This window comes from uncultured Paracoccus sp., from assembly GCF_947496875.1.
Classification (GTDB): domain Bacteria; phylum Pseudomonadota; class Alphaproteobacteria; order Rhodobacterales; family Rhodobacteraceae; genus Paracoccus.
Genome location: NZ_CANMEH010000002.1, coordinates 57672 through 115137, shown reverse-complemented (window position 1 = coordinate 115137; position 57466 = coordinate 57672). Strand labels below are relative to the sequence as shown.

49 protein-coding genes (2 of these 49 only partly in view) are annotated in these 57466 nt (G+C 67.8%); 22 read left to right on the top strand and 27 right to left on the bottom strand.

The features are described from left to right. A protein-coding gene (locus Q0938_RS02800; RefSeq protein WP_299358917.1) for a carboxypeptidase M32 crosses the window boundary here: on the top strand, nt 1–1272 show its 3' portion. It extends 222 nt beyond the left edge of the window; only the last 1272 of its 1494 coding nucleotides appear in the window; its start codon lies beyond the left edge, outside the window; its stop codon occupies nt 1270–1272. Nucleotides 1273–1380: 108 nt separating this feature from the next. On the opposite strand, the gene Q0938_RS02795 is transcribed toward Q0938_RS02800, so the two are convergent. The 3 genes from Q0938_RS02795 to gltX all read right to left on the bottom strand — a co-directional run bounded on the left by Q0938_RS02795 (nt 1381) and on the right by gltX (nt 4866). Further along, nucleotides 1381–2034, bottom strand: coding sequence for an SDR family oxidoreductase (locus Q0938_RS02795; protein ID WP_299358915.1), 654 nt, complete (start codon nt 2032–2034; stop codon nt 1381–1383). 81 nt (nt 2035–2115) lie between these two features. Beyond that, nucleotides 2116–3405: a citrate synthase gene (locus tag Q0938_RS02790; protein ID WP_299358913.1), complete on the bottom strand. Its 1290-nt coding sequence runs from the start codon at nt 3403–3405 to the stop codon at nt 2116–2118. Between the two features lie 48 nt (nt 3406–3453). After that, nucleotides 3454–4866: a glutamate--tRNA ligase gene (gene gltX / locus Q0938_RS02785; protein ID WP_299358911.1), complete on the bottom strand. Its 1413-nt coding sequence runs from the start codon at nt 4864–4866 to the stop codon at nt 3454–3456. Nucleotides 4867–4967: 101 nt separating this feature from the next. Between gltX and Q0938_RS02780 the strand changes: the two genes are divergently transcribed. After that, nucleotides 4968–7154 (top strand): ComEC/Rec2 family competence protein, encoded by a 2187-nt coding sequence (locus Q0938_RS02780; RefSeq protein WP_299358909.1) that lies wholly within the window; start codon nt 4968–4970, stop codon nt 7152–7154. 16 nt (nt 7155–7170) lie between these two features. Here Q0938_RS02780 and Q0938_RS02775 read toward each other — a convergent pair whose 3' ends face one another. Then, nucleotides 7171–8532, bottom strand: a complete 1362-nt coding sequence (locus Q0938_RS02775) for an aminotransferase class III-fold pyridoxal phosphate-dependent enzyme (protein WP_299358907.1) — start codon at nt 8530–8532, stop codon at nt 7171–7173. A 431-nt stretch (nt 8533–8963) separates the two neighbouring features. Between Q0938_RS02775 and miaB the strand changes: the two genes are divergently transcribed. Continuing rightward, nucleotides 8964–10274 carry a tRNA (N6-isopentenyl adenosine(37)-C2)-methylthiotransferase MiaB gene (gene miaB / locus Q0938_RS02770; protein WP_299358905.1) on the top strand — a complete coding sequence of 437 codons (1311 nt, stop codon included), beginning with the start codon at nt 8964–8966 and terminating at the stop codon, nt 10272–10274. Between the two features lie 6 nt (nt 10275–10280). Here the strand turns inward: miaB and Q0938_RS02765 are convergent, their stop codons facing one another. From Q0938_RS02765 to Q0938_RS02735, 7 genes are all read right to left on the bottom strand, one after another. After that, nucleotides 10281–11978, bottom strand: a complete 1698-nt coding sequence (locus Q0938_RS02765; protein WP_299358903.1) for an iron ABC transporter permease — start codon at nt 11976–11978, stop codon at nt 10281–10283. Nucleotides 11979–11992: 14 nt separating this feature from the next. Next, on the bottom strand, nt 11993–13003 hold the full coding sequence (locus tag Q0938_RS02760) for a Fe(3+) ABC transporter substrate-binding protein (RefSeq protein WP_299358902.1): 1011 nt from the start codon (nt 13001–13003) through the stop codon (nt 11993–11995). Nucleotides 13004–13084: 81 nt separating this feature from the next. Beyond that, on the bottom strand, nt 13085–14236 hold the full coding sequence (locus Q0938_RS02755) for an ABC transporter ATP-binding protein (protein ID WP_299358900.1): 1152 nt from the start codon (nt 14234–14236) through the stop codon (nt 13085–13087). Nucleotides 14237–14727: 491 nt separating this feature from the next. Next, nucleotides 14728–15459 carry an SDR family oxidoreductase gene (locus Q0938_RS02750; RefSeq protein ID WP_299358898.1) on the bottom strand — a complete coding sequence of 244 codons (732 nt, stop codon included), beginning with the start codon at nt 15457–15459 and terminating at the stop codon, nt 14728–14730. A 59-nt stretch (nt 15460–15518) separates the two neighbouring features. Beyond that, nucleotides 15519–16556: a phosphotransferase family protein gene (locus tag Q0938_RS02745; RefSeq protein WP_299358896.1), complete on the bottom strand. Its 1038-nt coding sequence runs from the start codon at nt 16554–16556 to the stop codon at nt 15519–15521. Then, entirely contained in the window at nt 16549–17793 is a 1245-nt protein-coding gene (locus Q0938_RS02740; RefSeq protein WP_299359587.1) for an acyl-CoA dehydrogenase family protein, read from the bottom strand. Before Q0938_RS02740 ends, Q0938_RS02745 begins: the two co-directional genes overlap by 8 nt. Before the next feature lie 55 nt (nt 17794–17848). After that, nucleotides 17849–18370 (bottom strand): MaoC family dehydratase, encoded by a 522-nt coding sequence (locus Q0938_RS02735; RefSeq protein ID WP_299358894.1) that lies wholly within the window; start codon nt 18368–18370, stop codon nt 17849–17851. Nucleotides 18371–18719: 349 nt separating this feature from the next. Here Q0938_RS02735 and Q0938_RS02730 point away from each other — a divergent pair, with 349 nt between their 5' ends. Then, nucleotides 18720–19712, top strand: a complete 993-nt coding sequence (locus Q0938_RS02730; protein ID WP_299358892.1) for an NADPH:quinone oxidoreductase family protein — start codon at nt 18720–18722, stop codon at nt 19710–19712. Nucleotides 19713–19976: 264 nt separating this feature from the next. Then, nucleotides 19977–22055 (top strand): 3-hydroxyacyl-CoA dehydrogenase NAD-binding domain-containing protein, encoded by a 2079-nt coding sequence (locus tag Q0938_RS02725; RefSeq protein ID WP_299358890.1) that lies wholly within the window; start codon nt 19977–19979, stop codon nt 22053–22055. A 231-nt stretch (nt 22056–22286) separates the two neighbouring features. Here Q0938_RS02725 and Q0938_RS02720 read toward each other — a convergent pair whose 3' ends face one another. The 5 genes from Q0938_RS02720 to Q0938_RS02700 all read right to left on the bottom strand — a co-directional run bounded on the left by Q0938_RS02720 (nt 22287) and on the right by Q0938_RS02700 (nt 26263). After that, nucleotides 22287–23108 carry an SDR family NAD(P)-dependent oxidoreductase gene (locus Q0938_RS02720; RefSeq protein ID WP_299358888.1) on the bottom strand — a complete coding sequence of 274 codons (822 nt, stop codon included), beginning with the start codon at nt 23106–23108 and terminating at the stop codon, nt 22287–22289. Between the two features lie 99 nt (nt 23109–23207). Continuing rightward, a complete protein-coding gene (locus tag Q0938_RS02715; RefSeq protein ID WP_299358886.1) occupies nt 23208–23651 on the bottom strand; it encodes a thioesterase family protein in 444 nt (147 codons plus the stop codon). Further along, nucleotides 23648–24679 carry an NADP-dependent oxidoreductase gene (locus Q0938_RS02710; protein ID WP_299358884.1) on the bottom strand — a complete coding sequence of 344 codons (1032 nt, stop codon included), beginning with the start codon at nt 24677–24679 and terminating at the stop codon, nt 23648–23650. The genes Q0938_RS02715 and Q0938_RS02710 overlap by 4 nt, the downstream gene beginning before the upstream one ends. 108 nt (nt 24680–24787) lie before the next feature. Then, nucleotides 24788–25555 carry an SDR family oxidoreductase gene (locus tag Q0938_RS02705; RefSeq protein ID WP_299358882.1) on the bottom strand — a complete coding sequence of 256 codons (768 nt, stop codon included), beginning with the start codon at nt 25553–25555 and terminating at the stop codon, nt 24788–24790. Between the two features lie 24 nt (nt 25556–25579). After that, nucleotides 25580–26263 carry a GntR family transcriptional regulator gene (locus Q0938_RS02700; protein ID WP_299358880.1) on the bottom strand — a complete coding sequence of 228 codons (684 nt, stop codon included), beginning with the start codon at nt 26261–26263 and terminating at the stop codon, nt 25580–25582. 173 nt (nt 26264–26436) lie between these two features. On the opposite strand from Q0938_RS02700, the gene Q0938_RS02695 reads away from it, so the two are divergent. The 5 genes from Q0938_RS02695 to Q0938_RS02675 are packed head-to-tail and all read left to right on the top strand — an operon-like array spanning nt 26437 to nt 33031. Next, a complete protein-coding gene (locus Q0938_RS02695; protein WP_299358878.1) occupies nt 26437–27675 on the top strand; it encodes an ABC transporter substrate-binding protein in 1239 nt (412 codons plus the stop codon). 58 nt (nt 27676–27733) lie between these two features. After that, nucleotides 27734–28612: a branched-chain amino acid ABC transporter permease gene (locus Q0938_RS02690; protein ID WP_299358876.1), complete on the top strand. Its 879-nt coding sequence runs from the start codon at nt 27734–27736 to the stop codon at nt 28610–28612. Between the two features lie 10 nt (nt 28613–28622). After that, on the top strand, nt 28623–31154 hold the full coding sequence (locus Q0938_RS02685; RefSeq protein ID WP_299358874.1) for a branched-chain amino acid ABC transporter ATP-binding protein/permease: 2532 nt from the start codon (nt 28623–28625) through the stop codon (nt 31152–31154). Nucleotides 31155–31165: 11 nt separating this feature from the next. Next, entirely contained in the window at nt 31166–32092 is a 927-nt protein-coding gene (locus Q0938_RS02680) for a 3-hydroxyacyl-CoA dehydrogenase (protein ID WP_299358872.1), read from the top strand. A 3-nt stretch (nt 32093–32095) separates the two neighbouring features. Continuing rightward, the gene (locus Q0938_RS02675; RefSeq protein WP_299358870.1) at nt 32096–33031 is read left to right on the top strand and encodes a 3-keto-5-aminohexanoate cleavage protein; all 936 of its coding nucleotides are present in this window, start codon (nt 32096–32098) and stop codon (nt 33029–33031) included. A gap of 79 nt (nt 33032–33110) precedes the next feature. Here Q0938_RS02675 and Q0938_RS02670 read toward each other — a convergent pair whose 3' ends face one another. Further along, on the bottom strand, nt 33111–34064 hold the full coding sequence (locus tag Q0938_RS02670) for a LysR family transcriptional regulator (RefSeq protein ID WP_299358868.1): 954 nt from the start codon (nt 34062–34064) through the stop codon (nt 33111–33113). A gap of 94 nt (nt 34065–34158) precedes the next feature. Between Q0938_RS02670 and Q0938_RS02665 the strand changes: the two genes are divergently transcribed. The 9 genes from Q0938_RS02665 to Q0938_RS02625 all read left to right on the top strand — a co-directional run bounded on the left by Q0938_RS02665 (nt 34159) and on the right by Q0938_RS02625 (nt 43459). Then, complete coding sequence (locus Q0938_RS02665) at nt 34159–35172, top strand: class 1 fructose-bisphosphatase (RefSeq protein ID WP_299358866.1); 1014 nt, start codon at nt 34159–34161, stop codon at nt 35170–35172. A gap of 9 nt (nt 35173–35181) precedes the next feature. Further along, complete coding sequence (locus tag Q0938_RS02660; RefSeq protein WP_299358864.1) at nt 35182–36054, top strand: phosphoribulokinase; 873 nt, start codon at nt 35182–35184, stop codon at nt 36052–36054. A gap of 4 nt (nt 36055–36058) precedes the next feature. Further along, the gene (gene tkt / locus Q0938_RS02655) at nt 36059–38062 is read left to right on the top strand and encodes a transketolase (RefSeq protein ID WP_299358862.1); all 2004 of its coding nucleotides are present in this window, start codon (nt 36059–36061) and stop codon (nt 38060–38062) included. A 7-nt stretch (nt 38063–38069) separates the two neighbouring features. Next, nucleotides 38070–39146, top strand: coding sequence for a class II fructose-bisphosphate aldolase (fba, locus tag Q0938_RS02650; RefSeq protein ID WP_299358859.1), 1077 nt, complete (start codon nt 38070–38072; stop codon nt 39144–39146). A 14-nt stretch (nt 39147–39160) separates the two neighbouring features. Then, nucleotides 39161–40639 (top strand): form I ribulose bisphosphate carboxylase large subunit, encoded by a 1479-nt coding sequence (locus tag Q0938_RS02645; protein ID WP_299358857.1) that lies wholly within the window; start codon nt 39161–39163, stop codon nt 40637–40639. A 10-nt stretch (nt 40640–40649) separates the two neighbouring features. After that, nucleotides 40650–41039, top strand: a complete 390-nt coding sequence (locus tag Q0938_RS02640; protein ID WP_299358855.1) for a ribulose bisphosphate carboxylase small subunit — start codon at nt 40650–40652, stop codon at nt 41037–41039. A gap of 76 nt (nt 41040–41115) precedes the next feature. Continuing rightward, nucleotides 41116–42057, top strand: a complete 942-nt coding sequence (cbbX, locus tag Q0938_RS02635; protein ID WP_299358854.1) for a CbbX protein — start codon at nt 41116–41118, stop codon at nt 42055–42057. Nucleotides 42058–42068: 11 nt separating this feature from the next. Continuing rightward, nucleotides 42069–42758 carry a ribulose-phosphate 3-epimerase gene (rpe, locus tag Q0938_RS02630; RefSeq protein ID WP_299358853.1) on the top strand — a complete coding sequence of 230 codons (690 nt, stop codon included), beginning with the start codon at nt 42069–42071 and terminating at the stop codon, nt 42756–42758. Then, nucleotides 42758–43459 (top strand): HAD-IA family hydrolase, encoded by a 702-nt coding sequence (locus tag Q0938_RS02625; protein WP_366942725.1) that lies wholly within the window; start codon nt 42758–42760, stop codon nt 43457–43459. Before rpe ends, Q0938_RS02625 begins: the two co-directional genes overlap by 1 nt. A 107-nt stretch (nt 43460–43566) precedes the next feature. Here the strand turns inward: Q0938_RS02625 and Q0938_RS02620 are convergent, their stop codons facing one another. From Q0938_RS02620 to Q0938_RS02575, 10 genes are all read right to left on the bottom strand, one after another. After that, nucleotides 43567–44514 (bottom strand): biotin-dependent carboxyltransferase family protein, encoded by a 948-nt coding sequence (locus tag Q0938_RS02620; protein ID WP_299358850.1) that lies wholly within the window; start codon nt 44512–44514, stop codon nt 43567–43569. Further along, the gene (locus Q0938_RS02615) at nt 44511–45167 is read right to left on the bottom strand and encodes an allophanate hydrolase subunit 1 (RefSeq protein ID WP_299358849.1); all 657 of its coding nucleotides are present in this window, start codon (nt 45165–45167) and stop codon (nt 44511–44513) included. Before Q0938_RS02615 ends, Q0938_RS02620 begins: the two co-directional genes overlap by 4 nt. Nucleotides 45168–45193: 26 nt before the next feature. Beyond that, on the bottom strand, nt 45194–45958 hold the full coding sequence (locus Q0938_RS02610) for a 5-oxoprolinase subunit PxpA (protein WP_299358848.1): 765 nt from the start codon (nt 45956–45958) through the stop codon (nt 45194–45196). Nucleotides 45959–46154: 196 nt separating this feature from the next. Continuing rightward, nucleotides 46155–47177 (bottom strand): calcium-binding protein, encoded by a 1023-nt coding sequence (locus Q0938_RS02605; RefSeq protein WP_299358847.1) that lies wholly within the window; start codon nt 47175–47177, stop codon nt 46155–46157. Between the two features lie 126 nt (nt 47178–47303). After that, nucleotides 47304–48533, bottom strand: a complete 1230-nt coding sequence (locus Q0938_RS02600) for an MFS transporter (protein WP_299358846.1) — start codon at nt 48531–48533, stop codon at nt 47304–47306. 154 nt (nt 48534–48687) lie between these two features. Next, nucleotides 48688–48930 (bottom strand): formate dehydrogenase subunit delta, encoded by a 243-nt coding sequence (locus Q0938_RS02595; protein ID WP_299358844.1) that lies wholly within the window; start codon nt 48928–48930, stop codon nt 48688–48690. A 78-nt stretch (nt 48931–49008) separates the two neighbouring features. Beyond that, nucleotides 49009–51900: a formate dehydrogenase subunit alpha gene (gene fdhF, locus Q0938_RS02590; protein WP_299358842.1), complete on the bottom strand. Its 2892-nt coding sequence runs from the start codon at nt 51898–51900 to the stop codon at nt 49009–49011. After that, entirely contained in the window at nt 51897–53414 is a 1518-nt protein-coding gene (locus tag Q0938_RS02585) for an NADH-quinone oxidoreductase subunit NuoF (RefSeq protein ID WP_299358840.1), read from the bottom strand. Before Q0938_RS02585 ends, fdhF begins: the two co-directional genes overlap by 4 nt. After that, on the bottom strand, nt 53411–53905 hold the full coding sequence (locus Q0938_RS02580; protein WP_299358839.1) for a formate dehydrogenase subunit gamma: 495 nt from the start codon (nt 53903–53905) through the stop codon (nt 53411–53413). Before Q0938_RS02580 ends, Q0938_RS02585 begins: the two co-directional genes overlap by 4 nt. 85 nt (nt 53906–53990) lie before the next feature. Continuing rightward, on the bottom strand, nt 53991–54881 hold the full coding sequence (locus tag Q0938_RS02575) for a LysR family transcriptional regulator (protein ID WP_299358837.1): 891 nt from the start codon (nt 54879–54881) through the stop codon (nt 53991–53993). 241 nt (nt 54882–55122) lie between these two features. Here Q0938_RS02575 and gfa point away from each other — a divergent pair, with 241 nt between their 5' ends. The 3 genes from gfa to fghA all read left to right on the top strand — a co-directional run. Next, nucleotides 55123–55704: an S-(hydroxymethyl)glutathione synthase gene (gfa, locus tag Q0938_RS02570; protein WP_299358835.1), complete on the top strand. Its 582-nt coding sequence runs from the start codon at nt 55123–55125 to the stop codon at nt 55702–55704. A 111-nt stretch (nt 55705–55815) separates the two neighbouring features. Then, nucleotides 55816–56946: an S-(hydroxymethyl)glutathione dehydrogenase/class III alcohol dehydrogenase gene (locus tag Q0938_RS02565; RefSeq protein ID WP_299359585.1), complete on the top strand. Its 1131-nt coding sequence runs from the start codon at nt 55816–55818 to the stop codon at nt 56944–56946. A gap of 179 nt (nt 56947–57125) precedes the next feature. Next, nucleotides 57126–57466, top strand: partial view of an S-formylglutathione hydrolase gene (gene fghA / locus Q0938_RS02560; protein WP_299358833.1) — the 5' end (the start) only. The gene runs 496 nt beyond the window's last position; the window shows 341 of its 837 coding nt (coding positions 1–341); it begins with the start codon at nt 57126–57128; its stop codon lies off the right edge, out of view.

Sequence of the window (57466 nt, the reverse complement as noted above, 5' to 3'; positions counted from 1 at the left end):
GCGGCAGAGACGCGGATGGTCGAGCTGATCGACCGGGATTTCCGGCGCGCGAGCGCGGTGCCGCCGCGGCTGGCGACCGAGCTTGCCCGGGTGACCTCGCTGGCGCAGGGGATCTGGGCAGACGCGCGGGCGGCAGAGGCGCCCGAGGACTTCCTGCCGACGCTCGACGAGGTGGTGACGCTGAAGCGCGAGGAGGCGGCAGCCTACGTTGCGGCGGGGTTCGGCGGCGGCGACAGGTATGACGCGCTGCTGGAGGATTACGAGCCCGACATTTCGGCCGCCGAGATCAGCCGCCTGTTCGAGGGGATGCGGCCGCGGCTTGCAGCCCTGCGCGATGCGGTGCTGGGCGCGGACCGGACCCCGGCGCCACTTTCAGGTCATTTCGGGCAGGAGGCGCAGATCAGGCTGGCCCGCAGCTGCGCGACGGCGTTCGGGTACGACTGGACCTTCGGGCGGATGGACATCGCCGTCCATCCGTTCAGTTCCGGCCGCTGGCAGGACAGCCGCATCACCACGCGGGTGGTGGAATCCGATCCGTTCAACTGCCTCTATTCGACCATCCATGAGGTGGGTCATTCCAGCTATGAGCTCGGCGTGGATTCCGATTACGCCTTTACCGCCCTGGGACGCGGGGTGTCGATGGGCGTGCATGAAAGCCAGAGCCGCATCTATGAAAACCAGCTGGGCCGCAGCCGCGCCTTTGCCGGCTGGCTGTTCCAGCGCATGGAGGAGATGTTCGGCGATCTGTCGGCGCCCGATGCCGACGCCTTCTACGCGGCGGTGAACCGGGTGGCTCCCGGCCATATCCGGACCGAGGCGGACGAGGTGCAGTACAACCTGCACATCATGATGCGCTTTGACCTGGAACGTGACCTGATTTCCGGCAAGCTCGCGACCGACGATCTGGTCGAGGCGTGGAACGCCCGGTTCCTGCGCGATTTCGGGCTGGCGGTCGATCGGCCCGCGAACGGGATGCTGCAGGACGTTCACTGGGCGGTGGGGCTGTTCGGCTATTTCCCCACCTGTGCGCTGGGCAATGTCTATGCCGGCTGCCTGAACCGGGCCCTGCGTCGGGACGTGCCCGAGCTTGACGAGATGCTGGCCCGCGGCGACGCGGGACCGGCGGTGGAATGGCTGCGCGAGAATGTGCAGCGCCATGGCAGCCTGTACCGCCCGCGCGACCTGATCGAGCAGGCGAGCGGGGCGCCGGTCAGCGAAGCGCCGTTGCTGGATTACCTGGACGACAAGTTCGGCGAGATTTACGAGCTGTAGGACCGGAACGCCCGCCCGGGCGGGTCACGCCGCGCCGCGGCCGACCGGCGCCGAACCCTGCGATGTTCATGCACCGTTCACGCATGGTTCATGCAGTTTTCTCCTGCATCACCCCAGCAGCGTGGAGAGCACCCGCGCCGCCTCGACGCTGCACGGGGTCAGGCTGCCGCGATCCTCGCCCGGGTGGAACCGCGCGCGGGTGGCGGTCGGCATGGGCGCCGGGCGGTCGATGACGACCGCGGGTCCGATGCGGCCGGTTTCCGCCTGCCAGCTTTGCGCGAGCGCGATCTGCGCGGCCTTGGTCGCCCCGTAGGCGGCATAGAACTTCTCGCCGGCATGCGGATCGTCAAAGAACACGGCCTGCCCCTGGCGGGCGCGCAGCAGCGGGTCGACGAGCTGGATCAGGCCGTGGGTCGCCGCGATATTGGTGTCGATGGCCCGGCCCATGTCCTTGGGGTCAGTCTGCGCGGCGGGCGACAGCGGGGCGGCGTAGATCGCGCAATGCGCCCACAGATCGATCCCGCCCCAGCGGCCATGCAGCGCCTGGGTCATCTGGATCATCGCGTCGGGCCTGGTCACGTCCATCGGCGCCAGGGTCGCGGTGCCCCCGCCCGACCGGATGCGATCGTCCAGCTCCTCCAGCGCGCCGGAGGTGCGGGCCACGGCCACGACATGCCAGCCGCGCCGGCCCAGCCCCTCGGCCAAGGCCGCCCCCAGCCCGCGCGAGGCACCCGTCACCAGCGCGACCTTCTGTCCGTCCATCGTCCGACCCCGCCCGTTCCGTCGCCGTCACATGAAAACGGGGCGCGGGATGCCGCGCCCCGAACCGCCGTTCATCGCGCCTCAGCGCGCCGACACGTCCTGATAGTCGCGCCGGTCGGCGCCGATATACAGCTGGCGCGGGCGCCCGATCTTGTTCTGCGGGTCGCCGATCATTTCCTTCCACTGCGCGATCCAGCCGACGGTGCGCGACAGCGCAAAGATCGGCGTGAACATCGCGGTGGGGAAGCCCATCGCCGACAGGATGATCCCGGAATAGAAATCGACGTTCGGATACAGCTTCTTGTCGACGAAATACTCGTCCTCGAGCGCGATCCGTTCCAGCTCCTTGGCGACCTTCAGCGTCTCGTTGTTCTCGATCCCTAGCAGGTCCAGCACCTCGTCGGCGCTTTCCTTCATCACCTTGGCGCGCGGGTCGAAGTTCTTGTAGACCCGGTGGCCGAAGCCCATCAGCCGGAACGGGTCGTCCTTGTCCTTGGCGCGGCGGATGTATTCGGGAATGTTGTCCACCGACCCGATCTGCTGGAGCATTTCCAGCGCGGCCTGGTTGGCGCCGCCATGGGCGGGACCCCACAGACAGGCGATGCCGGCCGCGATGCAGGCGAACGGGTTGGCGCCCGACGATCCCGCCAGCCGCACCGTCGAGGTGGATGCGTTCTGTTCGTGATCCGCGTGCAGGGTGAAGATGCGGTCCATCGCCTTGGCGAGCGCCGGGTTGACGTCGTATTTCTCGGCCGGGACCGAAAAGCACATGTGCAGGAAGTTGGCGGCGTAATCGAGGTCGTTGCGCGGGTACACGAAGGGCTGGCCGATCGAGTACTTGTACGCCATCGCGGCCACGGTCGGCATCTTGGCGATCAGACGGATCGAGGCGATCTCGCGCTGCACCGGATCGTTGATGTCGGTCGAGTCGTGATAGAACGCGCTCATCGCGCCGACCACGCCCACCATCGTCGCCATCGGGTGGCTGTCGCGGCGGAACCCGCGGAAGAAATAGTGCATCTGCTCATGCACCATCGTGTGGCGGGTGACGCGGTTCTCGAAATCCTGCATCTGCGTCGGGTTCGGCAATTCGCCGTAGAGCAGCAGATAGCACACTTCCAGGTAGTGGGACTTCTCTGCCAGCTGCTCAATCGGGTAGCCGCGATACCAAAGTTCCCCCCGGTCGCCATCGATGAAGGTGATGGTCGAATCGCAGGAGGCGGTCGAGGTGAAGCCCGGGTCGTAGGTGAAGACGTGGCCCTGGGCATACAGCTTGCGGATGTCCAGGCAGTTTGGACCTTCGGTCGGTTCCAGAATCGGCAGTTCCAGATCCTTGCCGTCGAAGGTCAGCTTGGCAGCTCTGTCGGCCATGAAGGAAGTCCTTTCTCCTCGGCCCGTCGGGCCCGGTTCGTGCGTGGGTCAGCGGACCTGATCGGTCAGCCGGGCAAGCGTTTCGTTGCGGCCAAGCGCCAGCATCATATCGAACACGCTGGGGGTCGCCGTCCGGCCCGCAAGTGCGGCGCGCAGGGGGGCCGCGACCTTGCCGAGGCCAATGCCATGAGACTGCGCAACGGCGTGGGCGACGGCCTCCAGATCGGTTCGCGACCAGTTAGCATTCTGCATCGCAGCGGTCAATTCTTCCAGTATGCCAAGGGATACCGGATCCAGCGCCCGGGCCGCTTTCTCGTCCGGCGCCACGGGCCGGTCGATCATGGCAAATCGTGCCTGTTCAATGATCTGCGGGAAGGTCTTCGCCTTTTCCTTGAGGACCGGGGCGATCTGCTCGATCCGGTCCAGCTGCAGCGCAGTCAGGGGCGGCTGGCCGATCTCGTCCAGATAGGCCTGCAGCTCGCGCAGCAGCTCGGCGGTATCCATCGTCGCGATGTGGTGGCCCGACACATGTTCCAGTTTCTTGAAGTCCAGCCGGGCCGGGGCGCGGCCGATTCCGTCCAGGTCGAACCAGGCGCGGGCCTGCGCGTCGTCGAACAGTTCGTCGTCGCCGTGGCTCCAGCCCAGCCGGGCCAGGTAGTTGCGCATCCCCGCAGCCGGGTAGCCCTGGGCGGCGTATTCGTGCAGGCCGACGGCGCCGTGCCGTTTCGACAGCTTCTTGCCGTCGGGTCCGTGGATCAGCGGGATATGCGCGAAGACCGGGCGCGTCCACCCCATCGCGTCGAAGACCAGCACCTGGCGGGCCGCGTTGGTCAGGTGGTCGTCACCCCGGATCACATGGGTCACTCCCATGTCGTGGTCATCGACCACGACCGCCAGCATGTAGGTCGGCGTCCCGTCCGAGCGCAGCAGCACCATGTCGTCGAGCTGGTCGTTGCGGAACGTGACGGGACCCTGGACGGCATCGTCGATGACGGTCTGGCCGTCATGCGGCGCCCTGAGTCGGATCGCGAACGGGGAGTCGGGGCGGGTCGCCGGATCGGCGTCCCGCCACGGGCTGACGAATGGCTGGTTCGGATGGGCGGCCCGCCACGCCTCGATCTCGGCCGGGGCGGCATAGCAGGGATAGGCGGCCGCACGCTCCATCATCTCACGCGCCACCGCGGCGTGGCGATCGACGCGCGCGTACTGGCTGATCGGGTCCCCGTCCCAGTCCAGGCCGAGCCATGTCAGGCCCTTGAGGATCGCCGCGGTCGCCTCGGGGGTGGAGCGGGCCCGGTCGGTGTCCTCGATCCGCAGCAGGAACCTGCCGTTGCGGCCGCGGGCGTAGAGCCAGTTGAACAGCGCCGTCCTTGCCCCGCCGATGTGCAGATAGCCGGTCGGCGACGGCGCGAACCGGGTCACGACGGGGCGCGGCGGGGCGGTCGGGTCTGCTGGGGTCATGGGTGGTCCGGGCTGGCGGCGCAGGGGGTTAATCGTCTGGTAAACCACATCTGCTAGGGTCGCGGCGACAGATACGGGACCGGCCCGGAAAGGACAAGGATGTGGCGGCGATCGACGCGGGCCGGGTCGATGCCGGTCGGGTTGATGCAGGGCGGGCCGATACAGGCCGGACGGCGGGAAGGCGCGCCGCGGCCGCGGCGCGCGCGCGTCCCGATGCCGTGGCCCGCGCCGGCCTGCTGGTCTGGGCGCCGGTATGGCTGGGCACCGGCATCGGCGCGTGGTTCGGGCTGCGGACCGACCCGGGCCCCGCATTCTACACGGCCGCGACCCTGCTGGGTGCGGTCGCCGCGTGGGTGGCGGCCCGGTCGACCCGCTGGGCCGACGACGGCGCGGCCCGACCGGACCTCGCGACTTGGCTGCGCGGCATCGGCTTTGCCGTCGCCCTGATCGCCACGGGAACGGCCCTCGCCGGGCTCCGCGCCCAGCGGGTGGAGGCGCCGGTGCTGGCCTGGCGCCATTACGGCGCCATCGAGGGCCGGGTGGTCGAGATCGACCGCTCGGCCCGCGACCGCATGCGCCTGACGCTGGATCAGGTCGTCCTGCCGGGGACGGCGCCGGCCCGGACGCCGGCGCGGGTCCGGCTGGCGCTGATGGACCCGGGACCGCTGCCCGACATCGGCCAGCGGGTGATGACCACGGGCCACTTGGGCCCGCCGCCGGGACCGGCCGAGCCGGGCGGGTTCGATTTCCGGCGCAGCGCCTTTTTCGAGCGGCTTGGCGCGGTCGGCTATACGCGCAATCCCGTCCTGACCATCGCGCCGGCACCCGCCCGCGGCGCGATGGCGCTGCACCGGCTGCGGATGCGCGCCTCGGCGGGGATCGCCGAGGCGATCGGGGGACAGGAAGGCGCCGTCGCGGCGGCCCTGCTGACCGGCGACCGGTCGCGGATCGCCGAGGTCACGAACGATATCATGCGGCAGTCGAACCTCTACCACATCGTGTCCATCTCGGGCCTGCACATGGCGATGCTGGCGGGGTTCGTCTACGCGGCGCTGCGGCTGGGGCTGATCGGCCTGCAGGCCGGGGGCGCGCTGCCGCTCGGCCCGCCGATGCACAAGATGGCGGCCGCCGGCGCCCTGCTGGCGGCCGGCGCCTATCTGTGGCTGTCGGGGGGCGGGGTGCCGACCGAGCGGGCCTTCATCATGGTGGCGGTGATGCTGGGCGCGATCCTCGCCGACCGTCGGGCGATCTCGCTGCGGACCGTCGCGCTGGCCGCAACGATCATCCTTGTCATCAACCCCGAAGGCCTGGTCACGCCGGGGTTCCAGATGAGCTTTGCCGCCACGCTGGCGCTGATCCTGGTTGCAGGACCATGGGCGCGGATGGCCCCGCGGCTGCCCTGGATCCTGCGGCCCGTTGCGATGCTGGTGATCTCGTCGCTGGTTGCCGGACTGGCGACTGGGCCGATCGCCGCGGCGCATTTCAACCGCTCGGCGCAGTACGGGCTGCTGGCCAACCTGCTGGCCGTTCCGGTGATGGGAACCCTAGTGATGCCCGCCGGGGTGATCGCGGCGGTGCTGGCCCCGGTCGGACTGGCCGGTCCGGCGCTATGGGTGATGGGGCTGGGCACCCGATGGATGCTGGCGGTCGCCGAGTGGACCGCCGCGCTGGGCGGGGCGGTGGTGGCGGTGCCGTCGCCGCCGCCCGGGGCCTACCCGCTGATGGCAGGCGGGGTCCTGATGGCGGTACTGACGCTGCGGCGCGGCGCCCCCATGACTGTGCGGCTGGGAGGCGCCGCCGGGACTGGCGCGGCCCTGCTGGGACTGGCGCTGTGGGTCACCACGCCGCGCCCGGACGTCCTGATCGCGCCCGGGGGCGGCGCCGTCGGGGTCCTGACCGCGGCCGGGCGAGCGCTGTCCAAGCCCGCGAATGCGTTCATCGCGGATAGCTGGCTGAGGGCGGATGGCGACATGGCCAGCGCCGCGGACGCCGCGGCCCGGCCCGGCTGGTCAGGCCAGCGCCGGGCGCGGACGACCCGCATCGAGGCGCTAGGCCTCGTTCACCTGACGGGCAAGGCCGCTCCCGCGGCAATCGCCGCGGCCTGCCGGAATGGCGTCATCGTGGTGTCCGATGTGGCGGCGCCCGAGGGGCAGCGGCGGGGGGACTGCCAATTGTTCGACCTGACCCGGCTGCGCCGGTCCGGCTCGGTCGCCGGCTACCTGTCGAACGGCAGTCTGACCTGGATCACCGCCGCGCAGAGGGCGGGCCGCCGCCCTTGGGCGCGATAGGGACCGCCCGCGCCCTTCAGCCGATCTCGGCGAACACCCGGGTCAGGGCGGCGTCCAGTTTCTCGAACATCTCGTCCATCTGGTCGTCGGTCAGGATGAAGGGCGGGCACAGCACGATCGACTGGCCGAGCGGGCGGCAGATCAGTCCCATGTCGGTGCAGGTATTGGCGATCCGCTCGCTTACCGACAGGTCGCCGGGAAACGGCTCCTTGGTCCCGGCATCCTTCACGGCTTCCAGGGCCCACATGTAACCGACGCCGCGCAGTTCGCCGATATTTTCGTGGCGCTGCATGATCTCGCGCAGCCCCGCCTCCATCCGCGGCGCGCCGGCGACCACGCGGTCGGCCAGGCCCTCGTTCATCACCACGTCGATCGCCTTGAGCGCGATGGCGCAGCCGACCGGGTGCCCCGAGGCGGTGAAGCCATGCGGGAATTCCTCGATCGGCGCGATCGCCGCGTCCATCCGGTCGGACAGGTCGGGCCCCAGGATCACCGCGCCCATCGGGAAGAACCCGGCCGTCAGGTTCTTGGAACTGATGATCGCGTCGGGGACGAAATCATAGGTCTGGCTGCCCCAGGTGTTGCCGGTCCGGCCGAAGCCGGTAATCACCTCGTCGGCGATCACCGGAATGCGGTGCTTGCGCAGGATCGGCAGGATGGCCTGGAAATAGCCGGCGGCCGGGGGAATCACCCCGCCGGCACCCTGCACCGGCTCGGCAAAGAACCCGGCGATGGTGTCGGCGCCTTCGCGCGCAATCGTCTCCTCGAGCTCGCGGGCGAGGCGGGCGACGAAGGCGGCCTCTGACTCGCCTGCTTCGCCATAGCGCCAGTGATGCGGGCAGGTCAGGTGGATGAAGCCCGGCAGTGGCAGGCCGAACACTTCGTTGTAGGGCTTGCCGGTCATGCTGGCGGACACGACCGTGACCCCGTGATAGGCATTCCAGCGGGTCAGGATCTTGCGCCGGTTCGGGTTCCCCTCGGCCCGGTGCAGGAACCACAGCATCTTGACCATGGTGTCGTTCGCCTCGGACCCCGAGTTGGTGTAGAACACCTTGCCTCGGGGGAAGGGCGAGACCTCGACAAGCTTTTCCGACAGCATGACGGTCTGGTCCGACATGCGGCCGAAAAAGGCGTGATAGCCGGGAAAGCGGTCGTACTGCGCCTTGGCCGCGGCGATCAGGCCGGGGTGGTCGAAGCCGGCGACCATGTTCCACAGGCCGGAGTTCGCATCCAGCCAGCGCCGCCCCTCGGTGTCGAACACATAGGGACCTTCGCCGCGGGTCAGCACGATCGTGCCGCGACGCTCGACGCTGGGCAGGTCGGTGAAGCCGTACATCGAATGTTGTGCGGCGCGTGCTGCCCAGGTCCTGTCGTCCATGTCATGCTCTCCTGCTCGGGTCGCGGGCACGCTAACGATCAGGGCAGGGGGGTTCAACGTGCCGTCGGCACGTCGCAGGCAGGGGGATCAGCGACGCGGCGGGACAGGGTCCGCAACTCGACAGGACGACAGCACGGCGCGCGGTTTGCGGCCGCCCCTGCATCCCATCCGGCCGACGAAAACCGCCGGCCGGATGGGTGCGGGGCGTGGCGCGACCAATCGCCCCGACAACAGGCAACAAGGGACTGAGGGCCCGTACTCGACAACAGGGACGAACCTAGCCGCAGCGGCACTGCCGGGGAATATGTCTATTTGTTCATGTTGTCTGCGCCGGGAAATCGCGGTCAGCGGTGACGGCGTCCCATGCGGCCGCTTTCGCAACGGGGGCGCACCTGCTATGGAACCGCCCTGTGCATCGGTTCCGGACTGTCATGACCTCTCACCCCACCAAGCGGCTGTTCATCAAGACCTACGGGTGTCAGATGAACGTCTATGACAGCCAGCGCATGGCCGAGGCCATGGGTGCCGAAGGGTATGTCGAGACCGACCGCCCCGAAGATGCGGACATGGTGCTGCTGAACACCTGCCATATCCGCGAGAAGGCCGCCGAGAAGCTGTATTCGGATCTGGGGCGGCTGAAGCCGCTGAAGGCCGGGCGGCCCGACCTGAAGATCGGCGTGGCGGGCTGCGTGGCGCAGGCCGAAGGGGACGAGATCATCCGGCGGATGCCGCTGGTCGACCTGGTCGTCGGCCCGCAGGCCTATCACCGGCTGCCGGCGATGGCGCGCGGGGAGGGTCCGGCCGTCGACACCGATTTCCCGGCCGAGGACAAGTTTGACCATCTGCCCGAACGCCCCGCCACCCGCCGCGCGCCGGCGGCGTTCCTGACCGTTCAGGAAGGCTGCGACAAGTTCTGCGCCTTCTGCGTCGTGCCCTATACACGGGGGGCCGAGAACAGCCGCCCCGCCGCGCGGATCCTGGCCGAGGCACGCGACCTGGTCGCGCGCGGGGTGCGCGAGATCACGCTGCTGGGTCAGAACGTCAACGCCTGGCACGGCGAGGGCGCGACCGGGCTGGGCGATCTGATCGGGCAGCTTGCCGCGATCCCTGGGCTGGACCGGATCCGCTATACGACCAGCCACCCCAACGACATGCGCGACGACCTGATCGCCGCCCATCGCGACATCCCGCAGCTGATGCCCTATCTGCATCTTCCCGTGCAGTCGGGGTCCGACCGGATGCTCAAGGCGATGAACCGTCGCCACACGGCCGACGTCTATCTGCGGCTGATCGATCGCATCCGGGCGGCGCGCCCGGACATCATGCTGACCAGCGACTTCATCGTCGGGTTCCCCGGCGAGACCGATGCCGATCACGAAGCGACCCTGCGGCTGGTCAAACAGGTGGGGTTCGGCACCGCATTCAGCTTCAAGTACTCGCCGCGGCCCGGCACGCCCGCTGCCGATCGCGCCGAGGTGGACCCGCAGGTCGCCGACGCCCGCCTGCAGGAACTGCAGGCGCTGCTGTCCCGCCAGCAGAAGGCGGCGCAGGATTCGATGGTCGGCCGCAGCCTGAGCGTGTTGTTCGAGAAACGGGGGCGGCTGCCGGGTCAGCTGGTCGGCAAGTCCGACTATCTGCATTCGGTCTTTGTAGACGCGCCGCAGGCGCAGGTCGGCGATCTGGTGCAGGTCACGATCAAGGCCAGTGCGGCGAACTCCCTGCACGGCGAACTGGCGGGCTGAGCCCGCTCAGCGTTCGCCGGTGCGGGCCAGCAGGATCGCCGGCAGCAACCCGACGGCCAGGATCGCCAGCGCCGCGAGCGCGCCGTTCTCGTAGGTGCCGCGCGAGGCCTCGGCGTAAAGCTGGGTGGCCAGTGTCTCGACCCCCAGAGGGCGCAGCATCAGCGTGGCCGGCAGTTCCTTGACGCAATCGACGAAGACCAGCAGCGCGCCGGCGACCAGTGGGGCGCGCAGCAGCGGCAGATGGATCTGGCCCATCAGCCCGGTGGGGCTGCGGCCCAGACTGCGCGCGGCGCCATCATAAGACCGGGGCAGGCGGGTGAACCCGGCCTCGATCGTTCCGGCGGATATCGACAGGAACCGCACCACATAGGCCAGCACGAGCGCGGCGCCGGAGCCGAGCAGGATCATGCCCGGCCGGGTGCCCGTCAGCGAGGCGATTCCCCTGTCGAACAGCCCGTCGAAGGCTGCGACCGGCATCAGCAGCCCCAAGGCCACCACGGTCCCGGGCATCGCATAGCCGATGGTGGACAGGCGCAGGGCCGTTTCCGCCCCCCGTCCGGGCCGCAACCGGGCCGCCGCGGCCACGACCAGCCCTAGCCCCACGGTTGCCGCCGTCGCCGCGGCGGCCAGCGCCACGGTGCTCGCCCCGGCCCGCCACAGGGCGCCGAGATCGGGTCCGGCACCCAGCCGGGACAGCGCGGCATGGACGAGATAGCCCGCCGGCGCTGCGAAACCCAGCGCCACCGGCAACGCGACCAGCCCCAGCGCCGTCCAGCCGGCCAGCCCGGTCAGGCGGCGCGGGCCGAGCGGGATCGACCGCATCGCGCTGCCCGCGTAACGGACATTCCGGCGGGCCCAGCGTTCCGCGAGGATCAGCGCCAGCACCATCACCAGCATCGCCAGCGCGATCTGCGCCGCGCCGGCGAGATCGGACCGGGTCACCCAGGTCGAATAGATGGACACGGTCAGCGTGCGCACCCCCAGGAACTCGGCCGCGCCGACGTCGTTCAGCGCCTCCATCAGCGCCAGGCTGGCGCCGACCGCAATGGCGGGTCGAGCCAGCGGCAGCGCCACGCGCCGGAACACCGCCGCGCGGGAGGTGCCCAGCGTGCGCGAGGCGTCGATCAGGTTTGCCGCCTGACTGAGGAACAGGGCACGCACCGGGATGTAAACATAGGGATACAGCACGAGACTCAGCAGCAGGATGCAGCCAGCCATCGACCGAATGTCCGGCAGGCGGAAATCGCGCGGGCTGTCATAGCCCAGCACGCCGCGCAGACCGGTCTGCAAGGAGCCGATCGGATGCAGCAGGTCCAAATAGGCATAGGCGATGATATAGCTGGGCATCGCCAGCGGCAGCAGCAGCGCCCAAGAGAACACGCGTCGACCCGGAAAGTCATAAGCGGTCACCAGCCAAGCGGCCGAGGTGCCGATGGCGGTGACCAGCACCCCGACCCCGACCAGCAGGATCGCGGTATCGTGCAGGGCCTGTGGCAGCACATGGGCGCGCAGATGCGGCCACAAGCCGCTCGATCCGGCCAGCGCCTGCCACAGCAGCGCCACCACCGGCAGCAGCGCCAGCATCGAGATGGCCGCCGCCGCGCGCGTCCAGCCCCGCCCGGCCCGGGGCCGGGCAGGGCGGACATGCGGTCGCGGCGTGGCCGCAAAGCCTTCCGCCGCGAGATCTGCCGTCACATTGGCCACGGATCCGCCGTCCTTCAGTTGTCGAAGCCGACCTTTTCGGCCAACTGGCTGGCCGTGCTGCGCTGCGCAATGATCTCGGTCAACGGAACCGGATCAATCTTGAGCGGACCGAAGGATTCGATGATCGGGTCGATCTCGGCCCCCGCCTTGATCGGGTATTCGAAGTTCGCCTGCGCATAGATCGCCTGCGCCTCGTCCGAGACCAGATATTCGAGCAGGTCGATGGCGGCGTCGGCGTTCGGGGCGTGGCGCGCGACCGCGGCGCCCGAGATGTTCACCTGGGTGCCCCCGTCCTGGAACGTCGGCAGCACGACGTCGATGGCCTCGCCCCACGGCACCTGTTCCGGACCGCCCTTGCCCGACCGCATCAGCCCGACATAGTATGAATTGCCGATCCCGATGTCGCAGATGCCGCCCAGGATGTCCTTGGCGACGTCCCGGTCGCCGCCGCCGGGCTTGCGGGCCAGATTGTCCTTGATGCCGGTCAGCCAGGCTTCCGTCGCCTCCTCGCCGTGATGGACGATGTGATCCGCAAACAGCGCCGTGTTGTAGGGGTGCTGCCCCGAACGGATGCAGACCCGATCCTTCCACTCCGGATCGGCCAACTGTTCATAGGTGAAGCTGTCGAGATCAAGGTCGGCGGCAGCATAGAGCACGCGGGCCCGCATCGACAGGCCGAACCAGTTGTCGGCGGGATCGCGCAACTCGGCCGGGATCGCGTCTTTCAGCACGGCCGAGTCGACCGGCTGCGTCAGGCCCCGTTCGGCGAGGTCCGCGAGCATGCCGGCATCGACCGTCATCAGCAGGTCGGCGGGCGAGCTTTCCCCCTCGGCCGCAACGCGTTCGGCAAGCCCGTCCTTCATGAAGATGGTGTTCACCGCCACGTCGGTCTTTTCCGTATAGGCGTCCAGCAGCGGCTGGATCAGGCCGGGTTCGCGGGTGGTGTACAGGTTGACCTCGGCCGCGCCGGCGGCGGCGGCGGTTGTCATCAGCAGGGCAGCGAGCACGGGCGAAATGCGGGTCATGATGTGTCCGTTAAGGTTCGATTGACGAATGTCGACCATACCTGACAAGAGCTGTCAACTAACCCAAAGTAAAAATATCAACTATTCGCGCGCGCCCTGCGGAAAGCAGATCACCTGCGACGGATCAACGCGCAGACGCAGCCGGTCACCGACCGCGAACCGGCCCGGAGCCCCGTAGATCGCCAGCGGATGGCCGAGCCCCGCAACGCTCAGGCGCAGCTGGTCGGCCGGGCCTTGGAAGGCGATCGACTGGACCTGCGCCTCGATCCGCCCCTCCGGGTCCACCGACACCGCCTCGGGTCGGATCAGGACCAGGACATCGGCGTTTTCGGGGCAGTTCACGCCGCCTTCGCAGAGATGCGAGCCGCGGGGCCGCGGCACCGGGCCCAGCGGGGTCTGCACGACGCCGCCCTGGCAGATCCCCTGCACCCGGGTGCTCGACCCCAGCAGTTCGGCGACGAACGGCGAGGCGGGTCGACAATAGACGCTGCGCGCCGGCCCATCCTGAACGATCCGACCGGCCCGCATCACCGCCAGCCGGTCGCCTGTCGACAGCGCCTCCTCGGGATCGTGGGTCACGATGATCGCCGCGGTGCCGAGGGCGCGCAACTGCGCGATGGTATCGGTCCGCAACCGGTCGCGCAGCCCGCGATCCAGGTTCGAGAAGGGCTCGTCCATCAGCAGGACCGACGGACGCGGCGCCAGTGCCCGGGCCAGGGCGACGCGCTGCTGTTCGCCCCCCGACAGGCTGTGGGGATGGCGCCCCGCCAGCGCGGTGATGCCGATCCGGTCCAGCATCTCGGACACGCGCTGCTGGCGCTGGTCGCGCGGCAGCGTGGTCAGCCCGAACGCCACGTTCTGGGCGACCGTCAGATGCGGGAACAGCGCGTAATCCTGGAACATGAAGCCCACGCCACGCTGATCGGGTTCGACGAACACGTCCGGACCGGCGACGATCCGCCCGTCGACGGCGATCTGTCCGGCGTCAGGCGCATCGACCCCCGCGATCACCCGCAGAAGCGACGACTTGCCACAGCCGGACTGCCCCATCAGGCAGACGATCTCGGACCGGGCGACGCAGAGCGACAGGTGATCCAGCGCCAGCGTGCGGCGGAACCGGCGGACCAGATCGCGGATGTCCAGCGCACAGGGGGCGGGGGCGGCAGGGGTCAGCAGGGGCCTCATGGCGTTGATGGCGATCAGGGCGCGGCGGCGCACTGCGCTCGGGGGCATACCCCCGGTCGGCCCCCCGCTCAACCCCGGGACGGCGCGGCGGGGCAGCGGTCGCGCGTGAGGTCGCCTGATGGTTGTGGACCAGCGGCGGCGAGGACCGGCCCGGCAGAGGCAAGTCGCGGGGCGGCAGGTTGCGCGGCACGGACCCGCTCTCCTGCCCGGGTCGAACGTGGCGATGAGGCCATGCGGCGCCGGCCGTGTCCCCGCGCGAAGAGCGTGCGCACAGTGGGCTGGTCTTAAGCGCCCGCGCCTCGACCATTGAGGGTGCGTGGCCACGTGCGCAACCGGAACGGCCGGGCTGCCTGAGCAGAACATGGGTGGAGCGGCCTCCGTTCGCAGGATCGGCAGGGCGATGCTGCCCACGGCGACACAGCGGCGGTCGAGCGTGTCACGATCAGGCACTTTGGTCGGCGGAGGTATATCGACTCCAACGAGATCGACCTGGGTCGGATCGTGCAGGGGCCGCGATGCGTCGCCCGTCCCGGGCCGCCTCACACGGCGCTCAGCCCACCGTCGATCGAGATCGCCTGTCCCGTCATGAAGCTGTTGCGCGGATCGCAGGCCCACAGCATCGCCTGGACGACCTCGTCGACCCGCGCGACGCGGCGCATCGGCACGCGGGCGGCGATCCGTTCGAAGGCTGCCTCGCGGGTGATTCCCTGCCGCTCGCCGATCTCGTCCGCCAGCCGGGTGAACAGCGGCGTATCCGCGAAGGACGGGCAGAGCGCGTTGACCCGCACCCCCTTGCGCGCAACCTCGTCGGCGGCCGCCCGGGTCAGCCCCACCACGGCGTGCTTGGATGCCGCATAGGCCGCCATCATGCCCGCCCCCAGGATGCCCGCCGCCGACGCCATGTTCAGGATCGCCCCGCTGCGCGCCGACAGCATCGGTGGCAGCTGGTGCTTCATGCCCAGGAACACGCCCCGGGCATTCACTGCCATGACGCGATCGAATTCGGCCAGAGGGATTCCCGTGATCGGTCCCATCGAGCCACCGATGCCCGCGTTGTTGATCGCGACGTCCAGTCGGCCGAACCGGTCGAGAACCCGGGCAACGTGATCCGCCATGGCGTCCTCGTCCGTCACGTCCAGCGGCGCGACCAGAGCGCCCTCGACCTGCGACAGCGGGGCGGTCTCCAGATCGGACAGCGCGAGATGCGCCCCCTGCGCCGCCAGCCGACGGGCGGCCGCCAGGCCAAAGCCGCTGCCTGCGCCGGTGATCATCACCACCCTTCCTGCAAATGGTACGCGATCTGCGGCCGCCGCGTCGCCGGGTTGCGGCGTCACCCGGTTTCTCCCAACGCGTGAAGGCCGCCCTGGGCGAAGACCGGAACATAGCGACCCATGGCGCGGCCCCGCTCGGGATCGGACGCGTTGCCGTCCTCGGCCCGCTTCGCCACGCCCTGCAGGATCGCCGCCATCCGGAAAAACGCGAACGCCACGTAGAATCCCATGTCGTCGATGCCCCGGATGCCGCGCCGTTCGCAGTACCGGTCGATGAACGCCTGATCGGACGGCAATCCGGCTTCGGCACGGTCGAACCCGGCAAGGCCGCGGCCGTCCGGGCCGGTCGGCAGCTGCCATTGCATGATGACGGCCGCAAGATCGGCGTAGGGATGGCCCAGCGTTGACAGTTCCCAGTCCAGCACCGCGTTGCAGCGGTGGGTGTCGGCGTCGAAGATCATGTTGTCGATCCGGTAATCGCCGTGGACCAGGGTGCGCTGGCCGTCATCGGGCGGCATGCGGCCACCAAGCGCGTCGATCAGCCTGTCCATGGCCGGGATCGGCGTCATCTCCGAGGCGCAGTACTGTTTCGTCCAGCGGCTGATCTGTCGTTCGTAGTAATTGCCCTCGGGCCCATAATCCGACAGGCCCACGGCATCCACGTCCACCTCGTGCAGCGCCGCCAGCACGCGGTTCATCTCGTCGACCACGGTGGCGCGCTCGGGCGGGGAGAGGTCGGGCAGCCGGGGATCGCGGTGGTTCACCCCGTGCACCCGCTCCATCACGTAGAACATCGACCCGATCACCGAATCGTCGTCGCACAGCGCGATCATTCGGGCGACGGGAACCTCGGTGCCCGCCAGCGCCGATTGCACCCGGTATTCGCGATCGACGGCGTGGGCGGATTTCAGCAACTGTCCCGGCGGCTTGCGGCGCAGGACGAAGTCACCAGAGGCCGCATGCAGCAGATAGGTCGGATTGGACTGGCCGCCGGCAATCTTCTCCGCCCGGATCGGACCGCGGATCTCGGGCGCATGGTCGCGCGCCCAAATCTCGACAGCGTCAGTGTCCAGCGTCTGCACGCCAAACTCAGGCATCGGTGCTGTCCCGGTTGGTAAAACGCTTCAGCTCGGCCCGGGCAACCTGCCGGCGGTGGACGGCGTCCGGGCCGTCGGCCAGCCGCAGCGCCCGCTGCCAGGCCCAGGAGCCGGCCAGCGGGGTATCCTGGCTGATCCCGGCGCCGCCATGCATCTGCATCGCCTCGTCGATGACCTTGAGCGAGGTCAGCGGCGCATCCGCCTTGATCATGCTGATCCACGGCTGGGCGGCCCGCACGCCCACGCTGTCCATCTGCCAGGCGGCTTTGAGGCAAAGAAGTCGTGTCTTCTCGATGTCGATGCGACACTGGGCGATGATGTCGTGATTGGCGCCCAGCTGCACCAGCGGCTTGCCGAAGGCTTCGCGGTCCAGCGCCCGGCGGCACAGCAGGTCCAGCGCCGCCTCCGCCTGACCGATCGCACGCATGCAGTGGTGGATGCGGCCCGGACCCAGCCGGCCCTGCGCCACTTCGAACCCGCGCCCTTCGCCAAGGATCACCGCGCTGGCCGGAACGCGGACGTTGGTAAAGCGGATATGCATGTGGCCGTGAGGCGCGTCGTCGCTGCCGAAAACCTGCATCGCTCGCAGGATCTCGATCCCGGGCGTGTCGGCCGGAACGCAGAACATCGTGTGACGGGCGTGCCGGCTGGCGGACGGATCGCTTTCCGTCATCACGATGTAGACCTTGCAGCGTGGATCGCCGGCGCCGCTGGCCCACCATTTCTCGCCGTTCAGGACCCAGCCATCGCCATCCTGTTCGGCCCGCATCGAGATGTTGGTGGCATCCGACGAGGCGACATCCGGTTCGGTCATCAGATAGGCGGACCGGATCTGGCCCTCGAGCAGGGGCTTCAGCCACGTCTCCTTCATCTCGGCGGAGCCGTACCGCTCGAATACCTCCATGTTGCCGGTGTCCGGGGCCGAGCAGTTGAACACCTCGGCCGCGAGATGAATCCGGCCCATCTCCTCGGCCAGGTGGGCGTAGTCGACGGTGCTCAGGCCATATCCCTTGTCGCTGTCGGTCAGCCAGAAATTCCACAGCCCGCGCTCGCGCGCCCTGGACTTCAGCCCCTCGAGGATCTCGATCTGCCGCTCGGTGTGCCGGAACCGGTCGCCACTGGGATGCCGGCCGACCTCGGCGTGGAATTCGTCGCTGAGCGGGGCGATTTCCTCGTGCACCATCTGGCGCACCTGATCCAGCAGCGGAGCAACCTTCTCGCTGATGCCCAGGTCCATCCTGTATGCCTGTGTCATGGCCTGTCCTTCCGTAGAGTTCTCGAAATTGTCTGATTCACGGCTTCGCCGCGTCGGTCGCCACTGTTTGCGTCCGGTGCCTCGGCGGCGCAGTCGCCGGGTCGGACGGCGCGAAATACCGGCGGTTGATCCATGAACAGATCAGGGCAGGGCGGTCCTGCGCCTGGATCTCGACCACCGTGTCCAGCGTCATCGTCACCTCGCCCGGGTGCCGCTCCTCTGCCGCGGCCAACGTAAAACGGCCGCGCACCCGCGAGCCGGCGCGCACCGGCGAGATCAACCGCAGACGCTCGATCCCGTAGTTCACACCCATGACCTGCCCGGGCATATCAGGAACCGCATCCTGCAGCATCGGCGACAGCATCGACAAGGTCAGGAAGCCGTGCGCGATGGTTCCCCCGAACGGCGTGCCGGCCGCCGCGTCAGGGTCCACGTGGATGAACTGGCGATCGTCGGTCGCCGCGGCAAATGCGTCGATGCGGGTCTGGTCGATCAGGAACCAGCGCGACACGCCCAGCTCGGCGCCAATGTCGTCAAACAGGTGACGCGGAACCGTCACTGCGTGCGTGCAGCCGTCGGTGCATGTACCGAAGGCGGTCCGCAAAGCCCCTGCGTAGCCGACAAGACCCATCCCCTGATCGCGACATGGGGCAGAATGGCAGCGCCGTCGGCGGGTGTCCACGCCTTTGTCCGACCGAAGAAATGCCGCGGCGTGTGTCGAGATACCTCCGGTGGAACCTGTCCGACTATGTCTTTGCCCAGCTCATCCGGGTGTGCCGATGACAGACTGTCCCTTGCGCTCGGGCGCGTGCAGCGCCTGTATGGACCGGGACAAGGCGCGGTCGTATGGGAGGCATCCGGCAGGGTCCGGGACCCGGCGACATCTGCAACGAATGGCTGGAGGTATGATGAAGGCCCTGCTGAGCACCGCCCCGGGCGGCCCCGAGACGCTGACCCTTGCCGACCTGCCTACCCCCGAGCCGGAGCCCGGCCAGGTGCGGATCAAGGTGGCGGCGGCGGGGGTGAACTTTCCGGACACCCTGATCATCCGCGACCTGTACCAGATGAAGCCGCCACGCCCGTTCGCGCCGGGTGGCGAGGTCGCGGGCATCGTGGACGTCGTCGGGGCGGGCGTGCAGATGCCGCTTGGCACCCGGGTGCTGGCGCTGACCGGATCGGGCGGCTTCGCCACCCATGTCTGCGTCGACGCTCTGATTGCGATGCCGATCCCCGACGCCATGCCGTTCGACGAGGCCGGCGCGTTCCTGTTCACCTACGGCACGTCCTACTATGCGCTGCACGACCTGGGACAGGTCGGACCCGGCCAGACCGTCCTGATCCTTGGCGCCGCCGGGGGCATCGGCGTGTCGGCCATCGAGATCGCCAAGGCCGCCGGCGCGCGGGTCGTCGCGGCCGTCAGTTCCGAGGAGAAAGCCGCGTTCTGCCGCGAGATCGGCGCTGATGAAACCGTCGTCTATCCCCGCGAGGTGGAAGGCAGGGATGCGCAAAAGGATCTGTCGGCGCTGTTCAAGCAGGCTGTCGGCACGGCGGGCGCGGACATCGTCGTGGACGCGGTCGGTGGAAATTATGCCGAACCGGCATTGCGGGCGATTGCCTGGAAGGGCCGGTTCCTGGTCGTCGGGTTTCCGGCAGGCATCCCCCGCATCCCCCTGAACCTGCCGCTGCTGAAGAACTGTTCGATTGTGGGCGTGTTCTGGGGGGCCTTCACCCGGACCGAAACGGCGCGGTTCGCCGACCATGTCCGCGAGATGTTTGCCCTCTACGAGCAGGGCAGACTGCGGCCGCGGATCAGCCAGACGCTGCCGCTCGACCGCGCGGCAGAGGCGCTGACCGCGATCGAGGACCGCAGTGCCACGGGCAAGATCGTCATTCTGCCGTGACGGGGAGGCATGGCAGAGGCAGCCGCCTGATCGCGGGCCACGCAGACATCTGCGCGTGGGTCACCTGCGCGCCGGATCCGCACCCGACCATGGCGCGCGACTGGTTGCATCACGACCCCGCGCCCTTCAATCTACCGCAGCAAATCCTGCCGGTTCAGGCCGCCCCTTGGCCGCGAGCGGCAGGATCCTGAAACACGAGCCGGCAGGGCATCTCGCGGCGCATCTGCGCTCGTTGCCCGATCGGCTGGACCAGAGGAGCGTTCCATGAATGATGTCGTCCGCGTGACCCGCGAAGGTCCGATCGGGTTGATCGCCCTGAACAACCCGCCCGTCACCGCCGCCAGCCAGGCGCTGCGCGCCGGCCTGCTGGAGGGGGTCAGGGACCTGGATGCAGACCCGGCCATTCAGGTCATCGCCATCTATGCCGAGGGCCGTACCTTCATCGCCGGGGCCGACATCACTGAGTTCGGCAAGCCGCCGCGGGACCCCTCCTTGCCCGATGTCTGCAACGCGATCGAGGCCAGCGCGACGCCGGTGGTCGCGGTCCTGCACGGGACGACGCTGGGTGGCGGGCTCGAGGTGGCGATGTCGGCCCACGCCCGGGTGGCGCTGCCAGGCACGCGGGTCGGGCTGCCCGAGATCAATCTCGGCATCTTTCCGGGCGCCGGCGGAACCCAGCGCGCCCCGCGGCTTGCCGGCTGGGAAACCGCGCTGGACATGATCCTGTCCGGGAACCCGATCTCCGCCGAGCGCGCTGCAGATGCGGGTCTGGTGGATCGAATGATGGAAGGGGACCCGGGCGCGGTCGCCCGGGCCGCCGCCCAGTCGGTGATCGACGGCGATCTGCCGACGCGCCGCACCCGGGATATCACGGTCGATCCCGCGCCCGAACTGCTGCAAGCCCGGCTGGACAAGGTCAGGTCCAAGTCGCCGCATCTGATCGCGCCGCAGAAGGCGATCGAGGCGCTGGCGGGGGCGACCGGCGATTTCGACGAAGGCCTGCGACGCGAGCGGGCGCTGTTCCAGGAATGCCTGCAGAGCGACCAGTCGCGCGCCCTGATCCACGCCTTTTTCGCCGAACGGGCCGTCCAGAAGATCCCGGAAGCGGACGCCACGCCACGGCCGATCGAGCATGTCGCGGTGATCGGCGGCGGCACCATGGGGTCGGGGATCGGAACCGCGATCCTGATGGCCGGCATTCCGCTGACGCTGCTGGAAATGACGGACGAGGCCGCGGGCCGCGCGCGCAGGACGATCACGGGCAACCTGGACGGCGCGGTCAAGCGCGGCAAGATGACGGCAGACAAGCGCGACGCGACGCTAGACCGGCTGACCATCACCACCGAGATGCAGGATCTGGCCCAGGCCGATCTGGTGATCGAGGCCGTGTTCGAGGACATGGACGTCAAGCGGCAGGTGTTCGGCAAGCTGGACGGCATCGCCAAGCCGGGGGCGATCCTGGCGTCGAACACGTCCTATCTGGACATCGACCAGATCGCCGCCATGACCTCGCGCCCGCAGGACGTCATCGGCCTGCATTTCTTCAGCCCCGCGCACATCATGAAGCTGCTGGAGGTGGTGGTCGGCGAACGGACCGCGCCCGAGGTCGTGGCGACCGGGTTCGCCCTGGCCCGGCGGCTGAAGAAGATCGCGGTGCGCGCGAATGTCTGCCCCGGCTTCATCGGCAACCGGATCCTGTCCCACTATGCGAAGAGCGTGAACTACATGGTCGAGGACGGCGCCTCGCCGCAGCAGGTGGACGACGCGCTGACGAAATTCGGTCTGGCCATGGGGCCGTTCATGGTCAGCGACCTGGCGGGCCTGGATATCGGCTGGGCCAACCGCAAGGCGAACGCGGCGACCCGTCCGGCCGAGGAACGCTATACCACCTTTGCTGACCGCATCTGTGAACGCGGGATGTTCGGGCGCAAGACCGGCAAGGGCTACTATCTCTATGACGGCGACACGCCGCGCCCCAACCCCGAGGCGACCGAGATCATCGAGGCGGAACGCCAGGCCGCCGGGGTCACCCGCCGCGAGTATACCGACGACGAGATCGTCGACCGCTACATGACCGCCATGATCCTTGAGGCCGCAAGGGTTGTCGAGGACGGCACCGCCCTGCGTCCGATCGACGTCGATGCGGTGCTGCTGAACGGCTACGGCTTCCCGCGGTTCCGCGGCGGGCCGCTGCACTATGCCGACCAGCTGGGCGCGGCAGAGATCGTTTCGCGCGCCGACAGATACGCGCAGGAGGACCCGTATTACTGGCAGATCCCCCAGATCCTGCGCGACATGGCCGCGAACGGCACGACCTTTGCCGACCTGAACCGAAAGGGCTGATCTGCCCGACCGGACCTGATCGACTCAGCGGGTGCATCTCTGACGCCGGTCCGTGAAGACGGCGGGCCGGCGCCATGACGTGAGCGGCTGCGGTGTTGCCGCGGGATGGTTACCCGGTCGTGATCGCGGCCCGGCCTAGCGGCTGCGACCGCCACTTCCTCCGGCCGGCGATCAGCGGTGCTGCGCACCCGCTCGATACGGTCGTCCAAGTCAGGCCGCTCGGTCGGGAACTCAGGACTTCGCGGCGTCGAACAGTCCCGGCCCGGTATCCACGTTGATGCCGCCGCTGACCGGGATGATCGCGCCCGTGATGTAGGCGCTGCCCTTTCCGCAGAGAAACTGCAGGCAGCCCGCGATGTCTTCGGGCTGCCCGACCCGACCCAGCGGCGTGGACTGCCCGACCTTGTCGCGCGTCGCCTCGTCGGCGGTGACAAAGGCGGTCATCTTGGACACGAACGGCCCGGGTGCAATGGCGTTCACGTTGACGCCGTGCCCGGACAGTTCCTTTGCCAGCACCTCGGTCAGGTGGTGCACCGCGGCCTTCGACGCGGAATAGGCATAGGTCGAGCCGCTTTTCTCCCGGTCGCCCATGACCGAGCCGACGTTCACCACGCGGGCCGGATCCTCCCGGGTTCCCGCGGCTTTCAGCAGCGGCAGCAGCGCCTGCGTCAGATGGAACAGCCCCGTCACGTTGACGGTCAGCACCCGTGCCCAGGCCTTGTACGGGTATTCGCCCAGCGGCGCGCCCCAGCTGAGGCCGGCGTTGTTCATCAGGATGTCCAGCTTGTCCGTCCGCGCCTGGACGGCCCGGGCCAGCGCGTCGATTCCGTCTTCGCTGCCGACATCCCCGGCGAATGCCTCGGCATGGCCGGCCAGTGCCAGACCGTTGATCTCGGCCGCCGCGGTCTCGCAGGCGTCCAGCTTGCGGCTGGCGATCATCACCCGCGCCCCGGCGGCCGCCAACCCTTCGGCCGCCATCCTGCCGATCCCGGTCGCCCCGCCGGTGACCAGCGCCAGCTTGCCGTGCAATCCGAACAGATCGTCGGGTGTCATGCGCGTTCCTTCCCCTTGCTGAACGCGACCGACGATGGCAGCCGGCCGAGCGGCTGTCCAGCCGCGGCCAAGGCGTGGCATGGTCAGCGCTTCGTCGCGCTACTCGGCGGCGATCAGCAGGGTGGCGAAGCGGTCCCGGTGCGCATCGGGGATGGTCTGCGGCCGGCGGGTGTTGCGGTCCACATGAACATGGGTGAACCGCCCCGTCGCGGCGGATCGATCGGTGCCCGCCCGGAACAGCCCCAGCCGGTAGGTTACCGATGTGCTGCCCAGTCGGGTGATCCCCATCCCCAGTTCGATCCGCTCGGGATAGGCGAGCTCGGCAAAATAGTCGCACCCGGTCGCCGCCACCATGTAGGCCACGCCGGTCAGGTCAGGTTGCAGCATGCCGTTGTCGATCAGCCAGTCATTCACGGCGCTGTCGAACAGCTGGTAGTGGACTGCATTGTTCATGTGCCCGTACGGGTCGTTGTCGTTCCAGCGCAGCTGAACCGGCCGGAAATGCGGAAACTCTGCCCGCGGGCTTGGCTGCGGGCGAGTCATTGCGGATCGGGGCCGACGCGGACCAGCTGCTTGCCGAAATTCTCGCCGCGCAGCAGTCCGAGGAACGCCTCGGGCGCCGCGTCCAGCCCGTCGGCGACGGTTTCGCGGATGGTGATGGCGCCTGACGCGACCAGGGGCGCGACTTCGGCGACGAACTCGCCCTGGGCGTCGGCGTGGTCGAAGACGATGAAGCCGCGCACATTCAGGCGCCGCCGCAGGATCTGCACCCAGACGGCGGGCAGCGGCGGGGCCTGGTCGAGGTTCTTGCCGTCGTACCAGGCGATCGCACCGCAGACGGCGATGCGCCCGAAATCGTTCATGTGCGGCAGGACGGCCTGCAGCGTCTTGCCGCCTACGTTCTCGAAATAGACGTCGACACCGTCCGGCGCGGCGGCCTGGATCGCCGCGGACAGGGCGTCGGCATCGCCGGCGCGATGGTCCAGGCAGGCATCGTAGCCGAGCTCCTGTTCGGCATAGCGGCATTTCTCGGGCCCACCCGCGACGCCGATCACCCGCAGCCCGCGCGACCTGGCGATCTGCCCTGCAACCGAGCCGACGGCCCCCGTCGCGGCCGAGACCAGGACCGTGTCGCCGGGCTTCGTCGGGGCGATCCGGGTCAGGCCGACCCAGGCCGTCATGCCGGGCATCCCCAGCACGCTGAGCGCGTGCTGGATCGGGCCGTGCGCCGGGTCCACCCGGCGCAGGCCGTCGGCCGGTACCACCGCCGCCTCGGACCAGGGCATGTTGCCCACGACGATGTCGCCGACCGCGAACCGGTCGCTGTTCGACGCGGTGACCTGCGCCACGGCCCCGGCCTGCATGGGTGCGTCCACCTCCACCGCCGGCGCATAGCTGCGCGCCGCGTCCATGCGGCCGCGCATGTAGGGATCCAGCGACATCCAGATCAGCCGCACCGCAACCTCGCCGGGCCCCGGCTGTGGCAGGTCGACCTGTTCCAGTCGGAAATTGTCGCGCGTGGCCGAGCCCTGCGGACGGGAGGCGAGAACGATCTGGCGGGTGCGGGTCATGATCTTGTCCCTCGCTGCAAAGGTAGGTTCGGCGGAACCGTGGCCGTGTTGCCCGACGGGGTCAACCCGGGCCCCACACAGGGGCGACCGCCGGATCGGCGCACGGGGTCAGCCCAGACGCTCGGTTCCGCCGCAGACCGAGACCGCCTGACCCGAGATCGTCCGGCCGCGCGGACTGGCGAGGAACAGGATCTGATCGGCGATCTGCTGCGGGGTGACGTAGTCGCGGATGGCGGTGTGGGAGAACGCCTCTGTCTCGACCTCGGCCAGGGTCATGCCGCGGGACTGGGCGCGGGCCTCCATCACCCGGCGCTGCCGGTCGCCGGCCACCAGCCCCGGCAGGATGGCGTTCACCCGGATGCCGTCCCCGCCCAGTTCCAGCGCCAGCGACTTGGTCAGCCCGATCACCCCCCACTTGGCGGCCGCATAGGGCGTCCTCAGCCGGAATCCCAGGCGACCGGCGACCGAGGACAGGTTCACGATGGACGGATTGGCGCTGTGGCGCAGGGCTCCGATCGCCGCCCCGGTGGTCACGAATTGTGACGTCAGGCAGATCGCGAGGGTAGCGTTCCACTGATCCAGCCCGACATCCTCGACCGGGGCCGTCGGCCCGGCAATGCCGGCGTTGTTGACCAGACAGTCGAGGCCGCCGAGATGGTCGATCGCCGCGCCGACAAAGGCCCGCAGCGCGTCGGCATCGGCAACATCCACCTGCTGGCGCATCACCGATGCGGGCAGCGTGTCCAAGCCTGCGGGGTCGATGTCGCAGGTGGCGACGGTCGCGCCTTCGGCAAGGAACGCCTCGACGATCGCCCGGCCGATTCCGTTCGCGCCGGCCGTGACGATGACGCGACTGCCGGTCAGATCAAGATCCATGGTCAACTCCGTTCATGAGGGGGGTCATGCGGGCAGGATGTCCCGCGACAGGATGAATTCGGCGGCCGAGCGGATGTCCGCCTCGACTGCGTCGGCCGCCGCCTCGGCATCGCCGCGGGCGAGGGCGTCGATCAGCGACGCGTGGTGGGCGCGCGATACGGCGGTGCGCCGCCGGCGCGTCCGTTCTTCCAGGTCGAGATTGATGATCGGCCCGGCCTTCAGCCACAGGGACCGGATCACGGCACACAGGACAGGCGAGTTCGCGGCCTCGTAGACGGCAAAGTGCAGGGCCTTGTTGGCCCGCACGGACGGGCCGCCGTCCGGGGCCTCGAGCGCGTCGGCAAACTGCTGTTCCAGGTTCCGCACCCGAATCAGATCCCGCGGCCCAACCTGCGCCGCCGCCAGGGCCACCGCATGTCGTTCGTTGTGGATGCGGACCTCGGTCAGGTCGCGGAACTCGTCCCGCGACAGCAGCGGGACGGTCACTGCCCGGTTCGGCAGCACGACAAGCGCGTCCTGCGCGGCCAGGCGGGCAACCGCTTCCCGGACCGGCATCACCGAGACGCCCAGCCGGTCCGCCAGGTCGCGCATCGAGATCCGGTCGTCCGGAGCGAGTTCGCCCGACAGCAGCATCTCGATCAATGCGCCATGCACCTGGCTCGCCAGCGACGGACCGCGCGCTTCCAGCCGGATGTCCTGGTCTGTCATGTCACCCTCATCGGGCAACTGTGATCGCGGCAGAATCACGATGCAAGCGTCAACATCTCCAGATGCGGGGGCTGACCGTGTCGATTTTCTGGTTGACTGCCCCGACATTTCACGGCCACCGTGATCACAGTTCAGGGCCGTTCGGCGGCCGATCTTCTGGGGAGGAGATATCCATGCCAACTCGTCGTCACCTGCTTGCCACGTCTGCGGTACTGGGCTGCCTTGCAGTCTTCGGTCCGCTGCCGGCTCTTGCACAGGATACCGGGCCCATCACCATCGGCCACCTTACCCCGCGCACCGGGTTCCTGGGGCCGCTGGGCGAATATGCGGTCATGGCCGCCGATCTCGCGGTCGAGGAAATCAACGCGGCCGGTGGCATCGGCGGGCGGCAGATCGAACTCATCAAGGAGGATTCGGTCAACCCGCAGACCGCCTCGACCAAGGCCGAGCGGATGATCGAACGCGACAACGTCGTCGCGATCGTGGGCGAGATCTCGTCCGCCTCGGCGCTGACGATCGGCCAGACGACGGAACGCGCCAAGAAGGTGTTCATCAACACGGGCGCCAATTCGGACGCATTGCGGGGCGCGGACTGCAAGAAGCACATGTTCCACGTCGAGACGCAGAACGCGATGTACGTGAACGCCGAGGGCCAGCATCTTCTGAACGAAGGGATGGTGGACGGAAAGACGTGGTACCTGCTGACCGCGGACTACGCGTTCGGCCACGACCTGCTGGAAGGGGCCAAGGCGTTCCTGGAGCGGAACAACGGCAGCATCGCGGGGGATGACCTGGTTCCGACCGACGCCACCGATTTCTCGTCCTATCTGCTGAAGATCCGCGACGCCAAGCCGGACGTCGTGGTGACCAACCTGGCCGGGACGCAGATCTCGAGCTTTCTGAAGCAGTATGACGAGTTCGGGCTGGAGCCGCCGGTGGCAGGGTTCGGGTTCGACACGGCGCTGGCATGGGCGGCGGGGCCGGAAAGCTTCCGTGGCACATGGCCCACCGTCTGGACGCATCAGGTCGACACCGAACGGTCACAGGCCTTCGTCAAGGCATTTACCGACAAGTACGGCAAGCCGCCGGAGAACCAGGCGTTCGGCGACTATGTGGCGATCCACATCCTGAAGCAGGCGATCGAGGCCGTGGGCACGGATGGCGAGGCCATCACCGCCTATCTCGAGGACCCGTCGAACACCTTCGACGTGATGAAGAACCGCCCGGGCTACTTCAACCCGGACAACCACCAGCTGATGCAGGAGGTCTACACCATCACCGCGTTGCCGGCGGACCAGGCCACGAGCGAGTGGGACATCTTCATCACCTCGGACCCGGTGCCCGCGGCCGATCAGGAGTTCGAGACGCTGATCCAGGACGCGGTCGGCGGGACCTGCAGTTTCGGCGAATGATGCATGGCGACGGCGCCGGGGATTGCCCGGCGCCTGACCCGTCCTTGCGGGGCTTCGGATGAATTTTTTCCTGTTCGGCGCGCAGCTGCTCAACGGGCTGCTTGACGGCTTCTACTACATGCTGATCGCGCTGGGGCTGTCGCTGATCTTCTCGCTCGGCGGCATCGTCAACCTGGCGCACGGGGCGTTCTACGCGATCGGCGCCTACCTGGCGCTGGTGCTGACGCCGTATCTCAGCTTTTTCGGCGTGCTGATCGTCGTTCCCCTGATCGTCGCCGGCCTTGGTGTCGTGACGGAACGGCTTCTGTTCACGCGGTTCTACCGGGTTGATCCGCTGTACTCGCTGCTGGTGACCTTCGGCCTGGCCATGGTGATCGAGCAGGGACTGCGCTGGTGGTTCGGCGCCCCGCCACAGGCCTACGCCATGCCGGATGCGTTGAAGGGACAGGTGTTCCTGGGCGACTTCGTGTATTCCCGCTACCGGCTGTTCCTGATCGGAATGGCGGTCGCTGCGATGGTCGGGGTATGGCTGCTGCTGAACCGGACCTCCTTCGGCCGCATCGTCCGCGCCGGGATACAGAATCCCGACATCCTGGGGGCGATGGGGATTTCGCTGCGCCCCTATTTGTCGGCCGTGGCCGGCATCGCCATCGGGCTGGCCGGGCTGGCCGGGGTGCTGATGGCGCCGATCTATCCGATCCACCCGGCGATGGGGGCCGAGATCGTCACCGCGGCCTTCGTCGTGGTGGTGATCGGCGGGCTCGGCTCGTTCTGGGGGGTGGTGCTGGCGGCGCTGCTGGTCGGCCTGGTCAAGGGGTTCATGATCGCGGTCGACCAGTCTGCCATGTCGATGGCCGCCATCTACATGCTGATGTTCGTCGTCCTTCTGCTGCGTCCGCGCGGTCTGATGGGCTCGCGCATCCTGCGGTTCGAATAAGGGGGGCCGCATGCGTCTGCATCCTTTGGCGATTGCCGTGCTGGCGCTGGTCGCGCTGCCATTTGCCCTGTCCGCCATCGGGCTGACTACGACGTCCGCCGCCGAGGTGGTGATCTTCGCTATGGCCGCGACCGGGCTCAACCTGCTCGCCGGATACACCGGGCTGGTCAGTTTCGGCCACGGCGCCTGGTTCGGTTTGGGCGCCTATGCCGCGGCCCTGACCGCCCGGGCGCTGCCGGGCGACGCCTTCTGGCTGCCGCTGGCCGTGGCGATGCTGGCGAGCGCGGTGCTGGCCGCCGGCTTCGGGCGGCTGATGCTGCGCCGGCGCGGCGTCTATTTTTCGCTGATGACGCTCGCGCTTTCGGCGCTGGGCTTTACCACCGCCTTTCGCTGGACCGCCGTAACCGGGGGCGAGAACGGGCTGGGCGGCGTCGAACGCCCGGTCTGGTTCGGGTTCGACCTGAATAACGGCTGGAATTACTACATTGTAGTGGCGCTGCTCGCGCTGGTCACCGGCGCGCTGCTGTGGCGGATGCTCAACGCACCGCTCGGCCGGGTGCTCGAGGCGATCCGCGAGAACGAGACGCGGGCGATGGCGCTGGGCTTCCCGGTCCTGCGCTACAAGCTGGCGGCGTTCGTCACCTCGGCGACGGTGACGGCGCTGGCCGGTGCTCTGCTGATGTTCAAGAACCGCATGACCTCGGCCGAACCCATGTCGGTGGCCTTCTCCGGCGAGCTGCTGGCGATGGTGGTGATCGGCGGCATGCGCGGCTTTCTCGGCCCGGCGCTGGGCGCGCTGTTCTACGTGTTCTTCCGCGAATATCTGTCGATGTGGACCGAGAACTGGCTGTTCTGGTTCGGGCTGGTCTTTGTCGGGTTCATCCTGTTCGCGAGGGATGGGCTGGTCGGCATCGGCCGGCAGCTGATGACGCGGCTGCGCCCCGGTCCCTCGCTGGCCGGCGCCATGGCCGAGCGGCGCGCGACGACCCTGCCGCTGCCTGCCATGCTGCGCCGCGATGCCGACGCCGGGCCGGCGCGCCAGACCGGACGATCCGAGGTGCTGGAGGCGCAGGGGATCAGCAAGAGCTTTGGTGCCCTGCGGGCGGTCGATGACGTCAGCCTGACGGTACGGGACAAGACCTTGCACGCCCTGATCGGACCCAACGGCGCCGGCAAGACCACGGCCTTCAACCTGCTGACCGGAATGCTGCCGCCGGACAGCGGAACGGTCACCCTGGACGGGACCCCCGTGGCCGGCCGCTCGGCCGACGAGATCGCGGCGCTGGGAATCGGCCGGTCCTTCCAGATCACCAGCCTGTTCCCCGACCTGACGGTGTTCGAGAATGTCCGGCTGGCAGTCCAGTCCACCGACCCGCAGCGCCTGAACGCCTGGCGTCCGGCACGCAGCATCGAACGGGTGAACGATCACGCGCGCCAGATCATCGAATGGGTCGGTCTCGGCGGGATGGAAGAGGCGCGGGCATCGTCGCTGTCCTATGGCGGGCAGCGGCTGCTGGACCTCGGTCTCGCGCTGGCGACCCGGCCCCGCATCCTGCTGGCGGACGAGCCGCTCGCCGGCCTGTCGGTGGCCGAGCGCGAACGGGTCGGCAATCTGATCAAGCAGGTATCAGCGGACCTGCCGGTCCTGCTGGTCGAACACGACATCGACCGCGTGTTCAGCCTGGCCGACCATATCACCGTGATGAACGAAGGTCGCGTGCTGCTGGACGGTGACGTGGACGCCGCCCGCAATTCGGATCAGGTGCGGGAAATCTATATCGGGTCCGGAACCTCGGCCGTCGCCGCGACGGCGCATGTGGGCCACGCCACCGCCGAGACGGTCTGCGCGCTGGACAAGGTGAACGTCCATTACGGCAAGAGCCATATCCTGCACGATGTCAGCCTGGAAATCCGCAAGGGCGAGATCCTGGCGCTGCTGGGCCGGAACGGTGCGGGGAAATCGACGTTGCTGAAAGGCATGATCGGGATCGCGCCGGTCACCTCGGGATCGATCCGCCTCGACGGGCAGGAGATCGCCGGCCTGCCGCCGGCCGAGATCGCGCGGGCGGGCATCGGCTATGTGCCGCAGGGGCGCGGCCTGTTCGCCGGCATGACGGTCCGCGAGAACCTGGAGTTGGGCCGGATTCGCCGCCGGACCGGCGCCGGCACCCACTGGAGCGACGAGCAGATCCTTTCCTATTTCCCCCGTCTCGCCGAACGGATGGAGACCGAGGCCGACCGGCTGTCGGGGGGCGAACAGCAGATGGCGGCGGTGGCGCGCGCCCTGTCCGGCGACACCAAGGTCCTGCTGCTCGACGAACCCTTCGAGGGCTTGGCTCCGGCCATCGTCGAACAACTCTTCACCACGTTCGACCGGCTGCGCGATGAGCTGTCGATCGTGATCGTCGATCACAATCTCGACCTGGCTCTCGGGCTGTCCGACCGGACCGTGGCGCTTGAAATGGGGCGCGTCTTTCACGAGGGTCCGTCGAAGGCGCTGGCCGAGGATCTGGAACTGCGCCGCAAGGTGCTGTGGCTTTGACGGAGGCGGGGATGGACGATCGACCGCAGATCGCGATCGTGGGCGCAGGGCTGATTGGCCGCGCCTGGGCGTATGTCTTTGCGCGGGGCGGGCTGACCGTGCGGGCCTGGGACCCGGACGCAGCGGTTCGGGACGACCTGGATGCCCAGATGCAGGCGATGGTGCGCGAAGCTGGCGGCCCGGCCGACCTGACCGGGCGCATCCGGGCTGTCGCCACCCTCGAGGAGGCGCTGGTCGGCGCCGCCCTGGCGCAGGAGAACGGCCCCGAACGGGCGGAGACCAAGCGGGAACTCTACACCCGGATGGATGCGATTGCGGACCGCGAGACGGTCCTGGCCTCGTCATCGTCGGCGATCCCCGCGTCGGTCTTTTCCAGCGGGCTGCCGGGCGCCGACCGCTGCCTTGTCGCGCATCCGGTCAACCCGCCGCATCTGGTCCCCGTCGTCGAACTCTGCCCGTCATCGGAGACCGCACCCGCGACGATGGACAGGGCCGAGGCAATCTACCGTGCGGTGGGACAGGTTCCGGTGCGCCTGACCTGCGAGGTCGAGGGGTTCGTGCTGAACCGGCTGCAGGCGGTGCTGCTCGCCGAATCCCTGCGCCTCGTTCAGGACGGCGTCTGCACCGTGCAGGGGCTGGACGACACGATCAAGCATGGGCTGGGACGGCGCTGGGCCTTCATGGGTCCGCTGGAAACCATCTCGCTGAATGCGCCCGAAGGGGTCGCCGATTACATGCGGCGCTACGGGCCGACCCTGGCCCGCCTGGCCGACGACAGTGCGCGCGGCGAAGCCTTCAACGACAGCGCCGCGCACATTGTCGCCGTGGCGTTCCCCGACACCGCGACGCCCGCGGCCGTCCGCGCCCGCACCGCGTGGCGTGACGGCGAACTGGCGGCGCTCGACGCCCACCTGCGCAGCCGCGCCAGCAAGGACTGACCCATGGCCAAGCCTCCCCGCAAGACGATCATCACCTGCGCCGTGACCGGGGCGATTCACACGCCCTCGATGTCACCGCATCTGCCGGTCACCGCATCCGAGATCGCCGAGGCGGCGATCGGTGCCGCCGAAGCCGGCGCCGCCATCGTCCATCTGCACGCGCGCAACCCCGAAGACGGAAGCCCGGACCAGTCACCCGAGGCGTTCCGGCCGTTCCTGCAGATCATCAAGCAGCGTTCGCCCGTGGTGGTGAACCTGACCACCGGCGGCGCCCCGACCATGACGATCGAGGAACGGATGCGTCCTGCGGCGGTCTATCGGCCCGAGGTCGCGTCGATGAACATGGGGACGATGAATTTCGGCCTGTTCCCGATGCTCGACCGCTTCGAGGGCAAGCTGCAGCACCAGTGGGAACGCGACTACCTGGGGAACCGCGACATCGTCTTCCGCAACACCTTCGGCGACCTGGAAAAGGTGATGACGGACCTGGGCGCCAACGGCACCCGGTTCGAGTTCGAGTGCTACGACACCTCGCATCTCTACAACCTCAAGCATTTCTACGATCGCGGCGTCGTCAAGGGTCCGCTGTTCATCCAGACGGTGTTCGGGCTGATGGGCGGGATCGGCGGCCACCCCGACGATGTCATGCACATGAAACGCACCGCGGATCGCCTGTTCGGCGACGATTACCGCTGGTCGGTGCTGGGGGCCGGTCGCAACCAGCTGCCCATTGCGGCAATGGCGGCGGCGATGGGCGGGCATGTGCGGGTTGGTCTGGAAGATTCTCTGTGGGCCGGGCCGGGCAAGCTGGCCGAAACCAACGCCGTGCAGGTGCGCCTGGTCCGTCAGATCATCGAAGGGCTGGGGCTGGAGATCGCCACCCCAGAGGAAGCGCGCGAAATCCTGACCCTGAAAGGCACCGACGATCTCGGGTTCTGATGGGTCCTCCGCAACCGGCCGATCGGACGGGCGCGCGCGGCGCTTGTCCCGCAGACTGCCCGTAGCGGTCCGGTTACACCTACTGCGCCGGTGAACCGGCCGGCCGCTGCGTGTAGTTCGGCAGAAACGCGCCACGATAGGACAGCACGTCCTGCCAGACCGTCAGCGCCGCCCCTTCCGGGGGGCTGTCGCTGCGGTGCATGAGGTACCAGCGTCGCATGATCGGCAGGTCCGGGCGGCGCAGGGCGACCAGTCGGCCGGCCTGCAGTTCATCCGTCACCGTGTGGGCCGAGATGATGGCGATCCCCAGGCCGGCCATGACCGCCTGCTTGATCGTCTCATTCGAATCCATCTCGATCTGCTGGTACGATTGTCCCTCGCCCAGCCGGTCGAGGAAACGTTGGGTCAGCAGGCGCGTTCCCGACCCCGGCTCGCGCAGGATGATCGTCTCCCCCAGCACCGCCTGGGGGGGCACTTCGGCATGGCGGGCCAGCGGGTGATCGGGCGGCGCGATGAGGACATGGGGATGCGGCCCCAAATCCGTGGCCGTCACCTCGGGCTGGCGCGGCGGCCGCCCCATGATCGCCAGGTCGATGGTGCCGTCGTTGAGCGCGGAGATGATCCAGTCGCGATTCCCGACCCGCAGATTGACCGCGATGTCGGGCCGGTCCTTGCGCAGACGCGCGACGAGCCGCGGCGCAAAATACTTTCCGGTCGAAACCGCCGCCAGCACGACCTGTCCCGCGCGCCCCTCCAAGAGCGCATCGATCTGGTCGAACGCGGCCTGGAACGCCGAGTCCGCCCTGCGAAAGGCCGACAGCAGCACCGCGCCGACCGGCGTGGGCTGAAAGGCGTGGATGCCCTCGCGATAGATGACCGCGGCGCCGAGATGATCCTCGAGGATCTTCAGCTGGCTGTGGACCGCGGGCGGCGTGAGGCCGAGCTGCTCGCCCGCGCCGCTGATCGACCGCTGTTCAGTGACGGCGCGGAGAGCGCGAAGCTGCTTGAGGGTCAGGGTGTGGAGCCGCTTCATTCATTTATCCCGAACCAGTGTTCGTGTTAATTAAATTTATCTTACGATCCGGCTGCGTCATCTTCAAGTCACAGATTCGCACCGGGAGAGAGCGATGACACAGCAGGGCAACGACATCGGACTGGACGGGCTGCAGGCCTCGGCCGATCTCCGCCAGGTCATCGCAACACTGTGCATGGTGGGCCGCGACCTGTCACGCCGGATTGCACGCGGACCGCTTGGTGGTGATCTCGCCGGCGCGGTCGGCAGCAACAGCGGCGGCGACACCCAGAAGGAACTGGACCTGATCGCCGATGAGGAGTTCGCGGCTGCGCTGCAGGATGGCCCGGTCCGCTGGTATGCCTCGGAAGAACGCGAAGACGTCTGCGAACTGAACCCCCGCGGCACGCTGGCGCTGGCCATCGACCCGCTGGACGGGTCGTCGAACATCGACGTCAACGTGTCGATCGGAACGATCTTCTCGGTTATGCCTGCGCTGGACGATTCCCAGGCATCGTTCCTGCGGGCCGGCACCGACCAGCTCGCCGCGGGCTACATCATCTTCGGGCCGCAGACCGCGCTGGTCGTCAGCATCGGTCATGGCACCATGATGTATGTCCTCGACCCGCAGACCCGGCGCTTCGAGCCGGTGCACCCGCCCATGACGATCCCCCAGAACGCCAGCGAGTTCGCCATCAACGCGTCCAACTATCGCCACTGGGACAAGCCGGTGCGGGCCTATATCGACGACTGCATCGCCGGTGACACCGGCCCGCGCGAAAAGAACTTCAACATGCGCTGGATCGCGTCGCTGGTGGCGGAAACGCATCGGATCATCACCCGGGGCGGCATCTTCCTGTATCCGCGCGACTCGCGCAAAGGCTATGAGCGCGGCCGCCTGCGCCATGTCTATGAATGCGCGCCGATCGCGATGCTGGTCGAACAGGCGGGCGGGGTCGCGACGGACGGCAGCGACCGCATCCTCGACCGGGTCCCGCAGTCGCTGCACGAACGCACCCCGTTCGTCTTCGGCACGGCCGACAAGGTTCACCGTGTCGCCGCCTATTACGACCTGCCCGGCGAGGAAGTCGGCGCGCTGTTCGGAAATCGCGGCCTGTTCCGCCAGTAGGAATGTTCGATGAGCAAGAAGCATCCCATCATCTCGGTCACCGGCAGTTCCGGCGCGGGAACCTCGACGGTCAAGCACACCTTCGACCAGATCTTCCGTCGGGAGGGCATCACGGCCGTCTCGATCGAAGGTGACGCCTTCCATAGGTTCAACCGCGCCGAGATGAAGGCGGAACTGCAGCGGCGGACCGAGGCGGGCGAGCACAGCTTCTCGCATTTTTCGGTCAATGCCAACGAACTGAAGATCCTGGAAGACGTGTTCCGCAGCTACGGGGAAACCGGTAGCGGAAAGACCCGCAACTATGTGCACGACGATGCCGAGGCCGAGCGGTTCGGGGTTCCCCCGGGAAATTTCACCGAGTGGCGCGACCTGGAACCGGGCTCGGACCTGCTGTTCTACGAGGGCCTGCACGGCTCGGTAAAGACGGCCGACATCGACATCGCGGGCCAGGCCGATCTGAAGATCGGGGTGGTTCCGGTCATCAATCTGGAATGGATCCAGAAGATCCACCGCGATCGCGCCAGCCGGGGGTATTCGACCGAGGCGGTCACCGACGTGATCCTGCGCCGGATGTATGACTACATCCACGTCATCACGCCCCAGTTCACCGAAACCGACATTAACTTCCAGCGGGTCCCGGTCGTCGATACGTCGAACCCGTTTGTCGCGCGCTGGATCCCGACCGCCGATGAGAGCCTGGTTGTCATCCGCTTCAGGAACCCGCGCGGGATCGATTTCGCCTATCTCACCGCGATGATCCACGGGTCGTGGATGAGCCGCGCAAACTCGATCGTGGTGCCCGGCAACAAGCTGGATCTGGCGATGCAGCTGATCCTGACCCCGCTGATCATGCGGCTGGTCGAAACTGCACGAAAGGCGTGAAGCAATGAACCATCAGGTGACGCCCAAGACCTACAAGGTGACGATGGCCGAACGGGCCATGGCGAATGCCATCCGTGCCCTGGCCATGGATGCGGTGCAGCAGGCCAACAGCGGCCATCCCGGCATGCCGATGGGCATGGCAGATGTGGCGACGGTGCTGTTCGACCGCTTCATGGCGATCGACCCCGCCGATCCGAAATGGCCCGACCGCGACCGCTTCGTGCTGTCGGCCGGGCACGGATCGATGCTGCTTTATGCGATCAACCACCTGCTCGGCTATGCCGACATGCCGATCGAGGAACTGCAGCAGTTCCGCCAGTTGGGCTCGCGAACGGCGGGTCACCCCGAATACGGTCACGCCGAGGGGATCGAGGTCACCACGGGGCCCCTGGGGCAGGGGCTGGCGACGGCGGTCGGCATGGCGCTGGCCGAGCGGATGGCCAACGCGCGCTATGACGACGATCTGGTCGATCACTGGACCTATGTCATCGCCGGCGACGGCTGCCTGATGGAGGGGATCAGCCACGAGGCGATCGACATGGCCGGCCACCTCGGACTTGGCCGGATGATCGTTCTGTGGGACGACAACAAGATCACCATCGACGGCTCGACCGAACTGTCCACCTCGACCGACCAGTTGGCGCGGTTCGCCGCGTGCGGGTGGCACACGCTGGCCTGCGACGCGCATGAACCCGAAGAGATCGCAGCCGCGATCGAGGAAGCCCGGAACGATCCGCGGCCTTCGCTGATCGCCTGCCGGTCGATCATCGGCTGGGGCGCGCCCACCAAGCAGGGCGGCCATGACGTCCACGGCGCGCCGCTGGGCGCCGACGAGATCACCGCGGCGCGGGGCTATCTGGAATGGGCGCACGAACCCTTCGTGATCGCGCCCGAAGTCTATGACGGATGGCGCGCCATCGCCGCTCGCGGGGCAGAGGCGCGGGCCGCATGGCAGGCGCGCCACGATGCGTCGCCGCACAGGGCGGCGTTCGACGCAGCCGAGGCGCGCGATGGGCGTGACCGGCTGACCGGCGCGATGGCCGACTACAAGGCAAAGCTGCTGAGCGAGCGGCCCAAGGTGGCAACCCGGAGGGCGTCCGAAATGGCGCTGGGGGTGGTCAACGAGGCGCTGACCGACACGGTTGGCGGTTCGGCGGACCTGACCGGATCCAACCTGACCCGCACACGCGACATGCGGCCGGTGACGCGCAGCGACTATGGTGGCGACTACATCCACTATGGCATCCGCGAACACGGCATGGCCGCGGCGATGAACGGGATCGCGCTGCATGGCGGCTTCCGCCCCTATGGCGGCACATTCCTGGCGTTTGCCGATTACTGCCGCCCGGCGATCCGCCTGTCGGCCCTGATGGGTGTGCCGGTCACCTACGTGATGACCCACGATTCCATCGGTCTTGGTGAGGATGGACCCACGCATCAGCCGGTCGAGCATGTCGCCTCGCTGCGCGCCATTCCGAACCTGATGGTGATCCGTCCGGCCGACGCGGTGGAAACCGCCGAGGCGTGGGAAATCGCGATGTCCGCCACCGATCACCCGACGCTTCTGGTCCTGTCGCGGCAGAACCTGCCGACGGTCCGCGATGCGGCGGACGAGAACCTGACGGCGCGCGGCGCCTATCTGCTGCGCGACCCGGGCGACCGGCAGATCACGCTGATCGGCACCGGGTCCGAGGTCGAGATCGCGCTGGCCGCGGCCGAGGCGCTGGAAGCCGATGGCATCCGCGCGGCCGTGGTCAGCGCCCCCAGCTTCGAGGCGTTCGCCGACCAGCCCGATGACTATCGCGCCGCGGTTCTCGGCGAGGTCCCGCGCGTCGGGGTCGAGGCGGCGATCCGGCAGGGATGGGATGGGCCGATGCTGCGCACCTCGGATGCCTTTGTCGGGATGACCGGCTTTGGCGCGTCCGCCCCGGCCCCGGCGCTTTACAAGCACTTCGGCATCACGGCCACGGCCGTGGCTGATGCCGCCCGCAACCTGATCAGGGAGTGACGAAACCATGGCGCTGATCACGCTGAGACAGCTTTTGGACCACGCCGCCGAGTACGGCTATGGCGTGCCCGCCTTCAACATCAACAACATGGAACAGGGCCTCGCGATCATGGAGGCCGCGCGGGCGGTGGACGCACCGGTGATCATGCAGGCCTCTCGCGGTGCCCGCAGCTATGCCAACGACATCATGCTGGCCAAGATGATCGAGGCCCTGGCCCAGATCTATCCGGAAATCCCGCTGTGCATGCACCAGGACCACGGCAATGACGAGGCCACCTGCATGACGGCGATCCGTCACGGCTTCACGTCCGTGATGATGGACGGCTCGCTGGAGGCCGACGGCAAGACCCCGGCCAGCTATGACTACAACGTCGAGATTACCGAGCGCGTGTCGCGGATGGCGCACTGGGTGGGCGCCAGCGTCGAAGGCGAACTGGGGGTGCTGGGCTCGCTGGAAGGCGAAAGCGAGGCCGAGGACGGGCACGGCGCAACCGGCAAGCTGGACCATTCCATGCTGCTGACCGATCCGGACCAGGCGGTCGATTTCGTCAGGGCGACCAGGGTGGACGCTTTGGCGATCGCCTGCGGCACCAGCCACGGCGCCTACAAGTTCAGCCGCAAGCCGGATGGCGACATCCTGGCCATGAAGGTGATCGAGGAAATCCACCGCAAGCTGCCGGACACGCACTTGGTCATGCATGGCAGCTCCTCGGTCCCGCAGGAATTGCAGGACATCATCAACGCCCATGGCGGCCAGATGCCGCAGACCTTCGGCGTTCCCGTCGAAGAGATCGTGCGCGGCATCAAGCATGGCGTGCGCAAAGTGAACATCGACACCGATGCGCGCATGGCGATGGCCGGCCAGTTCCGCAAGATCGCGGCCGAGAACCCGCGCGAATTCGATCCGCGCAAGTTCCTCAAGCCGGCCATGGACGCCATGCGCGACATGTGCCGCAACCGGATGGAGGCCTTTGGCACCGCCGGCAATGCCAGCAAAATCAAGGTCATCCCGATGGACGAGATGGCCAAACGCTATGCGTCGGGGGCGCTTGACCCGGCCGTGACCGCGGCCCGCGCCGCCTGAAGGGAGGAGAGATCATGGACGATCTGAGATCCGCCGGAGACTCCAAGCAGGAGATCACCGACAAGAAGAAACGCTACCAGGCCGGGGTGCTGAAATATGCACAGATGGGCTACTGGGATGGCGACTACGAGCCCAAGGACACCGACATCCTCGCGCTGTTCCGCATCACCCCGCAGGAGGGCGTGGACCCGATCGAGGCTGCAGCGGCCGTTGCAGGCGAAAGCTCGACCGCGACGTGGACGGTGGTCTGGACCGACCGGCTGACCGCCTGCGACCAGTATCGCGCGAAGGCCTACAAGGTCGAACCCGTGCCCGGGCAGCCGGGGCAGTATTTCTGCTACGTCGCCTATGACCTGATCCTGTTCGAGGAAGGCTCGATCGCGAACCTGACCGCCTCGATCATCGGCAACGTCTTCAGCTTCAAGCCGCTGCTGGCGGCCCGGCTCGAGGACATGCGCTTTCCCGTCGCCTACGTGAAGACCTTCAAGGGTCCGCCGACGGGGATCGTTGTCGAGCGCGAACGGCTGGACAAGTTCGGCCGGCCGCTGCTGGGCGCCACCACCAAGCCGAAGCTGGGCCTGTCCGGAAAGAACTATGGCCGGGTCGTGTATGAGGGCCTCAAGGGCGGCCTGGACTTCATGAAGGACGACGAGAACATCAACTCGCAGCCCTTCATGCACTGGCGCGACCGGTTCCTCTACGTGATGGAGGCCGTGAACCTGGCCACCGCCAAGACGGGCGAGATCAAGGGGCACTACCTCAACATCACCGCCGGCACGATGGAGGAGATGTACCGCCGCGCCGAGTTCGCCAAAGAGCTCGGCTCGGTGATCGTGATGATCGACCTCGTGATCGGCTACACCGCCATCCAGTCGATGAGCGAGTGGTGCCGGCAGAACGACATGATCCTGCACCTGCACCGGGCCGGCCACGGCACCTACACGCGGCAGAAGAACCACGGCATCAGCTTCCGCGTGATCGCCAAGTGGATGCGCCTCGCCGGAGTCGACCACATCCACGCGGGCACCGCCGTCGGCAAGCTGGAGGGCGATCCGATGACCGTCCAAGGCTTCTACAACGTCTGCCGCGAGACGCATAACGACGTGGACCTGCAGCGTGGCATCTTCTTCGAGCAGGACTGGGGCGACATCAAGAAGGTCATGCCGGTTGCCTCGGGCGGCATCCACGCCGGTCAGATGCACCAGCTGATCGACCTGTTCGGCGACGACGTGGTGCTGCAGTTCGGGGGCGGGACGATCGGCCACCCGATGGGCATCCAGGCGGGCGCGACCGCGAACCGGGTGGCGCTCGAGGCGATGATCAAGGCCCGCAACGAGGGCGTCGACATCGCCACCGAGGGTCCTGAAGTGCTGCGCAAGGCCGCCAAGTGGTGCAAGCCGCTGGAAGCCGCGCTGGATACCTGGGGCAACATCACCTTCAACTACACCTCGACCGACACGTCGGACTTTGTCCCGACCGCGTCCGTTTCCTAAGGGGGATCACATGCGTAACACTCAGGGCTGCTTCAGCTTCCTGCCCGACCTCACCGACGAGGAGATCACCGCGCAGGTCGAATACTGCCTGTCCCGCGACTGGGCGGTCGGCATCGAATACACCGACGAGCCGCACCCGCGGAACATCTTCTGGGAGATGTGGGGCAACCCGATGTTCGACCTGAAGGACGCCAAGGGCGTGATGATGGAGCTTGACGACTGCCGCAAGGCACATGGCGACAAGTACATCCGCATGAACGCCTTCGACTCGACCCGCGGGTTCGAGACGGTGACGATGTCCTTCATCGTCAACCGCCCCAAGGTCGAGCCGGAGATCATCATGCGCCGGACCGAGGTTGACGGGCGGTCGATCCGCTACACCCACGAGGTCGCGCGCTGACGCAGAAGACCATGGCGGGCGCCTACACGCGCCCGCCATCCGCCAGCATGACCGTTCAGCAAGGAAGACACCGCCCATGGACCAGACCACCCCCACGAGCATCGATCTGCGGGCCGAGTACGAGGAATCGGGCGTCCGCGAGGTTCTTGACGAGCTGGACCGGGAACTGATCGGCCTTGCCCCGGTCAAGCAGCGCATCCGCGAAACCGCGGCCCTGCTGCTGGTCGACCGCGCCCGCACGCGGCTGGGGCTGAGCCACGAGACCCCCACGCTGCACATGTCGTTCACCGGCAACCCGGGGACCGGCAAGACAACCGTCGCGCAAAAGATGGCCGGGCTGCTGCATCGCCTCGGCTATGTCCGCAAGGGCCACCTGGTCAACGTGACGCGCGACGATCTGGTCGGCCAGTACATCGGCCACACCGCCCCGAAGACCAAGGAGGTGCTGAAAAAGGCGATGGGCGGCGTGCTGTTCATCGACGAGGCGTATTACCTTTACAAGCCCGACAACGAACGCGATTACGGGCAGGAAGCGATCGAGATCCTGCTGCAGGTCATGGAAAACAACCGCGATGATCTGGTCGTCATCATGGCCGGCTATGCCGATCGCATGGACAGGTTCTTTGCCGCCAATCCCGGGTTCCGGTCACGGATCGCCCATCACATCGACTTTCCCGATTACAGCGACGAGGAGCTGGGCCGTATCGCCGAGTCGATGCTGGACGCGCAAGGCTATCGTTTCGACCCGGCCGCCCAGGCGGCGATGGCCGAATATGTCGGCCTGCGCCGGGCACAGCCGCACTTTGCCAACGCGCGGTCGATCCGGAACGCGCTGGACCGGGCCCGGCTGCGTCAGGCGAACCGGCTGTTCTCGCAACAGGGGCGGGTCTCGGCCGACGATCTGTCCACCATCACCGAACCCGACCTGCGTGCCAGCCGCGTGTTTTCGGGCGGGCTCGACCCGGATGGCAGCCGTGAGCGCGAGCGCGTGCAGGACCTCCAGTACGACAACGCATGAAGGAACCCGACATGACATTCGACCGCAAGATCAAGATCGCGCCGTCGATCCTGTCCGCCGATTTCGCCGATTTCGGCCGCGAGATCCAGGCGATCGAGGCGCAAGGCGCCGACTGGGTCCATGTCGACGTCATGGACGGGCATTTCGTGCCGAACCTGACCTTCGGTCCGCCCGCGGTTGCGGCCTTTCGCAAGCATGTCGGCACGGTGATGGACGTTCACCTGATGATTGCGCCGGTTGACCCCTACATCCAGGCATTCGCCGACGCAGGCGCGGACATCATCACCGCGCATGTCGAGGCCGGGCCGCATATCCATCGCACGCTGCAGGCCATCCGCGCGGCCGGCAAGAAGGCCGGCGTTGCACTGAATCCCGGGACCCCGGCCGAGTCGGTGGCGCATCTGCTGGACCTTGCCGACCTGGTCTGCGTGATGACGGTGAACCCAGGCTATGGCGGGCAGAAATTCCTGGACATGACGGCCAAGATCCGGCGTCTGCGCGAGATGATCGGCGACCGCGAGATCCACATCGAAATCGACGGCGGCGTCGATCCGGGCACCGCGCCGCTGGTGGCTGCCGCGGGCGCCGATGTGCTGGTCGCGGGTTCGGCCGTGTTCCGCGGCGGCTCGGTCTCGAACAGCGCACCTTATGGCGAGAACATCTGCGCCATCAGGCAGGCGGCAGAAGGGGCGTTGGCCTGATGCTGCGCGCGCTCATCTTCGACGTCGACGGGACGCTGGCCGAAACCGAGGAACTGCACCGCCGTGCCTTCAACGATACCTTCGCCGCGCAGGGGTTGGGATGGGAGTGGGACCAGCCCACCTATCGCGAGCTGCTGCGCGTCACCGGGGGAAAGGAACGGATCGCCCACTATCTGACCGATCATCTGGGTGTCGCGGCGGATCACCACGACATCCCCGACCTGCACCGCGCCAAGACGGACCGCTTCACCGAACTGATGTCCAAGGGTGAGATCACGTTGCGCCCGGGCATCCTGCGCCTGATCGAAGCGGGACGGAACGCAGGTCTGAAACTGGCAATCGCCACCACCACCAGCCGCCCCAATATCGAAGCGCTGATCCGCGCCACGATGGGGCAGCCCGCCGATCAGGTCTTCGATGCCATCGCCGCAGGAGACGAGGTGGATGCAAAGAAACCCGCGCCGGACGTCTACCTGCTCGCGCTGGAGCGGCTGGGCGTCGCCGCGCCCGAGGCGGTTGCGCTGGAGGATTCGCTGAACGGGCTCGCCTCGGCTCGCGCCGCCGGGCTGGCCTGTGTCGTCAGCCCCGCGACCTACACGCAGGGCGACGCATTCCCTCCGGACGCGGTGCTGATCGACGGCTTCGACCAGATCACCGACATCGACGCGCTGAGGGCGCTGTTGGTGCGCGAAACAGCGTAGCGGACTGCACGCCACTATTGCGAATGCCGTGACCGGTCAGTTCCGCGGCCTGAGCAGGTTCGTGCATCTGCCGCGCGGCCTTCCTCCGGCCGCGCGAGTGGCCCGCGTCAGTTCGGCGTCGAGATCGTGCCGAGATAGGCGGCGCACCGTTGCGCATGCAGCCGGGCGATCTGGATTGCCCGATCCGCCCCAACGGCCTGAAAAGTGATGCGGTCGCGCGGGCGCAACTGCACCACCCGGTCCAGGTCCGCCGCCAGGACGGTGGCGATCTTGGGATAGCCGCCGGTCGTCTGGTGATCGCGCAGCAGCAGCGTCGCCACCCCGTCCCCGGCCACCTGGATCGAGCCGGCGACAATCGGCTCCGACGGGATGGACAGGGCGTCGGCGATCGCCAGCGCCGGGCCGCGCAGCCGAACCCCCATCCGGTCATAGGAATCCGACAGCGTGTGCGCGCCGGTCAACAACGCGGCGACTGCCTCGGGCTGCACACGGTGCAACTGCGGCCCAAGCACGACCCGCGCGGTCGACTGGGCCCGGGCGAGGACCGGGCAGGGGAAGCGACGTTCCCGTTCGGGGCTGATGCGGCTGTCACGGATGACGATCTCGCCACCGCTTTCCAGCAGGCCGCCGCCGAACCCCGAGGTGGTGTGTGTCGCCGTGTGGCCCAGCCATTCGGCCGCCTCGATCCGGCCGGCCAGCGCCAGATAGGTCCAGCTGCCCCAGTGACCCCGCTGGACCTGCAGGGTTTCGCCGGGCCGGAGGGTGCGCACCTCCCAGCCCCCGGACCGGGTGCCGGCGTGATCCACGACGAACCCGCCACCGGCGACGGCGAAGGTGACACCCCCGTCAACGCATTCGATGGTCAGCCCGGCGGGCGAGATCTCGATGGCGGTCGCATCCGCCGGATTGCCGACCGCGAGATTGGCGGCCGCATGGGCCAGACCGTCCATCGGACCGGACTCCGGCACCCCGAACCGCAGCAGACCGGGACGACCCCCGTCCTGGTACGAGACATGGGGCCCGGCGAAGGTGACGCGCAGACGGGCCGTCGTCATGCCGCCACCTTGCGGTCATAGTCGGCGCGCGTGATCCGACGCATCCGGACCGGATCGCCGACGTCGAAGAGGAACGGATGATCGAGGTCGCCCGTCAGGATGCGCGTGGGGGAACGCCCGATCACCCACCACCCCGCCGGCATCAGCAGCGTCGTGACGATGCATTGCGGCCCGGCGATGATCACGCTGCCGGCGGCCACACCGCGGATCGCCGCCGGCTTGCGCGGCAGCTGGATCGCTTCGGGTGTTCCCGACATGTAGGCGTAGCCGGGCGTGAAACCGTACATGCGCACCCGATAGTCGCCAGACAGGTGGGCGGCGATCACCTCGTCCACGCTCAACCCCGTCTGCTCGGCGACGGATGCCAGATCGTGGCCCAGATCGGGATCGTAGCACACCTCGACCTCGCGCAGGGTTCCGGCGCGGCCGGCCGCCGGCGGGTGCGCCAGGCAGTTGCGGACGGCGGCCTCGATCTGCCGGTGATCGGTGGCACACGGGTCGAAGTCGATCAGCAGGTTGACAAGCCCGGGCACCACCTCGCGCAGGCCGGGCGGCGGGTCGTCCGCCAAGGCCCGGTCCAGCGCGACGATGCGGTCGCTGGTCGCGTCGTCGATCGTTTCGCCCAGTTCGACAAGCAGGGCATGATCGGCCACGGGCGCAAAACACGGTGTCGACGGCATCATCGATCCAGGAAAGGCGCCACGGTGACGCCTGTGTCGTCCAGCCGGGTACGCAGCAGGCGGGCCATCTCCACCGCGCCGGGGGTGTCGCTGTGAACACAGATCGAATCCGCGGCCAGTTCGATCGGATCGCCGCCGATCACCGGCATCCGTCGGTCCTGCAGGAACGCGATCAGTCGCTGCGCCACCGCATCGACGTCGTGCAGCACCGCGCCCGGCTGGCTGCGCGGAACCAGCTGGCCGTTCGGCTGGTAGGCCCGGTCGGCAAAGATCTCGGAAAACACCTGCACGCCGGCCTGCCGCGCTGCATGTTCCAGCGCGGTGCCGGATATGGCGAGGATGGCGAGGTCGCGATCAATGTCGCGGACCGCCGCCGCGACGCCCTGCGCCACGTCCGCATCGGCCGCGGCCAGATTGCCCAGGGCCCCGTGCGGTTTGACATATCGCACCCGTGTCCCGGCCAGTGCTGCCAGCGCCGACAGCGCGCCGATCTGCGCGGCCACCATGCGGCCGATCTGGTCGGGGGTCATGGGGATCACCCGCCGGCCAAAGCCTTCGCGGTCCGGATAACCCGGATGGGCCCCCACGATCACCCCGCGCCGTGCGGCAAGGGTCAGGGTCTGGAACATCGTTTCTGGGTCGCTGGCGTGCCCGCCGGCCGCGACGTTGGCGCTGGTCACCAGCGACAGCATCGTTTCGTCGTCGCCCATCCGCCACGGGCCGAACCCCTCGCCGAGGTCGGAATTCAGATCGATCCGGGTCATCATGCCTCCGTCTGCTCGGGGTGCAGTGTCCAACAGCTTGCCGCCATCGTCCACCGGGATCATCGCGAAAGAGCAGCCGGGAAAAGCGGCCTGTGCGTCTGGTTCCCTTACCAAGTCGCTGCAAAGGGGCGTCACGCACCGGGCAGTAGACGGGACCCGTGGACCAACTGCGGTGCGGAAAAGCCTGCCACCGGCGCTACGCCAGCAGCAGATCGAAGTCGCTCGGGTCGACGAGCGCCCGGTCGATGTTCAACAGTTCGACCACCGCATCGTCGTAGTCGATGCGCGTGTGCTGGCCTAATGCGCCGAAGCGGCTGACGGAAAGCTCGGCATAGTCGGTCCCGGCGGCCCCGTGGAACCGCAGCGAGTCGACCCCGTCCTCGAAATCGGTGATCCGTGACACCGAGTCCTGGACAAACTGGAACATGTCGGCGCCGGCGCCGCCCACCAGGGTGTTGCGGCCGCTCCCCCCGTTTAGAACGTCCGATCCCGCTCCGCCCCGCAGCACGTCGTTGCCCGACCCGCCGTACAGCCGATCGGCTCCGTCGCCATCGCCCCCAAGCAGGGTGTCGTTGCCGACATCGCCATATACGACGTCGTCTCCCCGACCGGCGTGGATCCGGTCGTTGCCCCGGCCCCCCGAGACAGTGTCATTACCGGAGAAACTGCGGATCACGTCGTCCACCTGGATGCCGGTGATCGCGTCATTGCCTGACGTGCCCCGCAAGATGCCATCGGCGGGCGGCCGCACGTCTTCCATGATGTCGTCGTAGTTCGTCACGCCCAAGGTCTCGTCGCGGCTGACACCGGTGGGCAGCATCGTCAGGGGGTCACCCCCCGCCGCGGCCAGCATGGCACCGATGAAGGCGTTGGAATTCTCGCCGAACACCTCATAGCCTTGGTCGGCCTGGTCGATCATGCGCGCGTACTTGACCATTAGCGCCCAAGCCTGATCGTCGGTGAGGTCCGGGAAGTCGAGCGGCGTGCTGGCGCGCTCGGCCGGTGGATCGCCATCGCGATCGTCGGCCGAGTCCTCGAGGCGAACGTTCGCCTCGACCTTCATGTCGCCGAACCACGGCAGGTATTTCCGCTCCGGTCCCGAGCGGATCACGTACTCGTCGCCGTTGCTGTCGCGGAAGACGAGATAGAGATGCGTCGCCCCCGAGGGCAGGCCGAAGATCTCGACGTCGCTGGCCTCGATGAAGATCTGACCGGTCATCTGCGCGCTCCGGCTTCGATGTGGCTGTTCATGTCAGGATAGCAGCAACGAAGCTGCCGAAACAGCGGCTAGCAGCGGTGGACGTTGGCTCACAGGTGTTTACAGACTCCGTGTGACATCCGGTGCCTACGCACGTGGCCGATCCAGCCCACGTGAGGCGACGGCATAACCGAGCAGGCCGATCAGCGGTCCTGGCACGAGCAGCCAGATGGCCGCGGGCCCCACCAGCGCGAACAGCGCGGTTTCCCCACCGATCGCGACCATCGTGATCGCAAAGCCGATTGCGTTCTGGACTGCCAGCGCCCCACCCACCGCATCCCTCGGACAGGATCCTGCGGACAAGGCCGAGAACTGGGGCGAGTCCGCCACGACCGCGGCCCCCCAGATCAGGAGCAGGATCAGCAGCACGCCGGGTAGCATTGCCTGCCACGCCAGCGCCACCAGCATGCCGCATACGCCCGACAACGCAAGGGCGCCCAACGCCACCTTCTCGCTTCCAATGTGCCGCGACAGGCGCCCCCCGATGAGGCAGCCCAGCGCACCCACGGCGATAATCGCAAAGGACAAGCCGGACTGACCGGCGACTGGAAACCGGTCTGACAGACCGGTGCCGGCGAGCAGAAGCGGCACGACGGTCCAGAACGCGTAGAGTTCCCACATGTGACCAAAATAGCCGACGGCGGCGGCGCGATACCCCGGGATTCGAAAGGCGGTGAGGATCGACGGGCGGCGCGGCGATCCCGGCTGGCGGACCGGGCGGATCGGAATATGGGGGCCGTCCCCGAGCGCACGGATCAGCCCCGCCCCCAGCAGCGCCAGGACGGACGATGCCGTGACGATCCACTGCCACGGCAGGTCGCCGCCGGACCAGCGCAGCAGATGTGGCAGCGCCGTGCCGAGGGTCAGCATCGCGACCAGCAGCGCCAGCGCCTGGCCGGTCCGCGCAGGTTCCCAACTGACGATCAGCTTCATGCCGATCGGGTAGATGCCCGCGAGGCTCAGCCCGACGAGGAAGCGGAACGCCACGCCGGTGGCAACATCCTGCGCCAGCCATGCGAAGCCGGCGTTGAACAGCGCCCCGCAGATCGACGCGACCGTGAAGATCAGACTGGCCCGGAACCGGTCGGCCAGACCGCCGAGGGAGATGACGAGCGTGCCGGCGATGAACCCGGCCTGGACCGCACTGGTCAGCAGACCGATGTCCCGGGGCCCAGCACCCCAGTCCTGCATCAGCCCGTCGGCCGCGCTGTTGGCGCTGAACCAGAGAGAGGTGCCGAAAAGCTGGGCGATCGAAACAACGGCGACGGGTCCGACGCGACGCAATCGTTGGAAAGGACCACCCTGTTCTGCCGTCATGCTTGCCCCCGGATGCGCCGTCGGAGCCAGCAGGCTCGGCTGTCACGAGACAAGCTGCAGTCGGTCACTTTCCGCAAGCCCTGGCAGTGTGATCGGCCCGCCTTGATTAGCACTTATCGGACGGCAGACTGGACCGACATCATCGCACCGGCGATCAACCGGGGCGGCCAGGTGAGTTGCCACCGGCGGCGTCCGCCCTGGCAGAGACCGCCTCGACCACAATCTCGTCCAGCCCCGCGCCGCCGCTGCGGACGATTTCCTGCAACCGGCGCCGCATGCCCGGTTCCCAGAAATCGTCCAGATGCGCGGCAACCTTTTCGCTGGGCGGGCCGCCCGGCTGGGTGCGGAAGAACGCGGCGATCTGGTTGGCCATGCGGATCAGGGATTCATCCGACATGTCGCGACCCGCTCTGTCCGGCCCGCGCAGGCCCGCGTGCATGGCGGGCAGGGCGCCCATGGCAGGGGATGCAGTAGCTCATTCGGCCGCCGTCAGTCGCTGACGTGAACGGGTCGCCTGTGCGGCATAGTCCGCCTGCCATTCGGTCGGGCCGTTCGACAGGCCGACCTGCACGGCCGTGACCTTGTATTCCGGGCAGTTCGTCGCCCAGTCCGACAGCTCGGTCGTGACGACGTTCGCCTGCGTGTCGGGATGGTGGAAGGTCGTGTAGACAACGCCCGGCGAAACCCGGTCCGTCAGGGTCGCACGCAGGCTGGTCTGGCCCGCCCGCGATGACAGCTTGACCCAGTCCCCGTCGTTGATGCCGCGCGCTTCGGCATCCGTCGGGTGAATCTCCAGCAGATCGGCATCGTGCCAGACCACGTTCGCGGTCCGCCGGGTCTGTGCGCCCACATTGTATTGCGACAGGATCCTGCCGGTGGTCAGCAGCAACGGGAATCGGGGGCCGGTCCGTTCATCGGTCGCGATGTATTCGGTGACGATGAAACGACCCTTGCCGCGAACGAACCCGTCGACATGCATCAGCGGCGTGCCCGCGGGGGTTGTCTCGTTGCAGGGCCACTGCACCGATCCCAGCTGGTCGAGCAGCGCATAGCTGACGCCGGCAAAGGTCGGGGTCGTCAGCGCGATCTCGTCCATGATCTGCGAGGGGTGCGTATAGGTCCAGCCCGCCCCCATGGCATTGGCCAGCATCTGGGTGATCTCCCAGTCCGCATAGCCGTTGCGGGGCGCCATCACCTTGCGGACAGGGTTGATGCGGCGTTCGGCGTTCGTGAAGGTCCCGTCCTTTTCCAGGAAGGTCGAGCCGGGCAGGAACACGTGCGCGTAGTTCGCGGTCTCGTTCAGGAACAGATCGTGGACAATCACACACTCCATCGCGGCCAGCGCGGCGGCGACATGGGCCGTGTCGGGATCCGATTGCAGGATGTCCTCGCCCTGGCAATAGAGGCCCTTGAACTCGCCGGCGACTGCGGCGTCCAGCATGTTGGGGATGCGCAGTCCCGGCTCCGGGTCGATCGGGACCCCCCATGCCTGCTCGAACACGGCCCGGGCCTCGGGCAGCTTGACGTGGCGATAGCCCGGCAGTTCGTGCGGGAAGGACCCCATGTCGCAGGAACCCTGGACGTTGTTCTGGCCGCGCAGCGGATTGACCCCCACGCCCTCGCGGCCGATGTTGCCGGTCAGCATGGCAAGGTTCGCGATCGCCATGACCGTGGTCGTGCCCTGCGAGTGCTCGGTGACGCCCAGCCCGTAATAGATCGCACCGTTGCCCTGGGTGGCATAGAGCCGTGCGGCGGCGCGCAGGTCGTCCGAATCTACGCCGGTCAGCGCCGCCGTCGCTTCGGGGCTGTGGCGCGGATCGGCTGCGAACTCGACATAATGCTGGAACTCGTCCCAGCCACAGCGCTCGCGGATGAACGCCTCGTTGGCCAGACCTTCGGTCACGATCACATGGGCCATCGCCGTCAGGACCGCGACGTTGGTGCCCGGCCGCAGTGCGAGATGCCGGGCCGCCTCGACGTGCGGCGACTTTACCAGGTCGATTCGACGTGGGTCGATGACGATCAGCTTCGCCCCTTCGCGCAGTCGCCGCTTCATGCGCGAGGCGAAGACCGGATGCGCGTCGGTCGGGTTGGCGCCGATCACCATGATCACGTCGGCCTGGTCCACGCTGTCGAAATCCTGGGTTCCGGCAGAGGTGCCGAAGGCTTGCCCGAGCCCGTATCCGGTGGGCGAATGGCAGACCCGCGCGCAGGTGTCGGTATTGTTGTTGCGGAACACCGCCCGGGCGAGCTTCTGGACCAGATAGGTCTCCTCGTTCGTGCAGCGCGACGAGGTGATGACGCCGATGCTCGTGCGGCCGTGCGCCTCTTGCAGGGCACGCATGCGGCTGGCGGCAAAGCCGATCGCCTCGTCCCAGCTGACCTCGCGCCAAGGCTCGTCGATGCGGTCGCGGATCATCGGCTTCAGGATGCGGTCCTGGTGCTGCGCATAGCCGTAGGCAAAGCGCCCCTTGACGCAGCTGTGGCCGTGATTGGCCTTGCCGTGTCGCCACGGGACCATCCGCACCAGCTGGTCGCCGTTCAACTCGGCCTTGAAGTTGCACCCGACGCCGCAATAGGCGCAGGTGGTGATGACCGATCGCTGCGGCACGCCGAGTTCGATCACGGACTTTTCCTGCAGCGTGGCGGTGGGGCAGGCCTGCACGCATGCCCCGCAGCTGACGCAGTCCGAGGACAGGAAGTCGTCGCCGGCCGTCCCGGCGGACACGACGCTGTCAAAGCCGCGCCCGGCGATGGTCAGCGCGAATGTGCCCTGGACCTCGTCACAGGCGCGCACGCAGCGGCTGCAGACGATGCATTTCGCCGGATCGAAGGTGAAGTAGGGGTTCGAGTCGTCCTTCGGCATCCAGCGCGGGTTCGCCGCGCCGCTGCTGTCCCGGGGGGCAAAGTGGTTGTCCACATGCGGGGCCGCGTCATAGCGGACGTCGCGCAGGCCGACCGCGCCGGCCATGTCCTGCAACTCGCAGTCGCCGTTCGCGGCACAGGTCAGGCAGTCGAGCGGGTGGTCCGAGATGTACAACTCCATCACGCCGCGACGCAGGCGGCGGATCTTGTCGGATTGCGTATGCACGACCATTCCCGACGCGACCGGCGTCGTGCACGACGCGGGCGTGCCGCGCCGTCCCTCGATCTCGACCACGCAGAGCCTGCACGAGCCGAATGCCTCCAGACTGTCCGTGGCGCAAAGCTTTGGCACCTCGATACCGGCCAGCGCGGCGGCGCGCATCACCGAGGTGCCGTCAGGCACGGTGACATCGAATCCGTCGATGCTGAGCGTCACGGGGGCGCCTTCGGCGGCGGGTGTGCCGAGATCGCGGTCGTCCCACGGAATTATCAGGTCCTTCATGCGGCGGCCTTCCTGCGGGGGGCGAAATCGCCGGGGAAATGGGTCAGGGCGGACATCACCGGATAGGGGGTGAACCCGCCGAGCGCGCAAAGCGACCCGTCGCGCATCGTGTCACACAGATCGGTCAGCAGCGGGATGGCGTCCGGGTCACCGGCGGCGATGCGGTCGATCGTCTCGACCCCGCGCACCGCACCGATCCGGCAGGGCGTGCATTTCCCGCAGGATTCGATGGCGCAGAACGTCATCGCGAAGCGGGCGAGTTGCAGCATGTCGGCGCTGTCGTCGAACACCACCAGCCCGGCATGCCCGATCAGCCCACCCTGGCCGTCGAATTCCTCGTAGCCCATCGGCGTGTCGAATTTCTCGCGGGGCATGTAGGCGCCCAGCGGGCCGCCGACCTGCACTGCCTTGACCGGACGCCCCGAGGCGGTGCCGCCGGCGATGTCGTCGACGATCTCGCCCAGGGTCAGGCCGAAGGCTGTCTCGAACAGCCCGCCGCGCCTGACGTTGCCCGCGATCTGCAGCGTCACCGTCCCGCGCGAGCGGCCGAGCCCGAATTCCGCGTAGTGCTGCGCGCCCTTCTCGAAGATCACCGGCACGGTGGCGAGGCTGATGACGTTGTTGACGACCGTCGGCCGGCCAAGAAAGCCTTCCAGCGCGGGCAGCGGCGGCTTGGCGCGCACCACGCCGCGCTTGCCTTCCAGCGAGTTCAGCAGCGACGTCTCCTCGCCGCAGACATACGCGCCGGCGCCGACCCGGACCTCGATGTCGAAGGCGCGTCCGGAGCCGAGGACATCAGACCCCAGCACCCCCTGATGCCGGGCGATGGCGATGGCGCGTTCCATCACGTCGATCGCCACGGGATATTCCGAGCGGATATAGACATAGCCGCGCGTCGCGCCCACGCCGATGCCGGCAATCACCATGCCCTCGATCAGGCTGAACGGATCGCCCTCCATGATCATGCGGTCGGCAAAGGTGCCGCTGTCGCCCTCGTCGGCGTTGCAGACAATGTATTTCTGCTCACCCGGGGCGTTCAGGACCGTGTTCCACTTGATCCCGGTCGGGAAGCCCGCCCCGCCACGGCCGCGCAGGCCCGAGCGCGTGACCTCGTCGACAATCTCGGGCGCAGCCATGGTGAGCGCGCGACGCAGCCCCGCAAGCCCGCCATGCGCCGCGTAGTCCTGCAACGACAACGGCTCGATCAGCCCGCAGCGGGCAAAGGTCAACCGAGTCTGGCGCGCGAAGAACGGGATCGATTCGACCGGTCCCAATCCGGGCAGGGTGCCGTCCAGCAGCGCCGGCACGTCACGGGGGGCTATCGGTCCGAACGCCTCGCGCCCGGCACCGCGATCGATCTCGACCAGCGGCTCCAGCCAGACCATTCCGCGCGACCCGTTGCGGATCAGTTCGATCTCCACGCCGCGCTCGGCGGCCTGCGCCGCGATGGCTGCCGCGACCTCGTCAGCGCCGAGCGCGATCGCCGCGCTGTCCAGGGGAACCCAGATCTTCATGCCCGCACCTCCCGCAGCAGGGTGGTCATCCGCTCGGCGTCCAGCCGACCGACCGGCCGGCCGTCGAGCATCGCGGCCGGACCGCAGGCACACAGGCCAAGACAGTAGACCGGCTCGACAGTGACGGCGCCGTCCGGGGTCGTACCATGACGGTCGAGACCCAGCGCCCGCAGGATCTCGGCCCCGATCGCGTCGGCGCCCATCGACTGGCAGGCCTCGGCGCCGCAGAGCTTCAGGACATGTCGGCCGGCGGGGGCATCGCGGAAATCGTGGTAGAAGCTGACCACGCCGTGAACCTCGGCCCGCGAGATGTTCAGCATGCCGGCGATCAGCGGCAGAGCTGACTGAGGAATGTGGCCGAAGGCGTGCTGCAACCCGTGAAGGATCGGCAACAGCGGCCCCTCGCGATCAACATGCGCCGCGACGATGGTCCGGATGTCTTCCTCTGTCGGCGACGGAGACTCCGACGCGAAGGCCTGCGCAGATTGCATCGTGATTTCCCCCGTGACTGCGACGAGTCAACGCCCTCACGCAACGCAAATCAATATCGAAGTTCCGTCAGGCGATCGAGATTTTCTATCGGGGAGCTTCCGATATCCGCCTCGCTTCGGACAGCAACTCTTCCAGGACCGGGGTACGCGGTTCCCGCCAGGGCGCGACGACCCCGACGAAGTGGCCGGGGGTCGAGGAGCGCAGGGGCACCAGCGCCAGGTCGGTTCCGGTCGTCAGGCAGCGGGCGATGTCTTCGGGCAGCACCGTCACGCAGCTCCCCGCGAGAACGTTCGTCACCAGCGCCAGGGGCGAGTCGCTTTCGAGGACAACCCGCGGCACAAGCCCGGCCTCGTTGAGACTCTTGTTGATGATCCGGCGGTTCTGCATGTCGGGCGTCAGCAGGGCGAGCTTCTCGCCCGCCAACTCGTCCCAGCCGATGCTGTCACAGGCGGCAAGCGGCGAACCGGGCGAACACAGAAGGCAATAGCGCTCCTCATACAAAGGCTCGGTGATCACCCGTCCGGTCGGTTCGTTGTCCAGGTAGGAGATGCCCGCGTCGACGTCGAGATTGTCGATCATCGCGAGGATCTCGATCGAAGTGCGCGAAAGGATCGTGAAGCGCACGTTGGGGTGCAATTCGCCGAAGTGGGCGGTCAGCCGGGCTGCCCAGGTCAGTGCGGTCGGAATGACCGCAATCCGCAACTCGCCCCCGAGGCCCTTGCGCTTGACGTGCATCTCGTCCTTCAGTTGGCGGGCGTCCGCCACGATCCGCCGGGCCCAGACCAGCGCGCTCTGCCCCTCGGGCGTCAGACCGCCATAGCGCGAGTTGCGAAAGACAAGCTGGACGCCCAGCTGCTCCTCCAGTTGCCTGATTCCCGTCGAGAGGGTCGGCTGCGTGATCCCGAGGCTTGCCGCGGCGCGGCCGAAATGCTCCTCCTTGGCCACGGCGATCAGCATTTCGAGTTTGTGCAGCATGGGCCCCGGATCACGACATCACCGGTCAGGACCATGGACCCACCCGAGCCTCGGCGCCAGCGTTGTGGTCAGGGGCAGGCGGCCGGTATTCGAGATGGGATGACGATGCCCGATCGACGGTGTCCGTTACGTCCCGGCAGCCACACGCGCCGGCTCTCCGCCCTTTGGCTGAATTGCCCCGCTGAGCCTCGGGCAGGAAACTGCGTTGGGAAAGACCCGGCTATCCAGGGAGGATGACGCTGTGACCTATGAGAACGTGAAGATCCATCCCGCCGTCGACGGCGGCGTGAAGAAGGGTGACGCGAATTTCCACGGCGGCACGCTTCGGTGCAAATGCGCCACGGACCCGGTCGAGGTGAAGGTGAGCGGGCAGACCGCCCACAATCACGTCTGCGGCTGCACCAAGTGCTGGAAGCCCGACGGGGCGATCTTCAGTCAGGTCGCCGTCGTCAGCCGCGACAATGTGGAGGTCACGAAGAACGCCCAGAAGCTGAAGATCGTGAACGAGGCGGCGCCGATCCAGCGCTATGCCTGCACGGAGTGCGGCACGCACATGTTCGGCCGGATCGAGAACAAGGACCACCCGTTCTACGGGCTCGACTTCGTCCACACGGAACTGTCCGACGAAACCGGCTGGTCCGAGCCGCAATTTGCCGCCTTCGTTTCTTCCGTCATCGAATCGGGGGTCGATCCCTCGCGCATGGACGACATCCGCGGCCGTCTGCGCGAGCTCGGGCTCGAGCCCTATGACGCGCTGTCGCCGCCGCTGATGGACGCGATCGCCACCCACACTGCCAAGCGGTCGGGCGCACTCAGCGCCTGATGCCGTCGCGCGGCCGGGGCCTTCGGAAGGCCCCGGCCGCGTTCCCATTCATCCACGATTTTCATTCGCGCCGCTGATCGGGTGCACGACGAAAGAAGGAGAACCATCATGATGCGCACGCGTGCGGCGGTAGCACTTGCAGCGGGACAACCGCTGGAGATCATGGAGGTGAACCTCGAGGGCCCGAAGAAGGGCGAGGTTCTGGTCGAGATCAAGGCCACCGGCATCTGCCATACCGATGAGTTCACGCGGTCGGGCGCGGACCCCGAGGGGATCTTCCCCACCATTCTCGGGCATGAAGGTGCTGGCGTGGTGCTTGAGGTGGGCGAGGGGGTGACCACGCTCAAGCCTGGCGATCACGTCATCCCGCTCTACACCCCGGAATGCCGTGAATGCCCGTCCTGCCTGTCGCGCAAGACCAATCTCTGCACGGCGATCCGCACGACCCAGGGCCAGGGGCTGATGCCTGACGGCACGACCCGGTTCTCGATGCTGGATGGCACGCCGATCTATCACTACATGGGCTGCTCGACCTTCGCCAACCACACGGTGATGCCAGAGATCGCGCTGGCCAAGGTCGATCCGTCGGCGCCCTTCGACAAGATCTGCTACATCGGCTGCGGCGTGACCACCGGCATCGGTGCGGTTCTGAACACCGCCAAGGTCGAGATCGGTGCCAAGGCGGTCGTTTTCGGTCTCGGCGGCATCGGCCTCAACGTGATCCAGGGCCTCAAGATGGCCGGGGCCGACATGATCATCGGCGTCGACCTGAACGACGACAAGAAGGAGTGGGGCGAGAAGTTCGGGATGACGCATTTCGTCAACCCGACGAAGATCGATGGCTCTGTCGTTCAGCACATCGTCGAGATGACCAAGACCCCGTTCGACCAGATCGGCGGCGCCGATTACAGCTTTGACTGCACGGGCAACGTCAAGGTGATGCGGGACGCGCTGGAATGCACCCATCGCGGCTGGGGCGTGTCGGTGGTGATCGGCGTGGCGCCGGCCGGGGCCGAGATCAGCACCCGTCCGTTCCAGCTGGTGACCGGACGGGTCTGGAAGGGCACCGCGTTTGGTGGCGCCCGTGGCCGCACCGACGTGCCGCAGTTCGTCGACTGGTACATGGACGGCAAGATCGAGATCGACTCGATGATCACCCACACCATGCCGCTCGAGGACATCAACAAGGGGTTCGACCTGATGCACGAGGGCAAGTCGATCCGCTCCGTCGTGATCTATTGATCCTCCTGGCCGGGGCGCCACACGCCCCGGCCTCTGCCCGTTCTCCCGCGACCTGCGCCGTCCTCTGCAGACTCCGCCAGCGGTCGTCGCGCAGTAGCGCCCAAGCCTTCGGGTCGCCAGATGAACCGGTGACTGCAGGCCAGTCGCAGAAAGCGCGCTCAACTTAGGAAGAATCGCCGATGAAGACCCTGTCCGAGACCGCCGCCTTCGGGGGGACCCAAGCCGTCTATTCGCACCAGTCCGCCGCTTGCGACTGCGAGATGACCTTTGCTGTCTATCTGCCGCCTCAGGCGACGAGCGGCAAGGTGCCGGTGCTCTGGTATCTTTCCGGGCTGACCTGCACCCATGAGAATGCGATGACGAAGGCTGGCGCCCAGGCGTGGGCCGCGGAAGTGGGGATTGCCCTGATCTTTCCGGACACGAGCCCGCGTGGCGACGCCGTGGCCGACCACGCCGACTACGATCTGGGGCAGGGGGCGGGTTTCTACGTGAACGCGACGGAAACCCCGTGGGCGCCACA

Excerpts from the sequence above, each read along its gene's own strand:
- Q0938_RS02700 (WP_299358880.1), bottom strand. The coding sequence starts at position 26,263 with ATGACAGACCAGGACATCCGGCTGGAAGCGCGCGGTCCGTCGCTGGCG.
- Q0938_RS02705 (WP_299358882.1), bottom strand. The coding sequence starts at position 25,555 with ATGGATCTTGATCTGACCGGCAGTCGCGTCATCGTCACGGCCGGCGCG.
- Q0938_RS02675 (WP_299358870.1), top strand. The coding sequence starts at position 32,096 with ATGGCCAAGCCTCCCCGCAAGACGATCATCACCTGCGCCGTGACCGGG.
- Q0938_RS02580 (WP_299358839.1), bottom strand. The coding sequence starts at position 53,905 with ATGCAATCTGCGCAGGCCTTCGCGTCGGAGTCTCCGTCGCCGACAGAG.
- fdhF (WP_299358842.1), bottom strand. The coding sequence starts at position 51,900 with ATGAAGGACCTGATAATTCCGTGGGACGACCGCGATCTCGGCACACCC.
- Q0938_RS02760 (WP_299358902.1), bottom strand. The coding sequence starts at position 13,003 with ATGACCCGCATTTCGCCCGTGCTCGCTGCCCTGCTGATGACAACCGCC.
- Q0938_RS02755 (WP_299358900.1), bottom strand. The coding sequence starts at position 14,236 with ATGCCCCCGAGCGCAGTGCGCCGCCGCGCCCTGATCGCCATCAACGCC.
- Q0938_RS02585 (WP_299358840.1), bottom strand. The coding sequence starts at position 53,414 with ATGAAGATCTGGGTTCCCCTGGACAGCGCGGCGATCGCGCTCGGCGCT.
- Q0938_RS02600 (WP_299358846.1), bottom strand. The coding sequence starts at position 48,533 with ATGACGGCAGAACAGGGTGGTCCTTTCCAACGATTGCGTCGCGTCGGA.
- rpe (WP_299358853.1), top strand. The coding sequence starts at position 42,069 with ATGACATTCGACCGCAAGATCAAGATCGCGCCGTCGATCCTGTCCGCC.
- Q0938_RS02645 (WP_299358857.1), top strand. The coding sequence starts at position 39,161 with ATGGACGATCTGAGATCCGCCGGAGACTCCAAGCAGGAGATCACCGAC.
- Q0938_RS02665 (WP_299358866.1), top strand. The coding sequence starts at position 34,159 with ATGACACAGCAGGGCAACGACATCGGACTGGACGGGCTGCAGGCCTCG.
- Q0938_RS02680 (WP_299358872.1), top strand. The coding sequence starts at position 31,166 with ATGGACGATCGACCGCAGATCGCGATCGTGGGCGCAGGGCTGATTGGC.
- Q0938_RS02715 (WP_299358886.1), bottom strand. The coding sequence starts at position 23,651 with ATGACTCGCCCGCAGCCAAGCCCGCGGGCAGAGTTTCCGCATTTCCGG.
- Q0938_RS02575 (WP_299358837.1), bottom strand. The coding sequence starts at position 54,881 with ATGCTGCACAAACTCGAAATGCTGATCGCCGTGGCCAAGGAGGAGCAT.
- Q0938_RS02660 (WP_299358864.1), top strand. The coding sequence starts at position 35,182 with ATGAGCAAGAAGCATCCCATCATCTCGGTCACCGGCAGTTCCGGCGCG.
- Q0938_RS02670 (WP_299358868.1), bottom strand. The coding sequence starts at position 34,064 with ATGAAGCGGCTCCACACCCTGACCCTCAAGCAGCTTCGCGCTCTCCGC.
- Q0938_RS02625 (WP_366942725.1), top strand. The coding sequence starts at position 42,758 with ATGCTGCGCGCGCTCATCTTCGACGTCGACGGGACGCTGGCCGAAACC.
- fba (WP_299358859.1), top strand. The coding sequence starts at position 38,070 with ATGGCGCTGATCACGCTGAGACAGCTTTTGGACCACGCCGCCGAGTAC.
- Q0938_RS02565 (WP_299359585.1), top strand. The coding sequence starts at position 55,816 with ATGCGCACGCGTGCGGCGGTAGCACTTGCAGCGGGACAACCGCTGGAG.
- Q0938_RS02720 (WP_299358888.1), bottom strand. The coding sequence starts at position 23,108 with ATGACACCCGACGATCTGTTCGGATTGCACGGCAAGCTGGCGCTGGTC.
- Q0938_RS02790 (WP_299358913.1), bottom strand. The coding sequence starts at position 3,405 with ATGGCCGACAGAGCTGCCAAGCTGACCTTCGACGGCAAGGATCTGGAA.
- Q0938_RS02610 (WP_299358848.1), bottom strand. The coding sequence starts at position 45,958 with ATGACCCGGATCGATCTGAATTCCGACCTCGGCGAGGGGTTCGGCCCG.
- Q0938_RS02605 (WP_299358847.1), bottom strand. The coding sequence starts at position 47,177 with ATGACCGGTCAGATCTTCATCGAGGCCAGCGACGTCGAGATCTTCGGC.
- Q0938_RS02685 (WP_299358874.1), top strand. The coding sequence starts at position 28,623 with ATGCGTCTGCATCCTTTGGCGATTGCCGTGCTGGCGCTGGTCGCGCTG.
- Q0938_RS02620 (WP_299358850.1), bottom strand. The coding sequence starts at position 44,514 with ATGACGACGGCCCGTCTGCGCGTCACCTTCGCCGGGCCCCATGTCTCG.
- Q0938_RS02745 (WP_299358896.1), bottom strand. The coding sequence starts at position 16,556 with ATGCCTGAGTTTGGCGTGCAGACGCTGGACACTGACGCTGTCGAGATT.
- tkt (WP_299358862.1), top strand. The coding sequence starts at position 36,059 with ATGAACCATCAGGTGACGCCCAAGACCTACAAGGTGACGATGGCCGAA.
- Q0938_RS02750 (WP_299358898.1), bottom strand. The coding sequence starts at position 15,459 with ATGATCACCGGCGCAGGCAGCGGCTTTGGCCTGGCGGCCGCCCGTCGG.
- Q0938_RS02640 (WP_299358855.1), top strand. The coding sequence starts at position 40,650 with ATGCGTAACACTCAGGGCTGCTTCAGCTTCCTGCCCGACCTCACCGAC.
- Q0938_RS02775 (WP_299358907.1), bottom strand. The coding sequence starts at position 8,532 with ATGGACGACAGGACCTGGGCAGCACGCGCCGCACAACATTCGATGTAC.
- cbbX (WP_299358854.1), top strand. The coding sequence starts at position 41,116 with ATGGACCAGACCACCCCCACGAGCATCGATCTGCGGGCCGAGTACGAG.
- gltX (WP_299358911.1), bottom strand. The coding sequence starts at position 4,866 with ATGACCCCAGCAGACCCGACCGCCCCGCCGCGCCCCGTCGTGACCCGG.
- miaB (WP_299358905.1), top strand. The coding sequence starts at position 8,964 with ATGACCTCTCACCCCACCAAGCGGCTGTTCATCAAGACCTACGGGTGT.
- Q0938_RS02725 (WP_299358890.1), top strand. The coding sequence starts at position 19,977 with ATGAATGATGTCGTCCGCGTGACCCGCGAAGGTCCGATCGGGTTGATC.
- Q0938_RS02795 (WP_299358915.1), bottom strand. The coding sequence starts at position 2,034 with ATGGACGGACAGAAGGTCGCGCTGGTGACGGGTGCCTCGCGCGGGCTG.
- Q0938_RS02710 (WP_299358884.1), bottom strand. The coding sequence starts at position 24,679 with ATGACCCGCACCCGCCAGATCGTTCTCGCCTCCCGTCCGCAGGGCTCG.
- Q0938_RS02695 (WP_299358878.1), top strand. The coding sequence starts at position 26,437 with ATGCCAACTCGTCGTCACCTGCTTGCCACGTCTGCGGTACTGGGCTGC.
- Q0938_RS02595 (WP_299358844.1), bottom strand. The coding sequence starts at position 48,930 with ATGTCGGATGAATCCCTGATCCGCATGGCCAACCAGATCGCCGCGTTC.
- Q0938_RS02690 (WP_299358876.1), top strand. The coding sequence starts at position 27,734 with ATGAATTTTTTCCTGTTCGGCGCGCAGCTGCTCAACGGGCTGCTTGAC.
- Q0938_RS02740 (WP_299359587.1), bottom strand. The coding sequence starts at position 17,793 with ATGGACCTGGGCATCAGCGAGAAGGTTGCTCCGCTGCTGGATCAGGTG.
- Q0938_RS02730 (WP_299358892.1), top strand. The coding sequence starts at position 18,720 with ATGAAGGCCCTGCTGAGCACCGCCCCGGGCGGCCCCGAGACGCTGACC.